Source organism: Sphaerochaeta sp. (assembly GCA_022482495.1).
GTDB lineage: Bacteria > Spirochaetota > Spirochaetia > Sphaerochaetales > Sphaerochaetaceae > RUG023.
Genome location: JAKVPA010000001.1, coordinates 229,919 through 287,589 on the forward strand (window position 1 = coordinate 229,919; position 57,671 = coordinate 287,589).

At 55.2% G+C, this 57,671-nt stretch carries 56 protein-coding genes, 6 tRNA genes and 2 pseudogenes (2 of these 64 running past the window's edge); 21 read left to right on the plus strand and 43 right to left on the minus strand.

The window, feature by feature from the left end:
• From LKE28_01140 to LKE28_01175, 8 genes and pseudogenes are all read right to left on the minus strand, one after another.
• Window positions 1-631: the 5' portion of an ABC transporter ATP-binding protein gene (locus LKE28_01140; GenBank protein ID MCH3906881.1), read on the minus strand. 65 nt of this gene lie to the left of the window's left edge; 631 of the gene's 696 nt are visible here — the first part of the coding sequence; it begins with the start codon at window positions 629-631; the stop codon falls past the left edge of the window.
• Window positions 632-643: 12 nt separating this feature from the next.
• Window positions 644-1,033, minus strand: coding sequence for a metal-dependent transcriptional regulator (locus tag LKE28_01145; GenBank protein MCH3906882.1), 390 nt, complete (start codon window positions 1,031-1,033; stop codon window positions 644-646).
• Window positions 1,026-1,181, minus strand: a complete 156-nt coding sequence (locus LKE28_01150) for a FeoB-associated Cys-rich membrane protein (GenBank protein ID MCH3906883.1) — start codon at window positions 1,179-1,181, stop codon at window positions 1,026-1,028. Before LKE28_01150 ends, LKE28_01145 begins: the two co-directional genes overlap by 8 nt.
• Window positions 1,181-3,340, minus strand: a pseudogene (gene feoB / locus LKE28_01155) (ferrous iron transport protein B). Before feoB ends, LKE28_01150 begins: the two are co-directional and overlap by 1 nt.
• A 14-nt stretch (window positions 3,341-3,354) precedes the next feature.
• A complete protein-coding gene (locus LKE28_01160) occupies window positions 3,355-3,576 on the minus strand; it encodes a ferrous iron transport protein A (GenBank protein MCH3906884.1) in 222 nt (73 codons plus the stop codon).
• Window positions 3,577-3,586: 10 nt separating this feature from the next.
• Entirely contained in the window at window positions 3,587-3,799 is a 213-nt protein-coding gene (locus LKE28_01165; GenBank protein ID MCH3906885.1) for a ferrous iron transport protein A, read from the minus strand.
• 70 nt (window positions 3,800-3,869) lie between these two features.
• The gene (locus LKE28_01170; protein MCH3906886.1) at window positions 3,870-4,097 is read right to left on the minus strand and encodes a heavy-metal-associated domain-containing protein; all 228 of its coding nucleotides are present in this window, start codon (window positions 4,095-4,097) and stop codon (window positions 3,870-3,872) included.
• Window positions 4,098-4,388: 291 nt separating this feature from the next.
• Window positions 4,389-4,964 carry a KOW motif-containing protein gene (locus LKE28_01175; protein MCH3906887.1) on the minus strand — a complete coding sequence of 192 codons (576 nt, stop codon included), beginning with the start codon at window positions 4,962-4,964 and terminating at the stop codon, window positions 4,389-4,391.
• A gap of 105 nt (window positions 4,965-5,069) precedes the next feature.
• Here LKE28_01175 and LKE28_01180 point away from each other — a divergent pair, with 105 nt between their 5' ends.
• From LKE28_01180 to LKE28_01190, 3 genes are read left to right on the plus strand one after another with little or no spacing between them, the layout of a single operon-like run.
• Window positions 5,070-5,342, plus strand: a complete 273-nt coding sequence (locus LKE28_01180; protein ID MCH3906888.1) for an ACT domain-containing protein — start codon at window positions 5,070-5,072, stop codon at window positions 5,340-5,342.
• Entirely contained in the window at window positions 5,339-6,703 is a 1,365-nt protein-coding gene (locus LKE28_01185) for a PFL family protein (GenBank protein MCH3906889.1), read from the plus strand. Before LKE28_01180 ends, LKE28_01185 begins: the two co-directional genes overlap by 4 nt.
• A gap of 3 nt (window positions 6,704-6,706) precedes the next feature.
• On the plus strand, window positions 6,707-6,892 hold the full coding sequence (locus LKE28_01190) for a hypothetical protein (GenBank protein MCH3906890.1): 186 nt from the start codon (window positions 6,707-6,709) through the stop codon (window positions 6,890-6,892).
• A 50-nt stretch (window positions 6,893-6,942) separates the two neighbouring features.
• On the opposite strand, the gene LKE28_01195 is transcribed toward LKE28_01190, so the two are convergent.
• From LKE28_01195 to LKE28_01215, 5 genes are all read right to left on the minus strand, one after another.
• Window positions 6,943-8,226 carry a dicarboxylate/amino acid:cation symporter gene (locus tag LKE28_01195; GenBank protein ID MCH3906891.1) on the minus strand — a complete coding sequence of 428 codons (1,284 nt, stop codon included), beginning with the start codon at window positions 8,224-8,226 and terminating at the stop codon, window positions 6,943-6,945.
• Window positions 8,227-8,334: 108 nt separating this feature from the next.
• The gene (locus LKE28_01200; GenBank protein ID MCH3906892.1) at window positions 8,335-9,180 is read right to left on the minus strand and encodes a carbohydrate ABC transporter permease; all 846 of its coding nucleotides are present in this window, start codon (window positions 9,178-9,180) and stop codon (window positions 8,335-8,337) included.
• Window positions 9,177-10,061, minus strand: a complete 885-nt coding sequence (locus tag LKE28_01205; GenBank protein MCH3906893.1) for a sugar ABC transporter permease — start codon at window positions 10,059-10,061, stop codon at window positions 9,177-9,179. The genes LKE28_01200 and LKE28_01205 overlap by 4 nt, the downstream gene beginning before the upstream one ends.
• A gap of 25 nt (window positions 10,062-10,086) precedes the next feature.
• Complete coding sequence (locus LKE28_01210) at window positions 10,087-11,361, minus strand: sugar ABC transporter substrate-binding protein (protein ID MCH3906894.1); 1,275 nt, start codon at window positions 11,359-11,361, stop codon at window positions 10,087-10,089.
• 35 nt (window positions 11,362-11,396) lie between these two features.
• Window positions 11,397-13,082, minus strand: coding sequence for an FAD-dependent oxidoreductase (locus LKE28_01215; GenBank protein ID MCH3906895.1), 1,686 nt, complete (start codon window positions 13,080-13,082; stop codon window positions 11,397-11,399).
• Between the two features lie 187 nt (window positions 13,083-13,269).
• Between LKE28_01215 and LKE28_01220 the strand changes: the two genes are divergently transcribed.
• Complete coding sequence (locus tag LKE28_01220) at window positions 13,270-14,085, plus strand: AraC family transcriptional regulator (protein MCH3906896.1); 816 nt, start codon at window positions 13,270-13,272, stop codon at window positions 14,083-14,085.
• On the opposite strand, the gene LKE28_01225 is transcribed toward LKE28_01220, so the two are convergent.
• The 6 genes from LKE28_01225 to LKE28_01250 form a co-directional block, all read right to left on the minus strand.
• Complete coding sequence (locus LKE28_01225; GenBank protein ID MCH3906897.1) at window positions 14,086-15,123, minus strand: lactonase family protein; 1,038 nt, start codon at window positions 15,121-15,123, stop codon at window positions 14,086-14,088.
• A 190-nt stretch (window positions 15,124-15,313) separates the two neighbouring features.
• Window positions 15,314-15,385 (minus strand) — tRNA-Gly (locus LKE28_01230).
• A 20-nt stretch (window positions 15,386-15,405) separates the two neighbouring features.
• Window positions 15,406-15,487 (minus strand) — tRNA-Leu (locus LKE28_01235).
• A gap of 29 nt (window positions 15,488-15,516) precedes the next feature.
• Window positions 15,517-15,589: transfer RNA gene (locus LKE28_01240), tRNA-Lys, on the minus strand.
• Window positions 15,590-15,629: 40 nt separating this feature from the next.
• Window positions 15,630-15,703, minus strand: a tRNA-Arg gene (locus LKE28_01245).
• 12 nt (window positions 15,704-15,715) lie between these two features.
• Window positions 15,716-15,787 (minus strand) — tRNA-His (locus LKE28_01250).
• 296 nt (window positions 15,788-16,083) lie between these two features.
• On the opposite strand from LKE28_01250, the gene LKE28_01255 reads away from it, so the two are divergent.
• Complete coding sequence (locus LKE28_01255; protein MCH3906898.1) at window positions 16,084-16,998, plus strand: cation diffusion facilitator family transporter; 915 nt, start codon at window positions 16,084-16,086, stop codon at window positions 16,996-16,998.
• Window position 16,999: 1 nt separating this feature from the next.
• Complete coding sequence (locus LKE28_01260; GenBank protein ID MCH3906899.1) at window positions 17,000-17,776, plus strand: SDR family NAD(P)-dependent oxidoreductase; 777 nt, start codon at window positions 17,000-17,002, stop codon at window positions 17,774-17,776.
• Here the strand turns inward: LKE28_01260 and LKE28_01265 are convergent, their stop codons facing one another.
• Window positions 17,777-18,661, minus strand: coding sequence for a dihydrodipicolinate synthase family protein (locus tag LKE28_01265; GenBank protein MCH3906900.1), 885 nt, complete (start codon window positions 18,659-18,661; stop codon window positions 17,777-17,779). It abuts the gene before it with no gap.
• 106 nt (window positions 18,662-18,767) lie between these two features.
• Here LKE28_01265 and LKE28_01270 point away from each other — a divergent pair, with 106 nt between their 5' ends.
• From LKE28_01270 to LKE28_01290, 5 genes are all read left to right on the plus strand, one after another.
• Window positions 18,768-19,037, plus strand: coding sequence for a hypothetical protein (locus LKE28_01270; GenBank protein ID MCH3906901.1), 270 nt, complete (start codon window positions 18,768-18,770; stop codon window positions 19,035-19,037).
• Window positions 18,997-19,602: a sugar phosphate isomerase/epimerase gene (locus tag LKE28_01275; GenBank protein ID MCH3906902.1), complete on the plus strand. Its 606-nt coding sequence runs from the start codon at window positions 18,997-18,999 to the stop codon at window positions 19,600-19,602. Before LKE28_01270 ends, LKE28_01275 begins: the two co-directional genes overlap by 41 nt.
• Entirely contained in the window at window positions 19,599-20,021 is a 423-nt protein-coding gene (locus LKE28_01280) for a GtrA family protein (GenBank protein MCH3906903.1), read from the plus strand. Before LKE28_01275 ends, LKE28_01280 begins: the two co-directional genes overlap by 4 nt.
• Window positions 20,022-20,088: 67 nt before the next feature.
• Window positions 20,089-20,766, plus strand: coding sequence for a response regulator transcription factor (locus tag LKE28_01285; GenBank protein MCH3906904.1), 678 nt, complete (start codon window positions 20,089-20,091; stop codon window positions 20,764-20,766).
• Window positions 20,763-22,541: an ATP-binding protein gene (locus LKE28_01290; protein MCH3906905.1), complete on the plus strand. Its 1,779-nt coding sequence runs from the start codon at window positions 20,763-20,765 to the stop codon at window positions 22,539-22,541. Before LKE28_01285 ends, LKE28_01290 begins: the two co-directional genes overlap by 4 nt.
• On the opposite strand, the gene phoU is transcribed toward LKE28_01290, so the two are convergent.
• The 8 genes from phoU to LKE28_01330 form a co-directional block, all read right to left on the minus strand.
• On the minus strand, window positions 22,522-23,181 hold the full coding sequence (gene phoU, locus LKE28_01295) for a phosphate signaling complex protein PhoU (protein MCH3906906.1): 660 nt from the start codon (window positions 23,179-23,181) through the stop codon (window positions 22,522-22,524). The two genes, LKE28_01290 and phoU, sit on opposite strands and share 20 nt — an antisense overlap.
• Before the next feature lie 15 nt (window positions 23,182-23,196).
• Window positions 23,197-23,961, minus strand: coding sequence for a phosphate ABC transporter ATP-binding protein PstB (pstB, locus tag LKE28_01300; protein MCH3906907.1), 765 nt, complete (start codon window positions 23,959-23,961; stop codon window positions 23,197-23,199).
• A gap of 2 nt (window positions 23,962-23,963) precedes the next feature.
• Window positions 23,964-25,403: a phosphate ABC transporter permease PstA gene (gene pstA, locus LKE28_01305; GenBank protein MCH3906908.1), complete on the minus strand. Its 1,440-nt coding sequence runs from the start codon at window positions 25,401-25,403 to the stop codon at window positions 23,964-23,966.
• Entirely contained in the window at window positions 25,400-26,269 is an 870-nt protein-coding gene (gene pstC / locus LKE28_01310; GenBank protein ID MCH3906909.1) for a phosphate ABC transporter permease subunit PstC, read from the minus strand. Before pstC ends, pstA begins: the two co-directional genes overlap by 4 nt.
• Window positions 26,270-26,273: 4 nt before the next feature.
• A complete protein-coding gene (locus LKE28_01315) occupies window positions 26,274-27,101 on the minus strand; it encodes a phosphate ABC transporter substrate-binding protein (protein MCH3906910.1) in 828 nt (275 codons plus the stop codon).
• 86 nt (window positions 27,102-27,187) lie between these two features.
• On the minus strand, window positions 27,188-28,519 hold the full coding sequence (locus LKE28_01320; protein MCH3906911.1) for an MATE family efflux transporter: 1,332 nt from the start codon (window positions 28,517-28,519) through the stop codon (window positions 27,188-27,190).
• Entirely contained in the window at window positions 28,516-29,898 is a 1,383-nt protein-coding gene (locus LKE28_01325) for an MATE family efflux transporter (protein MCH3906912.1), read from the minus strand. Before LKE28_01325 ends, LKE28_01320 begins: the two co-directional genes overlap by 4 nt.
• A gap of 31 nt (window positions 29,899-29,929) precedes the next feature.
• Complete coding sequence (locus LKE28_01330; protein ID MCH3906913.1) at window positions 29,930-31,294, minus strand: 8-oxoguanine deaminase; 1,365 nt, start codon at window positions 31,292-31,294, stop codon at window positions 29,930-29,932.
• 95 nt (window positions 31,295-31,389) lie between these two features.
• On the opposite strand from LKE28_01330, the gene LKE28_01335 reads away from it, so the two are divergent.
• The 8 genes and pseudogenes from LKE28_01335 to pepF all read left to right on the plus strand — a co-directional run bounded on the left by LKE28_01335 (window position 31,390) and on the right by pepF (window position 39,418).
• Window positions 31,390-31,713 carry a cupin domain-containing protein gene (locus LKE28_01335; protein ID MCH3906914.1) on the plus strand — a complete coding sequence of 108 codons (324 nt, stop codon included), beginning with the start codon at window positions 31,390-31,392 and terminating at the stop codon, window positions 31,711-31,713.
• A gap of 135 nt (window positions 31,714-31,848) precedes the next feature.
• Window positions 31,849-33,219 carry a trigger factor gene (gene tig, locus LKE28_01340; protein MCH3906915.1) on the plus strand — a complete coding sequence of 457 codons (1,371 nt, stop codon included), beginning with the start codon at window positions 31,849-31,851 and terminating at the stop codon, window positions 33,217-33,219.
• Window positions 33,219-33,818, plus strand: a complete 600-nt coding sequence (locus LKE28_01345) for an ATP-dependent Clp protease proteolytic subunit (protein ID MCH3906916.1) — start codon at window positions 33,219-33,221, stop codon at window positions 33,816-33,818. The genes tig and LKE28_01345 overlap by 1 nt, the downstream gene beginning before the upstream one ends.
• A gap of 2 nt (window positions 33,819-33,820) precedes the next feature.
• A pseudogene (gene clpX / locus LKE28_01350) lies at window positions 33,821-35,084 on the plus strand (ATP-dependent Clp protease ATP-binding subunit ClpX).
• Window positions 35,050-36,027 (plus strand): bifunctional oligoribonuclease/PAP phosphatase NrnA, encoded by a 978-nt coding sequence (locus tag LKE28_01355; protein ID MCH3906917.1) that lies wholly within the window; start codon window positions 35,050-35,052, stop codon window positions 36,025-36,027. Before clpX ends, LKE28_01355 begins: the two are co-directional and overlap by 35 nt.
• Before the next feature lie 55 nt (window positions 36,028-36,082).
• A complete protein-coding gene (locus LKE28_01360; GenBank protein MCH3906918.1) occupies window positions 36,083-37,036 on the plus strand; it encodes a hypothetical protein in 954 nt (317 codons plus the stop codon).
• A 4-nt stretch (window positions 37,037-37,040) separates the two neighbouring features.
• Window positions 37,041-37,634 (plus strand): RdgB/HAM1 family non-canonical purine NTP pyrophosphatase, encoded by a 594-nt coding sequence (gene rdgB, locus LKE28_01365; protein ID MCH3906919.1) that lies wholly within the window; start codon window positions 37,041-37,043, stop codon window positions 37,632-37,634.
• Window positions 37,634-39,418, plus strand: coding sequence for an oligoendopeptidase F (gene pepF, locus LKE28_01370; GenBank protein ID MCH3906920.1), 1,785 nt, complete (start codon window positions 37,634-37,636; stop codon window positions 39,416-39,418). Before rdgB ends, pepF begins: the two co-directional genes overlap by 1 nt.
• Before the next feature lie 83 nt (window positions 39,419-39,501).
• Here pepF and LKE28_01375 read toward each other — a convergent pair whose 3' ends face one another.
• Complete coding sequence (locus LKE28_01375) at window positions 39,502-40,635, minus strand: 1-acyl-sn-glycerol-3-phosphate acyltransferase (protein MCH3906921.1); 1,134 nt, start codon at window positions 40,633-40,635, stop codon at window positions 39,502-39,504.
• A 319-nt stretch (window positions 40,636-40,954) separates the two neighbouring features.
• On the opposite strand from LKE28_01375, the gene LKE28_01380 reads away from it, so the two are divergent.
• Both LKE28_01380 and LKE28_01385 read left to right on the plus strand, forming a co-directional pair.
• The gene (locus LKE28_01380; protein ID MCH3906922.1) at window positions 40,955-41,749 is read left to right on the plus strand and encodes an IclR family transcriptional regulator; all 795 of its coding nucleotides are present in this window, start codon (window positions 40,955-40,957) and stop codon (window positions 41,747-41,749) included.
• 13 nt (window positions 41,750-41,762) lie between these two features.
• Complete coding sequence (locus tag LKE28_01385) at window positions 41,763-42,899, plus strand: glycerate kinase (protein MCH3906923.1); 1,137 nt, start codon at window positions 41,763-41,765, stop codon at window positions 42,897-42,899.
• Window positions 42,900-42,991: 92 nt separating this feature from the next.
• On the opposite strand, the gene ltrA is transcribed toward LKE28_01385, so the two are convergent.
• The 14 genes from ltrA to LKE28_01455 all read right to left on the minus strand — a co-directional run.
• A complete protein-coding gene (ltrA, locus tag LKE28_01390) occupies window positions 42,992-44,353 on the minus strand; it encodes a group II intron reverse transcriptase/maturase (protein MCH3906924.1) in 1,362 nt (453 codons plus the stop codon).
• A gap of 544 nt (window positions 44,354-44,897) precedes the next feature.
• Window positions 44,898-45,797 carry a dihydrodipicolinate synthase family protein gene (locus LKE28_01395; GenBank protein MCH3906925.1) on the minus strand — a complete coding sequence of 300 codons (900 nt, stop codon included), beginning with the start codon at window positions 45,795-45,797 and terminating at the stop codon, window positions 44,898-44,900.
• A gap of 10 nt (window positions 45,798-45,807) precedes the next feature.
• Window positions 45,808-46,692: a 2-hydroxy-3-oxopropionate reductase gene (gene garR / locus LKE28_01400; GenBank protein ID MCH3906926.1), complete on the minus strand. Its 885-nt coding sequence runs from the start codon at window positions 46,690-46,692 to the stop codon at window positions 45,808-45,810.
• 79 nt (window positions 46,693-46,771) lie between these two features.
• On the minus strand, window positions 46,772-47,905 hold the full coding sequence (locus LKE28_01405; GenBank protein ID MCH3906927.1) for an IS110 family transposase: 1,134 nt from the start codon (window positions 47,903-47,905) through the stop codon (window positions 46,772-46,774).
• A 276-nt stretch (window positions 47,906-48,181) separates the two neighbouring features.
• Entirely contained in the window at window positions 48,182-49,516 is a 1,335-nt protein-coding gene (locus LKE28_01410) for a glucarate dehydratase (protein ID MCH3906928.1), read from the minus strand.
• Window positions 49,517-49,527: 11 nt separating this feature from the next.
• Window positions 49,528-50,499, minus strand: coding sequence for a hydroxyacid dehydrogenase (locus LKE28_01415; protein ID MCH3906929.1), 972 nt, complete (start codon window positions 50,497-50,499; stop codon window positions 49,528-49,530).
• An 18-nt stretch (window positions 50,500-50,517) separates the two neighbouring features.
• The gene (locus LKE28_01420; GenBank protein MCH3906930.1) at window positions 50,518-51,915 is read right to left on the minus strand and encodes a tripartite tricarboxylate transporter permease; all 1,398 of its coding nucleotides are present in this window, start codon (window positions 51,913-51,915) and stop codon (window positions 50,518-50,520) included.
• A 125-nt stretch (window positions 51,916-52,040) separates the two neighbouring features.
• Window positions 52,041-52,508 carry a tripartite tricarboxylate transporter TctB family protein gene (locus tag LKE28_01425; GenBank protein ID MCH3906931.1) on the minus strand — a complete coding sequence of 156 codons (468 nt, stop codon included), beginning with the start codon at window positions 52,506-52,508 and terminating at the stop codon, window positions 52,041-52,043.
• 24 nt (window positions 52,509-52,532) lie between these two features.
• A complete protein-coding gene (locus LKE28_01430; GenBank protein MCH3906932.1) occupies window positions 52,533-53,516 on the minus strand; it encodes a tripartite tricarboxylate transporter substrate binding protein in 984 nt (327 codons plus the stop codon).
• A gap of 279 nt (window positions 53,517-53,795) precedes the next feature.
• Window positions 53,796-54,695 (minus strand): DMT family transporter, encoded by a 900-nt coding sequence (locus LKE28_01435; GenBank protein MCH3906933.1) that lies wholly within the window; start codon window positions 54,693-54,695, stop codon window positions 53,796-53,798.
• A gap of 11 nt (window positions 54,696-54,706) precedes the next feature.
• Complete coding sequence (gene gudD, locus LKE28_01440) at window positions 54,707-55,969, minus strand: glucarate dehydratase (protein ID MCH3906934.1); 1,263 nt, start codon at window positions 55,967-55,969, stop codon at window positions 54,707-54,709.
• 182 nt (window positions 55,970-56,151) lie between these two features.
• Window positions 56,152-57,294, minus strand: a complete 1,143-nt coding sequence (locus LKE28_01445) for a GGDEF domain-containing protein (protein MCH3906935.1) — start codon at window positions 57,292-57,294, stop codon at window positions 56,152-56,154.
• Window positions 57,295-57,478: 184 nt separating this feature from the next.
• Window positions 57,479-57,562: transfer RNA gene (locus tag LKE28_01450), tRNA-Leu, on the minus strand.
• Window positions 57,563-57,616: 54 nt separating this feature from the next.
• On the minus strand, window positions 57,617-57,671 hold the end of the coding sequence (locus LKE28_01455; protein ID MCH3906936.1) for an esterase family protein. The gene runs 710 nt beyond the window's last position; the window shows 55 of its 765 coding nt (coding positions 711-765); its start codon lies off the right edge, out of view; it ends in the stop codon at window positions 57,617-57,619.

Sequence of the window (57,671 nt, forward strand, 5' to 3'; positions counted from 1 at the left end):
GCACCACGTCATCATGGGAAGAATACAACACCGTGACGGTGTCCCGTTGGTTCATCTGGGAGAGAATCTCCAGAATCGTCAAACTGTTCTTGCTGTCCAGATTGGCCGTCGGTTTATCGGCGAGGATCAACGATGGGCGTCGGACCAACGCACGGGCGATGGACACCCGTTGCTGCTGGCCACCGGAGAGCTCGCCCGGCCTGCGGTCGGCGTACGCGGCAAGCCCCACATCCCTCAGGGCCGCCATCCCCGCTTCCTTGATGTTGGTGATTCCCGTTTGGGCCAATTCCTTCTGGAAAAGCGGCTGGAAGGCCAACAGGACATTTTCCCATGCGGAGAGGACGGGGATCAGATTGTAGCTTTGGAACACAAAGCCAAGATGCAGTCTTCGGAACGACGTCTTTTCTTTTTCGCTCATCTGACGGAGGGAACGTCCGTTGATCTCGACATCCCCTCCGGTGAGGGAGTCCAACGTCCCGATCACATTGAGCAACGTGGTCTTCCCCGAACCGGAAGCGCCGGAGAGCGCCACCAATTCGCCATCGTTGATGGAAAGATTCACATCATCCAGGGCGACCACATCCTCCGACGAGGTATGATACACCTTCTTCACATGGATCGTCCTGATCATCCTCTCTCTCCTTTACCGGCCCAGATTCCCCGTTTCTCTCCCTATCTGGGTGCAGGGAATCATCTCCTTGTCGCCACCCAATCCGAGGATCAGGTAGGAGACTTCCTGGATGGATCGTTCATCCAAGGTGAGATGCTCGGAGAGTACCTGTGCGATCCGCTGTTGCTTGGATGCCAGCCTTTTCGCGATGGCAAGCCCGGATTCCGTCAGGAATACATCCCCGTAGGGTTCTTTGGTCACCAACCCGAATTCCATCAGATCCTTCAGCATGGTGGCGACACTCGCCTTGGTCACCCGGAGGGACGAGGCGATGTCAACCGACCGTACCGCCATGCCATCCCCTTCCAGGTAAATGGCGACCAGGTACCGCATCTGACTGGGGGTGAGCTGCCGTTCATTCATGGTGATGCTGGTGGCAGGAACCGGAGAGCGGGCAGCACCCGCAACCGGTTCCACATCCTTTGGACCGTTTCCGGTCCTTCAGGATCTTTCGGATCACCAGCGCCACCACCGCCGCAAGGGCGATGGTGATGATGATGGTGGCGGCCATTACGCTTTCACCTTTACCGTCGTGGTAAGCTTTTCGCTTTCCTTGTACGGCCTCAGCAGCAGGTACAGGATCAAGGCGACGTTCAGGAAAGCGACGATCGTGCCGATCCCAAAGTGGCCTTGTCCGAACAACAACCCAAACTGGTAGATGCACAGGCTGATGATGTAGGCGAACACACACTGGTAGCCGACGGCGAACCAGGTCCACTTGGCGCTGTTCATCTCACGCTTCATGGCGCCGATGGCGGCGAAGCATGGAGCACAGAGCAGGTTGAACACCAGGTAGGAATAGGCGGCAAGCGGCGTAAACGCGGCCTGAAGCTGACCCCAGATCTCTGCGCCGTTCTCTTCGACTTCACTGAAGCCGTACAGGATGCCGAACGTACCGACGACGTTCTCCTTGGCGATCAAACCGGTGATGGTAGCCACGGCAGCCTTCCAGTTTCCCCAGCCAAGCGGGCGGAACAGCCAGGCGATCGCATTGCCGATGTAAGCCAGAATGCTGTGGTCCATCTCCATCTGGTCAAGCATCCGCCACTGGCCATCGACCCCCCCGAAGTATGAGGTGAACCAGACGAGGATCGTGGCAAGGAGAATCACCGTTCCGGCTTTCTTGATGAAGCTGGAAGCACGTTCCCACGTGGAGCGGAGCACACCGCTGACCGTCGGCCAGTGGTAGGCGGGAAGCTCCATGACGAACGGGGCGGGATCGCCGCTGAACATCGCCGTCTCCTTCAGCATGATGCCGCTGATGATGATGGCCGCGATTCCAACGAAGTAAGCGCTCGGTGCGACCCAGCTGGCGCCGCCGAACATGGCGCCCGCGATCAAGGCGATGATGGGCAGTTTCGCGCCACAGGGGATGAACGTCGTGGTCATGATGGTCATTCTGCGGTCACGTTCGTTCTCAATGGTACGGGAAGCCATGATGCCCGGCACTCCACAACCGCTGCCGATCAACATCGGGATGAACGATTTGCCGGACAGTCCGAACTTGCGGAAGATACGGTCAAGGATGAACGCGATGCGCGCCATGTACCCGCACTGTTCCAGGAATGCCAGGAACAGGAACAGGACGATCATCTGCGGGACGAAGCCGAGGACGGCTCCAACACCGCTGACGATGCCGTCGACCAAAAGGCCCTGCAGCCACGCGGCCACGCCCGTGTTTTCCAGCAAGCCTGCCAAGCCAGGAATGATCCATTCACCAAACAACGTGTCATTGACTCAGTCGGTCAGCAGACTTCCCACCGTGGTGATGGAAACGTAGTACACCAGCCACATCACCGCGGCGAAGATCGGGATTGCCAGCCAGCGGTTGGTCACCACCCGGTCGATCTTGTCGCTTGTCGTCATGCTGGGCTGGTGCCGCTTGATGTAGCATCCCCCGATGATCTGCGCGACGACGGCGTACCGCTCGCTGGTGATGATGCTCTTGGCATCGTCATCCATCTCTTTCTCACAGGCGGCGATGTCTTTCTCAATATGGGCGATCAATTCCGGCTGGAGCTTCAGCGAATCCATCACCTTCTCATCGCGCTCGAACAGCTTGATGGCGAACCAGCGCTGCTGGTTCTCGGGAAGGGCGTGCACCGTCGCTTCCTCGATGTGGGCGATGGCATGTTCCACACTGCCGGAGAAGGTATGCCGGGGAACGGGAAGTTTGCCGGAGCGTGCCATTTCGATGGCTTTTTCCGTCGCTTCCTTCAACCCCGTCTCCTTCAATGCGGAAATGGCGACCACCGGGCAGCCAAGATCCTCTGAGAGATGGTGCAGATCCAGTTTGTCCCCCTGCTTTTCCACCAGGTCGGACATGTTGACGGCGCAGACCATCGGGATGCCGAGTTCCAGAAGCTGGGTGGTGAGGAACAGGTTCCGTTCCAGGTTGGTGCCATCAATGATGTTGATGATGGCGTTGGGCCGCTCTCCGATCAAATAGTTCCGCGCAACCACTTCCTCAAGGGTATACGGCGAGAGGGAATAAATGCCGGGAAGGTCCGTGATGATCACGTCCTTGTGCCCCTTCAGGCCACCTTCCTTCTTCTCCACCGTAACGCCGGGCCAGTTTCCCACGTACTGGTTGGAACCGGTCAGCGCGTTGAACAATGTCGTCTTACCGGAGTTCGGGTTTCCGGCAAGCGCAATCCGTATCTTATCCATCTCTATCTCCTTGCTCATTCAACTTCGATGTTCTGAGAGTCACCCTTACGCAGGGAAAGCTCATACCCACGCACCGTCAACTCAACCGGATCACCCAGCGGGGCGACTTTCCTGATGTACAGCTTCGCTCCCTTGATGATCCCCATGTCCATGATGCGCTGCTTCAGCGCACCTTCCCCGTGGATCTTCACCACGGTGACCGTTTCTCCTACCTTCACATCCTTCAGCGTTCTCATGATGCTCCCCTCATACCAATATTTTCGCAGCCAGCTCTTTGTCGATGGCCACCCGTGAGTCCTTCACCTTTACGATCAGATTCCCGGCGTTCTCCGAGATAACCGTAACGGAATTCCCCGGAACAAACCCAAGCTCTCCGAGAAACGCCCGCGTCTTCGCCTTTCCTCCGACGGTGAGAATGGATTGCTCCTTCCCGATCTCCGCCAAAACCAATGGCATCATACCACCTCCTCCGTGCGGTCAACGAACCGCAGGAATCCTTTGTATTCATTACAGTTAGAAAAACCTAACTTCATTCGCATGAGAGAACATCCTTTCCGGCATTCCGCACCAAGGCGGAAACCTGGTACCCCAGATTCTCCACCCCAAGACGCAACGTCATATCATCGATGAGCGCCTTCCCCAGGATTTCGGCGGAACCGTGTTTCAGATCCACACGAGCCCATACTCCGTCGATGCGATCAAGCGAACGCTCGATTTTCCGAGCGCAGTCGTTGCATTTCATTCCGGAAATCAACATGGTCCAACGATAGGGATAATGCGAGGGATTCTTGTCAGAAACGGATCCGTCTTCGCGCTCATGGCTGACGGAACCACAACACCCATATGCGGCGCGTTTAATGACACTGCATACCGCTACGCTGCAGATGACAAGCAGAACCGCGATCAGCACCGCACTCATCAAACCTTTGACCTCCCGGACTGGTGGAAAACACCTGGTGTTAGACAACCCTAACCACCCAAGAGGTTAGAACAACCTAACCAAGCATGTCAATAGGTAAGGTTTTGTTTTTTGTGGAAAGCAAGCGTTTCAGTAGGAAATCGGGGTATTGTCCGGTTCGTCCGGCTGGAGGAATTCGGCGCCGATGCTGACTTTGACCACCTGGTTCATCATCGTGATGTTGATCCACACCTTGCGGCCTTTCTTCTCCACCTTCTCGATGACGCCCTGCATGGCCTTCAATGGCCCGGAGATCACCTGGACATGACTGCCGGGGACCAGCCGCACCTTGCTCAACCCGATGGTTCCGCCATAGGAGAACACCCACTGGGCATAGGCAAGATCACGCCCATACAGCGCATAACCGCCATTTTCGCCATAGCGGAGGAGGCGTCCGGGGCAATGGCCGTCATAGAGCAGATTCTGGACAAACAAAGGCTCAGCCGTCGTCCTGACCATCAGATAGCCGGGAATCATCGGTTTCTTCACCTTCTCCCATTTTCCATGATGTTGCAGCAACACGTCTTTCTGCGGGCAGATCGAAAGGAAATCAATGTCTTCGAAATTGCCCATCGTAAACGCCCTGTTCAAGCGTTTGACGATTTTTATTTCGATGCCGGCTTTGGGCAACGCAATACAATAATAGAAGTCCGTCGCCTGTTCCATACACTAGCACTATGCCATAGGTCCACAATTCCAACAAGAGGTTTTCATACATAACACATGCTTTATCCCATTTCCTATCGTTCTTGGGCGTGCTATACTGCCGATATGCAGAAAGCGATACTCAGTGTGGTCGGCAAGGACCGCGTAGGCATTATTGCAGGAATTTGCACCACGTTGGCCAAAGACAACGTGAACATCCTGGAGATTTCCCAGACCATCATGGACGGATTCTTCACCATGATGCTGGTCTGTGACACGGACACCAGCACCAAGGAATTCCACGAACTCGCGGCAGAACTGGACGAGGTGGGTGAAAAGCTCGGCGTCGTCGTCAAGCTCCAGCGCGAAGAAATCTTTGAGAAGATGCAGCGCATATGATCGACCTCATGGAAGTCAGTGAAACCAACCACATGATCGAGAAGGAAATGCTCGACGTGCGGACCATTACGATGGGCATCAGTCTGCTTGACTGCGTGGACAGTGATCTGGAAGTGCTGAAGCGAAACATCTACGAGAAGATCACCACCACGGCGAAGGACTTGGTCGCCGTCGGGAAACAGATCGAGGATGAGTACGCCATTCCCATCGTCAACAAACGGATCTCCGTCACGCCCATTGGCCTGATCGGAGGCTCGGCTTGCAAAACGAGTGAGGATTACGCCCAGATCGCCCAAGTGCTGGACAAGGCTGCAGAAGAGGTCGGCGTCAACTTCATCGGAGGTTTCTCCGCCCTTCCCGCCAAGGGAATGACCAGGAGTGAGGAACTGTTGATCAATGCCATCCCCCAGGCGATGGCGCTTACGGAGCATCTGTGCGCGTCGGTGAACATCGGCTCAACCCGTACCGGCATCAACATGGACGCCGTCAAGCTGATGGGTGAAATCATCAAGGAAACCGCAGAAGCGACGAAAGATCATGACAGCATCGGCTGTTCAAAGCTGGTCGTGCTGTGCAACGCCCCGGATGACAACCCGTTCATGGCTGGGGCGTTCCACGGCGTGACGGAGAGCGACGCGGTGATCAACGTCGGAGTATCCGGACCGGGGGTGATCAAACAGGCGCTGCAGTGCGTCAAAGGAAAAGACTTCACCACCCTGTGCGAAACGGTCAAACGGACGGCGTTCAAAGTGACACGTCTAGGACAGTTGGTAGGACAGGAAGCCAGCAAACGGCTTGGCGTTCCGTTCGGCATTTTGGATTTGTCCCTTGCCCCTACTCCAGCGGTCGGCGATTCCATCGCCGAAATCCTGGAGTCGATGGGCTTGGAGGAAGTCGGGTGCCCCGGCACCACGGCGGCGCTGGCCCTTCTCAACGACCAGGTGAAGAAAGGCGGAATCATGGCTTCTTCGTCCGTCGGAGGACTGTCCGGCGCGTTCATTCCCGTCAGCGAGGACCATGGCATGATCGCCGCAGCCCAAAGCGGAGGCCTGAGGATCGAAAAACTTGAGGCGATGACCAGCGTCTGCTCGGTTGGCTTGGATATGATCGCCATACCGGGCGACACGCCGGCGTCGACGATCAGCGGCATCATTGCCGACGAGGCCGCCATCGGCATGGTCAACCAGAAGACCACCGCCGTCCGGGTCATTCCGGTAGTTGGCAAACACGTCGGGGATACCGCCCAGTTCGGCGGGCTTCTCGGCTATGCTCCCATCATGCCGGTCAATACCAAGTCGTGCAAGGAATTCATTGAGCGTGGCGGCCACATCCCCGCACCGATCCACAGTTTCAAGAACTGAGCCATGGTAAAGCGAGGTCACCAAGTCCGTATCGCAACCATCTCGGTGGCAGTAGCGTTCATCCTGTATCTGATCATCGGTCTGCTGGATGGTCCGACGGGACTCCTGCCCTTTCTTGTCTGTTACGCCGTCTGTTACCTCATCACCTCGGTGATCATCCGCAGAAACGACGATTCAGGAAATGATTAACACGATGGACGCCCAAAGGCGTCCATCATTCCTGCAAAGGGAATGTTCCCTTATTTCCAATAATCCATATCAATCATTCCCATTTGTTTGGCGACACAGGTCGTACATGTCAGATCTCCGGTGACATTCAGCGAGGTGCGGCCCATATCCAGGATGGCGTCAATGCCCAAAATCATCGCATAGGCTCCGGCAATGGCCGTGCCCGCCTCAACTTTCAACCCGATGGATTCCAGAACCATCAACAGCATGATGGCGCCGGCTCCCGGGACTCCCGCCGTACCGATGGACGCCAGCGTGGCCGTCAGGATGACCGTTCCCATTTGGGAGCCGGTCAGCATGTGCCCGGTGGCGGACAGGCTGATGAAGATGGCGCACACCCCTTCATAGATCGCCGTTCCATCCATGTTGATCGTCGCCCCCAGCGGAAGGGAGAAACTGTACACTTCTTTGGGAACCCCCAGATTCTTCGCAGCTTCCATGGAAACGGGAAGCGTTCCATAGGAGGAGCGGGTCACAAGGCCCGTGATGAACGGGTTCTTCGCTTGTCGCCAGAACTTCAACGGATTCAGGCCGAACAGGGCGACCATGCCCATGTAGATCACAATGATGTGCATCACGTCTCCGACGAGCGCCGTCAGGGTGACCATGCCAAGTGCGCTGAACGCCTTTGCTCCTTGTTTGGCGAAGACAGAAGCGATCAGGGCGAGCACGCCGATCGGCGCATACTGCATGATGCCGTTGACCATCTTCGTCATGACGGACGAAACCCCGTCAAAGAAGTTGAGCAACGTCACGCCGGTTTTGCGGACATGCTCGTCCTCGCTGATCTGCAGATAGGAGACACCGATGCCAAACAGGATGGCGAAAAAGATCACCGGAAGCACATCACCCTTCACCATGGAGTCGAACGGATTGGTCGGCACGATATTCAACAGTGTCTGGCTGACCGATACTTTGGTGGCGCTTTTCGCTGCGGCATCCGCGATGTTGGTCGCGGCGAGTTTGGCCGATGGACGGAAGATGGATCCCGCAAGAAGGCCGATGCAGACGGCAAAGGCGCTGGTGACCAGATACAATCCCACGACCCTCAGCCCGATTTTTCCCAGTTTCGCCGGGCTGATCGACGCCGCACCGGTGATCAGGGTGGCGACAATGATGGGCATGACGATCATTTTCAACAAGCGGACGAACAAATCACCAAACGGGGCGATCCACAAAATCTTCTCTTTGAAGATGATGCCAAGCAACGCTCCGCCCACAAGCCCGATCAGAATCCGGTACAAGAGGTTGAACTCAAAGTACCAGCCGAGAAACCGTTTTTTCTTCGTTTCCATGCAATCCCTCCCTCAAACAAAACACCAAACCATTGTAGGAGGGGCTATGGTCAAACGCAACCAAAAAAGAAAAGTTTCTTGCTTTCTTCTCAAATTTTCTGATGAATCTCAGCCTTTCACCGCTCCGTTGGTCAAACCGGCAATGAAGAAGCGTTGCAGGAAAATGAACACGATCATCACCGGCAACGTCGCGATGATGCTTGCGCTCATCATGGCGTTCCAGTTGGTGCTGGCTTCGCCCAGGAACGTCATCACCAGGCCCGGAGCGAGGGTGCGTTTTGCAGTGTCCGTGACCAACGTCATGGAGAACAGGAGATCGTTCCAGCTCCAGACGAATCCGTAGATGGCGATGGATGTCATGCCGGTGATGGCAAGCGGAAAGATGATCCGCGTCATGATGGTGAGGTTGCCTGCTCCATCCAGCTTGGCGCTTTCGATCAAGGAATCGGGAAGCGCGTCGAAATATCCTTTCAGCGTCCACGTCCCAACTGGCAAGGTGAACACGACGTAGGAGAACAACAAGGACCAATAACTCCCCAATAATCCGAGACGTTGCATCATCAGATAAATGGCAAGCAGAAGAATCGCCTGGGGAAACGCCTGGCTCATCATGAACATTCCCATAATGAACTTCCTTCCGGTATACCGAAACTTGGAAAAACTGTAGGCGGAGATGGCGCTGACCACTGTTGCGGCGAAACTGCTGGCGAAAGAGACCAGAAGGCTGTTGCGCAGATACCGCATGATCGTCTGGTTCTTCAGGATGCCGATCAGGTTATCCAACGTCAACGGACCGGTGAAGAAAGAGAGGGTGAATGTCTTGTCCATCGGTTTCAACGCCGTGTTGACCATCCACAGAAGCGGAAGGAACACGAATGCTCCGATAAGAATGGCGAAGCACCAGAAAAAGATGCGGAACCCTGCGCTTCGCTGGAACATACCGGCTGGTTTCATTTCGATTCCTCCACCTGTTTCAGGTACACAATATTGAAGACAAGGAGCAGAATCGCCCAGATGGTGCCGATGGTCGCCGCCGTCCCGATCTTCCAGTTCTTGAACGCCGTCGTATATACCTCCAGGGAGAAGGTCATCGTCGCCCGCGCCGGACCACCTTGGGTCATCGTCCAAGGGATATCGAAGTGTTGCAGGTTTCCGATCGCCCCCAGAACCAGCACGATGTTGACGATCTGCCGCATCCCGGGAAGGACGACATGGCGGAACACCTGGATATTGTTTGCGCCATCAATCCTCGCCGCTTCCACCTGCTCATGGGAAACTCCCTGAAGCCCTCCGAGAAGGAATGCCATGTACCAGGGAAGCATCTGCCAGGCACGGGAGATGATGACGCACAGGAGGGCCGTTGTTGTCTGGCCCAGCCAGGGGACTCCCTTCTGAATGAGGCCTGTCTTGAGCAACAAGCCATTCAGAATGCCATACTCCCCATTGAAAATCCAACTCCACAAAAACCCGATGGCGGTTCCCGGGATGATCCAGTCAACCAGCGTGATGCCACGCAGCGCCTGGGAAGCAAAAAACTGCTCATGCAGGACGATCGCCCAGATGAACCCCAACACGAACGGAAGCAAGGTGGCCCCCGCGACAAACCACAGGGTCGTCAGCATCGTCTTGAAGAAATAGACATTGAGGAACAGTTTCCGGTAATTCTCCAAACCGACCCAATTGCTTCCGGGAAACAGCAACGACCGGTCGGTGAACGAAAGCAATACCGCCGAGATGAATGGATAGAGGATGATGGCGCAAAACACCGCCAAACCCGGGATGACCAACAGGAACCCCACCTGGCCATCTGACAATCTTCCGTGATTCCGCGCCATATCCCCTCTCCTCCTCAGATTCCCGTCACAGGCTTTGCAGCCGAGATGTCATGTCCGCAACCGCCTGCTGGGCCGTTTTCTTGCCCAACAAGGCAAACTGCAACTCTTCCGTCACGACCGCTTTGATCTCGCTGGCGTTTGCCATGCGCGCCGTCTCTTCCAGACGGGCCGTCTCCGTTGACTGCATGAAACCTTTCAGATAGGCATCGTCCTTGACCACCTGCAGGTTCGCAGCGCTCTTGGTGACCGGAGGCATGCCGTTCTTCTCGAAATACTCCAGCGCCATATCATCTGAGACCAAACTCTTTGCGAAATCCGCCGCCTGCGTCTTGTAGGCTGAATTTTTGAAGATCACCAGCATATGCCCCCACATGGTCGATTGCGGCTTGTCACCGGCATGCATCACCGGCCGGCTCATGGCGGAGCAAACGTTCACCACATCTTCCGGTTTCACGCCGTTTTTCACCGCCTGGCCTTTCGCCACCACGGCATCATCATAGAAGGCCATCTTGCCTTGGGCGAACAACTGGCGGGCATCGCCTCTTCCGATATCCATCCGGATATATCCTTTCTGCAGGAGATTCTGATACCACTTCACGCACTCCACGGCTTTGGGACCGAGGGCAACCTTTCCGCTTGCATCGAACAGACTGGAACCGAAGGTCCAGAGCCACGGCATGAAGTCTCCGGCAGCGGTGGAGTCTTTCGTGGAAAGCCCATACGGAACGATACCTTCGCCAAGAGCCTGCACATCGGCCAGGCACTGTTCAAACTCAGCAATTGTGGTGGGGACCTTGTCCCATCCCGCTTTTTTGAGGATCGCAGGGTTGTACACCATGGTGATGGAAGCCATCGACCACGGAAGGCCGAGTTGCTTGCCATCAATATTACCTACCGACAGCGCCGATTCAGGGAACGTATCCTTCAGATAGGAAGCGCCCATCACCTCGTTCAGATCGGCTAGCGCGCCGGTCTGGGCAATGGTGTTGAAGATACCGATATCCGCCTGCGCGATGTCCAGTTGTTCGCCACCCTGCAATCTGATCAACAGCTGCTGGGCGGTGTTTGCCCATGTCCAACCAACCCAGGTGACCGTATTGCCGCTGGAAGCCTCATACTGGCTCCGCATCTTCTGGAAGATATCTTTCGTCGCTTCCTCTTCCCCTGACCACCCGGCCCAGACGAGATTCACCGGCCCGTTTTGGGTCTGTTCGTTCACAGACTTTTCATTGGCACCGGCAGCAAACAGCATACTCGTGACGAGCAATCCCAGCATCACCCATAGCAACCTTTTTTTCATAGCAACCTCCTTCGATTGTCCGATCCAGCGCACCATCAATCAATGGTATCGCCGACTTTCTCCACTTCTTTTTTCGGAATACTTGCCAACTTTTGCAGGAAAACATCCCGATGAGACTCGAAAATATCACGGGGAAGACACCTATACCTATGGCACATCGCCGCGGCGTATCCCACCACCTCCCCCATCATGCCACCAGTTCGCATGATCCGTGCCGTTCCAGAAGCGTCATGGCTGGTGCTGATGTTCCTGCCAGCCATAAACATGTTGCGGATATTGCGCGAGTACAAGCACCGATACGGCAGGAAGAACGGCTTCTGAAATGATTCACGGCAATCCATCGTCAGGAACGCATCCCCTTCGTGGAAGGCGGCATAGAAACGTTTGTCCGGATAATGGACGTCAAAATCCCATGTCGCCGGCACACAACCATCAGAATAGGGTTTCTTGAAATCGGCCTTGGTCAGCACCACGTCCCCGAGCAACCTCCGGGACTCCCTCTTTCCCGCCACCGCGGCGCAAAAAGTCAGTTCATACCCTTCATAATCGTGATCAACGTTGCGCAGCACATCCCAGGCCCCGTACATCGCCCGGAAATTCATGTCGCGTGCCCGTTCCGCATAGAGGAAGGGATCATTCTCCATACCGCTTTCCCAGAACCAGCATCCCAACGATTTTTCCCGGGAATTGCCATAAATGTCATGAACGTTTCCACGGCCAGGGAACGCAACCTGGGAGAGATCCACAGCCCACGGACATCGGGGGAACGCCACGTTTCGTCCGGTATGCTCGATATGCCAGAGGTTGCTCACCCCCATATGCCCATTGGTGGTGGTCTCATAATCCGCATGGGCCAGGAATCCAAGATTTCCATCTCCCGTCGCGTCAGCGTACAGCGGCGCGGACAGGCGGAACAGATGGTCATGGACATAATCCCAAACGAGGACCGACGTTATGCACTCATCCGAGGTATCCGTCCCGATCACACAGCACCCGAGAAAACAGTCCAATCCTTTTTGAGCCTGGAGGATTCCCATTTTTCGGTCATCCTCATACAACTGTGCTTTGTTTTCCGCCCCATAGTGCCCGATCCTGTGCTGTTCGAATTCCCCGACGATATTGCCGATTCCAGGATACGGTGCATAGTTGGTGCCACCTCCCAGCCAGACACGGATCTCACTGCTGTTGTTTCCACCCACCAGCCGGCGATCCTGCACCAATGCGGTAGAAAGACCTTCCCGTGCCGCGGTAACCGCAGTGCACATCCCGGCGATGCCGCCCCCGGCAACCAGGAAATCAAATCTCCCTTCCTGTTCAGGTTCCCGGTTGTTCGTAGCCTCTTGATACCACGCGAACAAGGAGGCCCTGTCTTGCGGCAGGATCGTCCCATCCATCTGCGTCAGCACCAGATAGGCGCATCGTCCTTCAAACCCTGTGAGGTCATGCAAGAGGATATCAACAGGCCCTTGAGATAACGAAACCGTCCCTCCATCTTCCCAGCCCCATTGCGTCGTCGTTTTTCCCAACGTCAGGCTTACCTGTCCGCCCAAGCGTACGTTGAAACAACCAGGCGCCATATCAGGATGCCAAGGAGCGACCCAGTTGTAGGTATAGGCGTAGAGGTGATAGATCCCGCCTTCCGTGATGGTGATTGTCTTTTTTGCATCCGGGACGGGAACACCAAGCCCATGAGCCAGCAAATACGGGAATCCGAGTTCCAAGATGAACTCGCTATCAACAAACCATCCACCAGCGTCATCAAATGAGGCAGTTGGTATGAATAAGGTTTTTTCTGGAAGAATTGAACGTTTCAACATGTGCATCTTGGTTTCATCGTACCTCACTCTGGGAGAAAGAAAATGTTTCTTTTTTCAAAGAAGATGTTAGAATTGAGACAAGGAGAGAAGGATGGATTATCGTTGGTTTGACCAGTACGAAGGTATGTTTGCCTCGATGAATGGCGGGGAAGTGTTCTGCGGCATCAGCAGCAACACGGAATACATCCATCGCACCACCAGCATGAAGGAAGGAATGCTGCTTACCTGGGTGATCACCGGATCGGGAGAGCTCAAGACGCCGGAGAAGGATTATGCCATCACCGATGAAAATATGATCTTCCGAAACAACCGCATTGATTACCAACTGACGTTGTATCCCGGGGTACACCAGCGCCGATGCTTTCTCCGGCTTCCCGATGCATTCTTCTCTCTGTTGATCACCAGCACACCGTCCGTTCTGAATGTTCCTCCCGTCTTTCCGGTGAAACCGATGGATGAACAGCGGTTTGCCGACTTCATGGAAGTGATGCGCAAGATCCGCATGGCTTCTGACAAGGATCTTTTGGATATGCTCCCCTTCTTCTCCCACTACATCACCCAATGTGTGGCCCCTTGCCTGAATGAGAACGGACGGACCGCCGCCATGGAACACGCCAGACAACGCCTGGAAACGGATTTTCAGTCAAGCATCCCGGAAATCGCCGCGACATTTGGGCTTGGATACCATCTGTTCCGGAAGGAATTCAAACAAACCTACACCATCTCTCCGTTGGCGTATCGGATCAAAGCAAAGACGGAACAAGCCAAACAGTTCCTTTCCATGGGGTATCCCTGCGATGTCATCGCGGAAAAACTGGGATATCCGGACATGTACACGTTCTCCCACCAATTCAAGACGGTGGCGGGCATTTCACCAAAGAACTACCAGAAAAAGCATATTTTCTAATCAATCGTGACGAAACGGTCCGATGAACGCCACTCCTGGCAACGGAAGGCGGTCCGTTTCGACAAGCTCGTTTCCTGGTTCAATACGGAAGGAAACCAACGAGCCATCCCCCATGTTCGCCACGAGGAGGTACTGTCCGGAAGAGCTGATGCAGAAATTCCGGGGACCAGATCCTCCGGATGACTGCCGGGAAACCAAACGAGGCTTTGAGGGATCCTCCAAGGAGAACGTCGAGATGGTGTCTTCCCCTCGGGTGGTTGTCCAAAGCCATTTGCCGTCCGAGGAAAGATGGATGTCAGCGGCCGTGCTTCCTTCCCGTTTCTCGGCAAGAGGACTGAGACCGCGCAACGTCATTTCCTCCGTCAATTCATCAAACGAATAGGTCATCAGATGGCACCCTACCTCACCCACCACGTAGAGGAACGTGTTGTCCGGATGGAACGCCATGTGGCGGGGGCCTTCCCCGGCGGGAACAGGAATCTTTCCCGTAGCGACCAACGCGTCATCCGTATCCCGGCAATAACGGAACAGGACGTCACAACCGAGATCTGCGGCGAACAACGTCCTGCCTGTCCGGTCGAACATGCTGCTGTGGGTGTGTGGTCCTGCCTGGCGGGCGATGACCGGTCCATGTCCTTTATGTCGAAATGTCAGGGAAACACCAAGGGGAATCCCTTTCGCGTCCAGGGAACATACGGAAAGAATGCCGGAACCATAACTGGACAAGGCAAGCGCCCTGCCATCGGGGAAGACGGATACGTGGCAGACCGCTGTTCCGGGAACCGGGGTCCCACCCAGAAAGGTCAGCGTGCCGTTCGGTTGGATCAGATAGCCGTCCACCCGGCTGTCCCGTTCCTTGTCCGTCTCGTTCACGGCATACAACCGGTTTCCATGGAATGCGAGGAATGATGGATTGACGGAATGATCGAGGCTCCAGATTTTCCGCATCCTCCCGGTCGTTTCATCCAACTCAATGGTATGGATCATCCCATGCCTGGTTTCCTTCGTCCCATAACAGCCCGCAAACAAGATATCCATGTGTAGCCTCTTTCCGGTCATCCTAGCATAAGATGCCAATGAAGGGACAGAGAGGATTTGAAGCTAAGAAAGAAAGAAACGAATCATACACTTGAAACGCTCAGTCTTGTGAGATGACAAACTGTTATTCCAATCAATAAATAAAAAAAGAGCAACGAACCTTCCTTTTCAGGACGTCGTTGCTCGGAAGAGCGGGAGACGGGGATCGAACCCGCGACAACCACCTTGGCAAGGTGGAGCTCTACCACTGAGCCACTCCCGCAGATCTTTTTTCCGCTTCTTTGCGAGAGGCGGGACTTGAACCCGCAAACCTTGCGGTACCAGATCCTAAGTCTGGCGTGTATGCCAATTTCACCACTCTCGCGATGCATTGGCGCACTACCCAAAAAAGTATGAGCCGCAAAGGGATCGAACCTTTGACCCGCAGATTAAGAGTCTGCTGCTCTACCAGCTGAGCTAGCGGCCCAAGACATAACCTTTCAAAAACCCAAAACCAAAAGGCTCTCTGCGCCCGGAAGGATTCGAACCTTTGACACTCGGATTCGAAGTCCGATGCTCTATCCAACTGAGCTACGAGCGCTCGTCTCCACAGGGTGGAAGAAGGGGCTCGAACCCTCAACAGCCAGATCCACAATCTGGTGCTCTACCATTGAACTACTTCCACCATACAGTTGAAGCACCAGGGTGACACCCTATCGCGAATCAACGTGTAGCACTATAGCGGAATTATCAAATACTTGTCAACTACTCTGAAAGGAAGTTTCCAAAGAGAAAAACCACCTATTTTTTGCCATTCCGTTGACATCTTTTCACAGGAAGGGAAGATTATTGACTTGTCTTGGATTTGTCAGTATGTTTGCTCTGATCTTGAGCAGGCGATGGAGCGATCCATGGGGCTGGGTTCGTAAGGACAACAGGGAGATTCTCTGTGGGACGGTTTACGTTTCCAGGAGGAAATCTATGGCACAAAACACCCATCAGATCGCCGTACGGGTATCCAACGTCGGCATCTTCACCAATATCGGTCTTTCCCTTTTCAAATTCATTGCAGGCTTTGCCGGACACAGTTCGGCAATGATCAGCGACGCAATACACAGCGCCTCGGATGTGTTCGCTTCCTGCATCGCTCTGGTGGGCGTCAGCATGGGAGAGAAGAACAGTGACAAGGAACATCCCTATGGGCATGAGAAACTGGAGTGTGTGGCGGGAATCCTGCTTTCCGGTACGCTCTTTGCCACCGGCATCGGTGTCGGCTATGCCGGCATCCGCACGGTGGTGCGGGGAACCTGGGACCAGTTGCCCATACCCGGCGTTCTCCCGTTGATCGCCGCGGTCGTTTCCATCGGCACCAAGGAATGGATGTTCTGGTATACCCGCAGCGGCGCCAAGCGCATCAACTCCCCTGCCCTGATGGCCAGCGCGTGGCACCATCGCAGTGACGCGCTCTCCTCCATCGGTTCCCTGGCGGGAGTCGTCGGAGCCCGGCTTGGATACCCGGTGGCCGACCCGATCGCCAGCCTGGTGATCTGCGGTTTCATCATCAAGGTATCGGTGGATATCTTCCGAGACGCGGTAAGCAAACTGGACGACCATTCAATGGATCCCCAAAGTCTTGGGGAAGTCAAACATCTGATCGAACAGCAGAAAGGCGTCGTCCATCTGGACAACCTGAAGACACGACTTGCCGGTAACAAGGCGTACGTCGACGTGGAGATCGCCGTCAACCCCACCCTGACGGTCATTGAAGGGCATAACATCGCCGAGAACGTCCATCATGCCATCGAGAACGCGTTCCCCCAGGTCAAGCACTGCATGGTGCACGTCAATCCCGCACTGTATGAGTTGAACGTACAGGAAAGCAAAGAATCGTGCTAGAATGGAAACCATGATCGCCATCGTCACCGGAGCTTCCAGCGGACTGGGGAAAGCGTACGTCCGGAACATCGCAGCCAAGGAAAAAGGGATCCAGGAGATATGGATCATCGCCCGTCGCGCAGAACGGCTTGAGGAACTCAAGGCGGAGGTTCCCATCTGTCGGGTGATGCCGCTTGATGTGACCAGCCAGGAGGATCTCTCCCGACTGGAAACCACGCTGCAGACAGAGAAGCCCAGGGTGCATCTGTTGATCAACGCGGCGGGCATGGGAAAGCTGGGAGACTGGAATGTGATCAGTCGGGCGGACACCGACCGGATGATCGACCTGGACTGCCGCGCCGCGGTTGACGTCACCTTGATCGTCCTCCCGTTCATGCAGAAGGGAGACCGCATCATGGAGATCTGCTCCACCACGGCGTTCCAGCCGTTCCAGCACCTGAACGTCTATGCCGCCAGCAAGGCGTTCCTGTACCGGTACAGCCGGGCGTTACGGGTTGAGTTGTTTCCCAAAGGGATTTCGGTCTGTGCCGTCTGCCCGTACTGGATACGGGACACGGAGTTCATCAAGGTGGCGGAGAAGGCGGGAGGGAAACGGGTCATTCACCATTACGTCGGCGCAAGCAGTGTGAAATCGGTGGCAAACTGGTCCTACTGGGACGCCAAGCACGGCTTCGCCGTCTCCACCCCGGGACCAATCTGCTTCGCCCACCGTTTCTTCGCCAAGTTCATTCCCAGCGAGTTGATGATGGGCGTCTGGGCGTTGTTCCGCCGACTGTAGTCACTTTACCAGATTTCCGGCAAACACCTTGTCCAGGTACGCTTCCTGCTCCTTGGTGGGATTGGAGAACGGAGCGCGGGCCAACCCCACGTCATTGCCTTGGGCACGGAGCACATACTTCACCGCGGGGATCAACCCGACCTTGCAGAGAGCCTGCATGATGTTGTTGGCCTGGTGCTGGAGCGTCCGAGCTTCTTCCATCTTGCCCGCTTCGAACGCGTGGTAGATCTTCTCATAGTGGGGAAGCATGCAGTTGAACGTGCTGCCGATCGAGCCGGTGCATCCGTACGCCATCGTGGCGATCATCGTCTCATCAAACCCGTTGAACAGTTTCAGCTTCGGGTTGAGCTCCATGAACCGCTCCAGCTGGTAGACCACCTCATTGGTGTGCTTCACTCCTTCGATGGCCTCGCTTTGGAACAAGGCGCGGTAATCGGGGTTCTCAAGGTCAAACTCCCGTTTGGTATTGCCGGGAAAGTTATAGACGATCACCGGGAGTCCGACCTGGTTTGCAATATCATAATAATAGGAACAGACTTCCTTGGGGCTGAAGCCATAGTACAACGGAGGCGTGGCGGCAATGTGCTCGTAGCCCATTGCCTTGGCTTCCCTTCCGTACTGCACCGCCTCCTTGGTGGAAAGAGAACCAATATGGGCGATCAGCTCGGTGCGTCCTTTGAACGCGATGGCCGTCTCAAACGCCTGGAGCCGTTCCTTGTGGGACAGGAGGAAGCACTCGGCGCTGGACCCTCCCAGGAAAAAGCCGCTCGCCCCTTCCTGCAGGTTCCGTTCCATCAGCGCGGTGAGCGCCTTTGGACTGAACTGATCATCAGAGGTGAACGGCGTCACCGACGCAACGTAAATCCCCAGTCGTTTCGCATTCATCATTGTTTCTCCATCCCTTGTTGCCCATCGTAGCCCTCCCATCGGCAGGCTGTCAATGAAGGTTTACGCTCTTGCCCAAACCAGCTTGTTGCCCTACCATGCAGGCATGCGTATCGCAACCAGCACCAATCTGGTCAGTTTTCGTCCGGATGGCTCCAAAACGGAGATGCACCATCTGCTTCCCTTGTACAAGCAGGGTGGCTTTTCCGTCTTGGATCTGAACTTTTGTGAGATGATGAACCCTTCCTCCATCTGGCGTACCGATCGGTACATGGAGCGGGTCGAACGCATCCAGTCATCAAAGGACTCGTTGTCCTTGACGTTCAACCAGAGCCATGCGCCGTATGCCCGGGACCGCTTCTCCCTTCTCCGTTGAGGATGGGAAGTCGGAAGACGCGTTGATCCATCGTGCCATCCATGTCAGCTCTCTCCTTGGCGTCGATGTGGTGGTGATCCACCCCGCACCGGCGGATGAAAACCGCCTTTCACAAAACGTCGCCTACCTCTCGCCGTTTGTTGAACAGGCAGAGAAAGAAGGAATGCATATCGCTTTGGAGAATCTGGATGGCCAGAGGGAGATCCAAAGCTCTGGGGAACTCTGCGCGTTGGTGGATCTCTTTTCCTCGTCAACGGTCGGTGTCTGCCTGGATTTCGGGCACGCCCACATGCATGGGCTGGATCTTCCCAAAGAGATCCGTACCTATGGGAAACGGCTGATCGCCACCCATGTGGCGGACAACCACGGAACTGCGGATGAACATCTTCTGCCGTTCTACGGCACGATCGATTGGAAGGCTTGCATGAAGGCGCTCCGGGAATGCGGATACCGGGGAGACCTGACCTACGAATGCATGAAGCAGAACCAGTACCTCCCCGAGGCGCTCAAGCCGATGGCCATCCGCCAAGCGAAGGAAATCGGGGATTTCCTCCTCAGCCTATGAACAAAGAATTCCTAAGAACCATCAAGTACACCCTCGTCGCCGCATCGGCAGGGCTGATCCAGGCCGTCACCGACACGATCTGTTTCCAACTGTTGGGAATGAGCGCATGGAGCAGCTACCTGATCGCCCTGATCCTCTCCGTCATCTGGAACTTCGCCATCAACCGGGCGTACACGTTCCGCTCCAACGCCAACGTATTGGCCTCGCTGGCATTGGTCGCGTTGTACTACGCCGTCTTCACCCCGTTGTCCACCTGGTGGACAAAATTGTTCGTCGACCAGTGGGGCTGGAACAACTATCTGGTGCTGGCCGCCACCATGCTGGTCAATTTCGTCACCGAATTCTGCTGGCAACGGCTGGTTATCTACCGGGGCAAGGTGGACACCAAAGCGGGTGACGAATCTATGAAAAAAGTATGAAACAGCCAGTCAACTCTTGTGTCATGGAGCTTTTTCCAGTAGCGTGAACATGGATATGGCGCACCTTTTGGTTGTAGAAGATGATGATGATATCGCTACGCTTCTCGCCTATCAGCTGGAGAAGCTCGGGTTCACTGTAAGCCGCGCCCGTGACGGGCAGGAAGCGGTGGACAATCTTTCCTCCGGATCGTTCGATCTGGTGCTGCTGGACATCATGCTCCCCAAACTGGACGGACTGGAAGTGCTGAAGACGATGCGTTACCGACTTGGCCTGACCACTCCGGTGATCGTCGAGAGCGCCAAGGGCGAGGAGGCGGACATCGTCACCGCCCTGGAAATCGGCGCGGATGACTATGTCACCAAACCGTTCAGCATCAACGTGCTGATGGCCAAGATCAAATCGTTGCTCCGGCGTACCAAGGAACACACCTCGGAAGCAACCCCAGAGACGGTGACCACCCAGCACTTGCTTTTGGACAGCAGAAGCCACACCTGCACCGTCGATGGCGAACTCGTTCCGTTGACGGCGACGGAGTTCTCAATCCTTTGGACCTTGGCCTCAGACAGCGGACGGGTGTTTACACGCACCCAGTTGATCTCCGCCACCAAAGGGGACGACTACCCGGTGACGGAACGCTCCATTGACGTGCAAATCGCCACCATCCGGCATAAGATCAAGAAAGCAGGTCCGTTTCTCAAGACCGTCTGGGGAGTCGGTTACAAGTATCTGGAGGAGCAGTCATGAAACTGCGGGGCCAGCAAGCCATCATCGTCGCATCGCTCCTGCTCCTTGCCGGCCTTCTCGCATTCATTACGGCGGACCAATCATTCCGCTATGTCACCGACCGTCTCAGTGAGGAAAACCTTCACCGCCACAGCGCATACCTGAAAGAAAGCATCGAAGCTTCCAACGCCTGGGATCCCGCGGAACTGAATCGCTATGCGTCATCCCACCAGGTACGCCTTACCGTAATCGATCCCGACGGAACCGTACAGTACGACAGTCAGGAAAATCCTCAGGCGATGGACAATCACGCCTACCGCACCGAGGTCAAGGCAGCATTGGAGACAGGAAGCGGGGAAGACCGAAGAACCTCCGCCACCAGCGGGAAATCCACCCTGTACCAGGCACAGCTCCTGGCCCTCTCCCCTCCGGTCATCCTCCGGGTCGGTCTGGAACAACAGAGCGTTTCCGTCTGGAGGCGGGTGTTCGTATCGCGGTTCACCCCGATTCTGCTCGCCGCCCTGATCTTCTCCCTGGCCGTCTCGTTGATTCTGATGGACGGCATCAGCAAGCCGCTGACCCATATCGCCGAGGTGGCAAAAGCGTACGGAAACGGACAACTGGACCGACGCATTTGGATCGACGGACCGGATGAGGTGAAGATGGTGGGGTCCACCCTGCAGTCCATGGCGGAACAGCTCTCAACCCAGATGAACCGTCTGGAGACGGACCGCAGCCGCTTTTCCACCATTCTGGAGACGATGACCGAAGCGGTGATTCTGGTCGATCCGAAGAAACAGGTCATCCTGTCCAACGGAGAGGCGAAACGACGGTTCGGGACGGGAAAGACGTTGATGGAGATGATTCCTGACTCCGACCTGCTCTCCCTCTGCGGCGACACGCTGGAATCCAACCGGACGGGCAGCTGTACGGTGAAGAACGAGAAGGCGATCTTCCAGGCGAGCATCGCCCCGATCCACATGGAGGGGCTGGTCACCGGAGCGGTCATCACGCTGTCGGACATCACCAACCTGAAGCACCTGGAACAGGTACGAAAAGATTTTGTCGCAAACGTCTCCCACGAGCTGAAAAGTCCGCTTACTTCCATCCTGGGATTCTCCGACATCCTTACCTCAAAGGATCTCAGCGAGGAGGAGCGCATCAAGTTCGCCAGCATCGTCAAGGCGAACAGCGAGCGGATGATGGGCATCATCCAGGATCTGCTCACCCTGGCGTCGCTGGAACGGGACGAAACGACTATTCCGATGCAACCCTCCCCGCTTGGGGTGATCATCGAAGAGACGCTGACCGGCGCCACGTACAAGGCGGACCGAAAGTCTATCACGTTGAAAGTGGACAACCCGCTTCCCGCCGATACCCAGGTGTACGGCTCCCAATCGCTGTTGGTCCAGGCGCTCCTCAATCTGGTGATCAACGCCATCTTGTACTCTCCGGAACACACCACCGTCACGCTACAGGTCAGAAAAGAGGGACGAATGATCTCCTTTGCCATCATCGATCATGGAGTCGGCATCGCAAAAGAAGACCAGGAACGGATTTTCGAACGGTTCTACCGGGTGGACAAAGCAAGGTCCCGTTCCGTCGGAGGAACGGGACTGGGATTGTCCATCGTGCGCCACGTGGCGATGATCCACAAAGGAACGGTGACGGTCCAGAGCAAGCTCGGTGAGGGCTCCACCTTCACGTTCACCATCCCGTTGGAAGGGAAGATCGGGGAACTGCAGGAGAAAAGCGACCGGATGCTGGAGCCCCGCTTCAGTTCAGGTCGGGCTTGACGCCCTCGGCCATATAGACGATCCAGGCACAGATATTGGTGACGTGGTCCCCAAAGCGTTCCAGTTCTTTGGACACGTAGTGGTAATCGAACAGGTTTTCCCGCTCCGCCACATCCGCGGCGTCCACGGCGATGATCATCTTCCCCGCCTTGGCGTTCAGCCGGTCCACCTCATCGTCCATCTTGGCGATCTCCCTGGCTTTCTGGGAATCCATTCTTACCAACGCGTCGATCACCTCGGCGGCCATGTGATGGTCCGCCTCAGCCATCTCGGCGATCACCGCGGCGATATCCTGGTGTTTCCTCGGCGTCATCGGCATGACGGCCAGTGCGGCCAGATGGCAGGCATGGTCACCCATCCGTTCCAGGCTGGTGACGATCTTCATGCCGGCGATCACCTGGCGCATGTACTGGCCGTACGGCGCTTCGCTGATCAGAATCCGCACGCCGTCGCTTTCGATCAAATCGCGCATCTGGTCGATGAAGTAATCATCTCCCTTGACCTTTTCGGACAGTTTGACGTCTTCCTTTTCGAACGCTTCCCGGGCAAGCGCGATGGATTCCTCCACCCTGCTTGCCATCTGTACCAGCAGTTCATGGTAGAACTGCAGTTTGTCATCCAATTGATATTTCTTTTCCATTCCGTCCCCCTTTCATCAACCGAATTTTCCGCTGATGTAATCTTCGGTGCGTTTGTCCTTCGGCTTGAAGAAGATCTGGCTGGTGTCTCCGCTCTCCACCAGATATCCGCACCGGTCTGAGTCAATCAAGAAGAAGCAGGTCTTGTCGGAGACACGGCTGGCCTGCTGCATGTTGTGGGTCACCACCACGATGGTGTACCGTTCCTTCAGCTGGGTCATCAGTTCCTCGATGTGCCCGGTGGCGATGGGATCCAACGCCGAGGTGGGCTCATCCATCAGGATCACACGAGGCTGGATTGCCAGCGTCCGTGCGATGCATAGTCGCTGCTGCTGGCCTCCGGAGAGGGAAAGTGCGCTTTTCTGAAGGCGGTCCTTCACCTCATCCCACAGCGCCGCCTGGCGCAGGGAGCGCTCAACGATCTCCATCAGCTGGTCTTTGGAAAGCCTTCCGTACAGACGGGGCCCGTAAGCCACATTGTCCAAAATGCTCATGGGGAACGGATTGGGCCGTTGAAACACCATGCCCACTTCCTTGCGAAGCGCCATGGCGTCATATTCGGTGAAGATGTCCTTCCCTTCGAATTTCACTTCTCCGGTGATCTTCACGCCGTCGATCAGATCGTTCATTCTGTCCAGCGTCCTGAGGAACGTCGACTTGCCGCATCCGGACGGTCCGATGCAGGCAGTGATGGCGTGTTCCGGGATGTCCAACGAGACATCCTTCAGGGCGTGTACCGCACCGTACCAAAGGTGCAGGTTCCGTATGGTGAACGCAGGCATGCTTACCGCCTCCTTGTATGAATCAATCGGTTGGCCACCGTGTTGATGACCAGCACCAGGACGATCAGCACCAGAGCGGAGGCGAACGCCTTGTCCGTCGACTGCCCTTCGGTGATCGTCAGGAAGATGTGCATCGCCAACACACGGCTGGACGATGTCAGGCTGTGGGCGATATCCGTCCCACTGCCGATGGTATAGATCAATGCGGCCGTCTCACCGATGGCCCGGCCGATGGCCAGAATCATGCCGGTGATGATGCCACGTTTGGAACTGGGCAGCACCACACGGAGGATCGTCTCGATCTTGGTGGCTCCCAGGGCCAGGCTCGCCTCGCTCAGGCTGCGGTCCACACTGGCGATCGCCTCCTGGCTGGTGCGGATGATGGTGGGGAGCACCATCAGGCTGACGGTCAGCGTGCCGCTGATCAGCGAGAAACCCCAGTGGAACAGCTGGACGAACACCAACAGCCCGAACAGGCCGAAGATGATGGAGGGAAGCGCGGAGAGAATATCGATGCCACTCTGGATCATCGATTTCATCTTCCCTTCCTTGGCGTACTCGCACAGCCACAGGGCCGCGGCGACACCGATGGGAAGGGAGAACAAAATGGTCAGCATTACCATGAAGAACGTGTTGACGATGATCGTCCCGATGCCGCCGTACTTGCCGGACTCCACCGTTTTTTCCGTCATGTAATCCCAGGTGAGGTTCACCCCGGATTCAATGCCCACCACCTGCAGGCTGGTGATGGCATGCCCTGCATCTTTTGCGTCCTGCCACTGGGCGGCGTCAACGACCAGGTAGGAACCCTCGGTGGATTCCACTTCATCCAGCGTGGAGACGTTCCTGACCGGCATGTCCGGTCCTCCCAGTTCTTTCCAGGAACGCACCGACCCTTCCTGCAGGTGCACCCATTGGATCGGCTCCACCATGGCGATGCGGTTGTTGCCGTACAGCGCCGCCACGGTGGGGTTGACGGCAAGCACCTCATCATACAATGGGATTTTCTTCAGATTCTTGCCTTTCTTCGAGGAGATGACGATCCCTCCCCGCTCCACGTGATCGGGAATGCGATTCTGGTACACCACCTTGTCTTTGGAAAGATCCATGTGGGAGAGAAAGGCGGGAAGCACATCATCGGTGATGTACAGCGTCACCGGCGAATCGACGCCGCTGAGGTTGCGAAGGCTGTAGATCTTTCCTTGGGCGATATTCCTGAGCGTGAACCAGGAAAGGTCAGACAACTGGTTGGATGCCGGCGCCGAAATGACGAAACCTTTTTCTTCCTGGGAAAGGGGAACCACATCCCGGATCACCCGGGTCTGTTTCCAGATTCCACGGAATGCGATATATCCGATGATCGCCACCAGCAAGATGATCGTCGTGACGGAGAGGATCCGCACCACGGCAAGCGCGATGGCATTGGTGGTCTTCCGGTTCATTTCTCCCTCCTATGGGTGGCGTGGATGACAAACAGGTTCAGCGCCAGAATAAAGAAGAACAACAGCATCGCCGTGGCGAACAGCGCCGACATATGGACGCCCTCGGCGTAGCTCATGTCGGTGACGATGTTCATCGTCAGCGTGCGTCCCATGGAGACCGGGCTCTTGGGGAAAAGCGGCGCATTGCCTCCAACGAGGAGCACGGCGGTCGTCTCACCTACGGCACGCCCCAACGCCATCACCAGGGAAGCGACGATCCCGCTTCGCGCGCTGGGAAGGATCACCCTGCTGATCGTCTGCCAGGTCGTCGCGCCCAAGGCGACGGAGGCTTCCTTCAGACTCGGTGATACGGCAGAGATGGATACTTCACTGATGTTGATGATCGTCGGCAGAATCATGATGGCGAGGATCAACGCCGCGGAGAGCAGGCTGTATCCGTTGCCCCCGAACACATTGCGGACGAACGGCACCACCACGGCGATGCCGAACAGGCCATAGATGATGGACGGAATGCCGGACAGAAGCTCGATGCTCTCCCTGAGGATCGCCGCCTTCCGTCCTTTGGCGAACAACGCCAGGTAGACGGCGGTCGCCAGGGAGATCGGCGTGGCGAAGAGCAAGGAAAGTCCGGTGACGATGAAACTCGCCACGATAAAGGAAAGCACCCCGTAATGGGGGTCGGCTGCCGACGGGCTCCAGTTTGTGGAGAACAGGAATTCCGTAAGGGGGACGTCACGGAACGTCGGTATTCCCTGGGCGAAGATGAAGATGGTGATCAACGCCACGGTGGCCACACAAACCAAAGCGGAGGCGAGCAGGATCACCCTGCCGCCCCGCTCAATCCGTTTTCTCGAACGAATGTCCATCGCGTTAGTTCAACGGGATGAATCCGGAGTCAAGAACGATCGCCTGACCCTTGGTCCCCAAGAGGAAGTCGACGAACTGCTTTCCGACACCTTCGAGCTGTCCCTTGCTCACCATGTACAGGCTGCGGGAGATCGGATACTTTCCATCCTTGACGTTCTCGGCGTTCGGCTCGACACCTTCGATGGTCAGCACTCTGCCGCCCGCTTCGGTGACGATCTTTCCGAAGGCCATTCCGATGTACCCGATGGCACCCGGCGTGGAAGCGATCTTCGTGGCGACCTCACCGTTTTCCTTGGCGACGATGGCGTTCTTGGAGAGCTCTTTCTTCGCTTTGTCCAGAACGATTTCCTTGAAGGAACCGTAGGTGCCGCTGGTCTCGTCCCTGACGACCAGCTGGATCGTCTCATTGGCTCCACCGACTTCCTTCCAGTTGGTCACATCCCCGGCGAAGATCGAGGCGAGCTGCGCCATGGTCAGGTTGCTGATGCCCACATCCTTGTTGACCGCCACGGAAAGTCCGTCCAGAGCGATGGTCGTCGGGATCAAGCCGGCGTCCAGCTCGGACTGCTTCAGCTCTCTGCTGGAACCAGCCAGGGAAAGCGTTCCTTCCTGCAGCTGCTTGATGCCTACGGAAGAACCGAGTGTCTCATAGGTGATGGCCACCGATGGATTTTCCGCTTCGAATGCCGGAATCGCCGTATTGGCGATCGGCGCCACGGTGGAAGACCCACCGAACGTATAACTTGTCTTTGTTGTTTCTTTGGACCCCTGGGCGAACAGACCACCTGCGATCAGCGCCACGATAAGGAGTGCTACGAATTGCTTTTTCATTTCTTTTCCTCCAACGTTTGACCCAACCTTACTGAAGGGGTATGGGGAAACTGCGAGGAAAGTATGAAAAAACCATGAAAAACAGCTCAGGAATGTCTTCGACCTGCAAAAAACCTTCCCATACAGAGAAGAATCTGCACAAAAGACGAGGATGGAGTTGCCAGGCCGACGGTGAACAGCGAAGCTCCGGCAAGCCCGCTGAAGACAAACGACAGGGGAATCCGCACACCGAAGGAGCCGACGATCCCCTGGACCATGACGAACTTCGTCCATCCCCTTCCATTGAAGTATCCCAGGAAGCAGAACAGGAACGACGTGAAGATGCAGTCAATGCCGTACGCTTTCAGGTAGTCCCCCGAGGCGGCGGCAACCGCCGTATCGGTGGTGAACAGCAGAGAGAGCCGAACGCCATGGAAGAAGGCAAGGACGAACATGCATACGCCGACGGCCAAGCTGGTCAGCATGCCGTACCAAAGCGCCTTGTCCGCCCGTTCCGTCCGTCCCGAGCCGACATTCTGGGCTACGAACGCGCTCATCGCCTGCATGAAGCTGGAAGGCACCAGCATCAAAAAGCCACACACCTTCTCCGCGATCCCCACCCCTGCGGAAGCCGTAAGCCCCATCCGGTTGATGATCGCCGCGATGACCAGAAAGGACAGGGAGACAAGCAGGTCCTGGAAGGAAAGCGGCAGCCCGATACGAAAGATGGCGCCGCACAACGACCGGTTCCACCGGATATGTTTCCGCGAGAACGGGAACGGGAACCGTTTTCCTCTGCAGAACGCCAGGGAAACGGCGACGCTGACACCTTGGGAAAGGACCGTGGCGATGGCCGCTCCCGCCACGCCCATCCCCAACACTCCGACAAGAAGAAGATCGCCGGCGATGTTGCACGCCGTGGCCAACGCGACGGAAAACAAGGGGAGCCGGGAGTTTCCCATGCCACGGAACACGGCGCCCAGCACGTTGTATGCGACGATGAGCAGCATGCCCGCCGAACATATCCTGACATACGCCGTCGCCTTGGCCTGGGCGGGGACCGGCGTGCGAAGAATCCGGATGACCACCCCGGAGAAGGGTTCCATCACCGCCATGGCCAGCATGCCAAGCACGACGAACAACGTGATCGTCGCGCCGATCACCCGCCCCACCTCCGTATCCTTCCCTTCCCCGATGTTCCGGGCGATCAAAACGGTCGAGCCCATGGCGATGTCCGACAGGACGAAGGTGACCGTCTGCATCACCATCGCCCCCAGGGAAACAGCGCTGACGTCCGACGCGTCACCGAACCGGCCGATGACCAGCATGTCCACCGCGCCATAGGCCGCCTGGAGGAACAAGGCAAGAAACACCGGGAAGGAGAAACGGATCAAAGGTCGGTAGATGGGGCCTTCGGTAAAACGCATGCTTCCCGTCATTGCGTCTCCTTCGGTCCATGGGGAGCCGGTTGATCCTCACGGGGAAGCCGGGAAAAGAACTGGAGAACGAACGGTATGGTCAGGATGAACGTGGCGACATCGGCAAGCGGCTGGGCAAGCTGGATGCCCCGAAGCCCCATTGTCCGCGTCAGCACCAGCAGCAACGGAATGAAGCACAAGCCGCTGCGCATCAGCGCGAGGATCGTCGCCACCAGACTCTTTCCGATGGACTGGAACAGCATGTTGCTCGCCACGGTGAAGCCCAGGCATACCATTGTGGCGCACTGGGCCCGCAGGGCGAACGCGCCGATGGCGACCACCTGGGGATCATCACGGAGCAGACGCACCAACGACGGGGCGAAGATGAATCCCAGCACGGCAAAGTCGGAGAGCAGGACGGTGCCGAACAGCACGGTGAACCGGTAGGCGTCCCGCACCCTGCGATAGGCGCGCGCCCCGTAGTTGAACGCGCTGACCGGCTGGAACCCCTGGCCGATGCCTAGTCCTACGCACCACAGGAAGTTGATGATCCGGGCGCAGATCGACATGGCGGCGACAGCGGCGTCTCCGTACGGGCCGCAGCTGATGTTCAGCACCATGGTGGAAAGCGCCGTCAAACCTTGGCGGATCATCGAGGGGAACCCTACGGTGATGATGTTCTTCAGCATCAACGGCTTGGTACTGATGTACTTCGGATGGAACGAGCTCTGCGTCCGTCCGGTGTGGAACATGAAAAACAGCACGATTGCGCTGAGGTACTGGCTGATCGTCGTGGAAAGCCCTGCGCCCAGAATCCCCAGATGGAACGCTCCAAACATCAACAGCCAGTCGCCAAAGATGTTCACCACCCCGCCGAGGGTCAGCCCGATCATGGCAAGCGTCGCCATCCCCTCATAGCGGAGAATGTTGTTCATCACGCAACTGGTCGTCATGGCGGGTCCCGCAATGAGGATGCAGGCGGCGTAGATCCGGGCATAGGGAAGAATCGTTTCGGTGGAGCCCAACAGGCGGCACAATCCATCCAGATTGCACAACCCGATGACCATGATCACCACACCGGCTGCGAGCGCCAGATAGAAACTGGTCGACGCGTACCGTTTGGCGTCCTCCACCTCCTGGGCTCCCAGATGGCGGGCGATGTTGCTTCCCGCGCCGTGGCCCAGCATGAAGCCGAATGCCTGAAGGATGGCCATCAGGCCGAAGACCACGCCGACAGCACCGCTGGCGCTGGTGCCGAGTTGCCCGACGAACGAAGTGTCCGCCACGTTGTAGATGTTGGTGACCAGCATGCTCACCGTGGTAGGCAGACCCAACCGGATGACCAGGACACGGACCGGCGTCTTGGTCATCGTGTCATATTGGCTGAGAGGAGAACGCATGGGGGGAGTATACCCCTTTCGCCAACATTAATCAGTACGTTTTACACAACAATTGTTCCGCCACTTCATTGGCATGCCGTGCCAGTTCCTCTTCATCCACGCCAAGCACCTTTCCTTTGCGTACCACAATCTTGCCGTTGATGATCGTCATGTCGGCGATATGGCTGTCCCCGCAGAACACCAAGCTGGCAACCGGGTCGGCTTGAGCGCCGGCATAGGCGATGTCATCCACGTTGAACAAGGCGATGTCGGCGGCCCATCCCGGGTACAGGCGCCCTACCTTTGTGTAGCCCAGCATGGCCGCGCCGTTTTCCGTCCCCATGCGCATCACCTCCCCCACGGTAAGCGCCGAGGCGCCGTAGCGGACCCGTTGCAGCAACATGGCCATCCGAAGCTCCCCCAGCATGTCGCTGCTGTCGTTGGACGCCGATCCATCCACACCGATGCCGACGTTGATGCCCAGATCCAGCATCTCCCGCACCCGGCAGATGCCCGAGCCCAGCCGCATGTTGCTGGAAGGACAGTGGGCGATGGAACACCCCGCTTTTGCCAGAGCCCGGAGCTCTTCGTCATTGAAATGGATGCCATGGGCGTAAAACACATCCGGCCCGAACAGACCGCACTCCTCCATCAACGCCAGGGGGCGGACGCCGTACATCCGCATGCAGGTCTCCTCCTCGTCCTTCGTCTCGCACAGGTGGGTGTGGAGCCGCACGCCGTAGGAACGGGCAAGACGCGCGCTCTCCTCCATGCACTCCTTGGTGACGGAGAACGGGGAACAGGGAGCCAGGACGATCCGGTGCATGGAGAGGGGGGATGGATCATGGAACGAACGGATGCACCGCTCGCTGTCGGAAAGAATCTCCTCTTCCGTCTGGACCACCGAGTCCGGGGGAAGCCCCCCGTCTTTTTTTGACAGGCTCATCGACCCCCGGGTCGGGGAGAACCGCATGCCGATCTGGTCGGCCGCCTGGAACTGCAGCGCCATGATGTCCCCGTCGAACCCTTTGGGGTACAGGTAGTGATGATCCGTCGTCGTGGTACATCCGGTGCGGACCAGCTCGCTCATCGCAAGCAGGCTGCTGGTCGTCACCGCATCGGTGTCGATGCCCTTCCACACCTCGTACAGGCTGGTCAGCCAGTCGAACAGTTTGGCGTTCTGCACGGAAGGAAGCGCACGGGTCAGTGTCTGGTAGAAATGGTGGTGGGTGTTGACCAGCCCGGGGATGGCCACATCGTGGCGGCAATCGATCACCTGGGTGTCCGAGGGTACGGGAAGGTCCTTCCCTACCTGTTTGATCCGGTTCCCTTCGATCACAAGATCTGCGTCACGGAGGCTTTCCTTCCCTCCTTCCTGCAACAACGCTTTGATCCCTTTCAGCATGATGGTTTTCATCTGTGGCAATCTCCCGCAACGCATTGTAGCACGGTTTTCCCTTTTCTCCTTCCCCATTTTTGACTATACTCCTCACAAGAGGGAAAGAAAAACCGATGTTGACGTTCAATACGGATTGTAAAGCGAAGGATCTTGGCGGAGGGGTCACCCGGAAGGTGCTCTCCTATGATGAGACGATGATGGTCTGCGAGTTGACGTTCAAGAAAGGCTCGGTGGGCAGCCTGCATCATCATCCGCATCACCAGATCGGATATGTGATCAGCGGCTCGTTCGAAGTGACCTGCGAAGGAGAGAAGAAAATCCTCAAGGCGGGGGACAGCTATCTGATCAAACCAGACCAGATCCACGGGGTGGTGGCGTTGGAGGATTCCAAACTGCTTGACGTATTCACCCCAATGCGGGAAGATTTCATCCGCTGAGCAAAAATCGGTCTTGCCGCACCACATGGGGAGTGGCCGTTCGCGCCTGTTTTGTATTATAGTAAACAGGTTGAGGCTTTATGCCCCTGCCGTTATGATATCGAAGTCTCCCACGGGAGGCGAAAGGAAATTGAGATGAGTGAAGAGAAGAACATCAAGGAGTTGGAGAACTCCAGCGTCGCGTTGACGCTTACCGTGCCGTCCGACAGGATTGAGGCGGACTACAAGAAGACCTTGGACAAATATGTGAAGAACATCCAGATCAAAGGGTTCCGCAAGGGCCACGTCCCCGTATCCGTACTGGAGGCCAAGTATGGTGAGTCTCTCCGCGCCGAGAGCACGTTCGACACAATGGAAGCGTTCCTGAAGGAAAACATTGACAAACTCGATCCGAAGGACAAGCCGCTTCCCTACAGCACACCGGAGCTCCAGGACGAAGAGAAGCTGTTGCCGTTCAAACCGAATACCGACGTCACCTTCACGGTGAAATACGATGTCATGCCGGTCTTCGAGCTTCCCCCGTACAAAGGACTCACCTTCACCCTGCCCAAGGTAGTGGTCAGTGACGACGACGTGAACAAGGAAATCGACCACCTGCGCGAGCAGAACGCCATGGTCGTTGACAAGAAAGGTGTCGCCGAGGATGGGGACATCGTCAACATCGACTATGTCGAGCTGGATGACAAGGGTCAGGAAGTCGCCTCCACCGCACGGAAGGATTTCACCTTCACCGTGGGCAGTGGATACAACTACTACGAGATCGACAAGGACGTCCTGGGAATGAAGGCCGGGGACGAGAAGACGTTCCAGAAGAGCTATCCCGCGGAATTCAAGACCTCCGATCTGGCTGGCAAGACCATCACGCTGAAAGTGGCGATGAAGAGCGTCAAGCACAAGGATATCCCGGCACTGGATGATGATTTCGCCCAGGATGTCAAGGAAGAGTACAAGACCGTCGCCGATCTGGTCAAAGCCACCCGTGAGAAGCTGGAAGGCCAGGTGAAGCAGAAGCGGGATGACGAGAAGTTCAACAAGCTGGCCGACCAGCTTGCCCAGAACGTCAAGGTCGCGCTTCCCACGAGCATGGTGGACTTCGAGCTTGATCGTGACTGGAAGAACTACATCCGCCAGAGCGGCCTGAGCGAAGAGCAGATCACAAAGTTCCTGGACTACCAGAAGAAGAGCAAGGAAGACCTGCTGAATGAATGGAGACCGGAAGCGGAGAAAGCGCTGAAGGTCCAGCTTGTCATGGACAAGATCAAGGACACGGAGAAGTTCGAAGTGTCCAAGGAAGAATTGGACAAGGCGTGCGATGAGCAGCTGAAGGACGTCACCGACGAAAGCCAGAAGGCGTACTACCGCACGATGATCGAAGACGATCTGAGATTCCGGAAAGTCAGCGAATTCCTGGAGAAGAACAATACGTTCGCCGACGGGCCGGAAAAGAGCTTCGAAGCCTACATGAACGATGAGGAAGAAGCGAAGACCGAACAAGCAGGAGCGTAATGATGGAACGGATGCAATCGTTCATTCCGATGGTGGTCGAACAGAACGGGGTCAGGGAGCGGTCGTATGACATTTTCTCCCGCCTGCTCAAGGACCGTATCGTATTTCTGGACGGCGAGATCAACGACGGCACGGCGGACCTGGTGGTGGCCCAGATGCTGTTCCTCGAGTCGGAAGACCCGAAGAAGGACATCAGCCTGTACATCAACAGCCCCGGTGGAAGCGTCACGGCGGGACTGGCCGTCTACGACACGATGCAGTACCTCGCCTCTCCCGTGCAGACCATCTGCATGGGTCAGGCGGCAAGCATGGCGGCGGTGCTGCTGTGCGGTGGCTCCAAAGGAAAACGGTTCATCCTTCCGTCGGCACGGGTGATGATCCACCAGCCGTGGGGAAATGTCGAAGGTCAGGAGACGGACATCCGCATCCAGGCCAAAGAGCTGGAGCGGATCAAGCAATTGACCATCGACATTCTGGTACGGCATACCGGACGGAGCCGGGATGAGATCATCGCCGACACGGAACGTGATTTCTTCCTCACCGCTCCGGACGCAGTGAACTATGGGATTGTTGACTCCGTGATGCAAAGGAGAGGATAGGAATGGCACGAATCGCACAAACCTGCTCGTTCTGCGGAAAAAGCGCGAACGAGGTGAAACGCCTGATCAACGGACCAGGCGTGGCCATCTGCGACGAATGCGTCAAGGTCTGCGAGGAGATGCTGAAGGATGACCCTGCCATGCAGGAGGATACGACGGACATGCTGCCCGACGTCATCCCCACCCCGCAGGAGATCAAGGAGTTCATGGACCAGTACGTCATCGGTCAGGATGACGCCAAGCGGATCCTCGCCGTCGCAGTATACAACCATTACAAGCGGGTGAAGTTCGGCAAGAAGATGAACACCGAGATGGAGAAATCCAACATCCTGATGATCGGACCGACCGGAACAGGAAAGACACTTCTCGCACGGACGCTTGCCCGCAAGCTGAAGGTTCCGTTCGCCATCGCCGATGCCACGACGCTCACCGAGGCGGGATACGTGGGCGAGGATGTGGAGAACATATTGCTGAAGCTGATCCAGAACGCCGATGACAACGTCAGCGCGGCGGAACACGGCATCATCTTCATCGATGAGATCGACAAGATCGCCAAGAAGGAAGGGGAAAACCCGTCCATCACCCGTGATGTGTCCGGAGAAGGCGTCCAGCAGGGACTGCTCAAGATCATTGAGGGAACGGTTGCCTCCGTCCCGCCCCAAGGCGGCAGGAAGCACCCCAACCAGGAGATGATCCGCATCAACACCAAGGACATCCTGTTCATCTGCGGCGGCGCGTTCGTCGGGCTGGACAAGGTGATCGAGAAACGGGTCTCCAGCCATTCGATGGGATTCGGCGCCAATGTGGAGGAGCCGGGAGCCAGGGATCTGAAATCGCTGTATTCCCAGCTGATGCCGGATGATCTGATCAAATTCGGCCTGATCCCTGAGTTCATCGGACGTCTCCCCATTCATGTAACGCTGGGGAACCTCAGCAAGGATGAGCTGAAACGGATCATCACCGAACCGAAGAACTCCGTGCTGAAGCAGTACCAGGAGAGTTTCGCGCTGGACAACATCAAGCTGACCTTCACCGACGATGCCATTGACGCAATCGCCCAGAAGGCCATCGAGCAGAACACCGGAGCCCGTGGCATCCGCTCCATCGTCGAATCGATGATGATGAACATCATGTACACCATCCCGTCGATGTCCCGGTGTGAAGGAAGTGATCGTGGACAAGAAGGCGGTCCAGGAAAACAAGGATCCCCAGATCCTCTTTGGAGATGAGCATGGAACTCCCAACGTACCCAGCGACCATTCTTGAGCTGATCACCCAACGCAAAAGCGTGATCATCGTCGGTCACGTCAACCCGGACGGGGATTGTCTGTCCAGCGAGATTTCGCTGGGCAAACTGCTCTCCGGCATGGGCAAGAAGGTGGTTCTAGCCAACGCCGGCCCGTTCGAGCGGACGGAGATCGCCAAATGGAAGAAATACTTCGTCCAGGAGGTCACCGCAGAGATGCACGCCGATGATCCTCTGTTGATCGTCACCGACTGCTCCACCTCCGACCGGATCGGTACGCTGTACCAGCAGACCAAGGGGCTGAAGACGGTGGTCATCGACCATCACGCCTCAGGCGACCCGTTCGGCGACGAACGATACATCGTCCCCTCCTCCCCTTCCACCACCCTGTTGATCCAGCATCTGTACCATGCGCTGCAACAGCCGATCAGCAAGGACGCCGCGTCGTTCATCTTTTTCGGATTCGCCACGGATACCGGCTATTTCCGGTTCATCAACGCAGGCCAGGGTTTCGCGCTGGACTACGTCTCCGAACTGGTCGATCTTGGGGTCTCACCCAACGCCGTCTACATGACGATGACCGGAGGCAAATCGCTTCCGTACATCCACTACCTTGGAGCTTTGATCCAACGCAGCGAACCGTTTCTGGATGGCAAGGTGATGTGTTCCTTCTGCTACCAGAAAGACAAGGAAATGTACGGGGAGGATCGTCCCAGTGACCTGTTCTACTCCCAGATGCTTTCCGTGGAAGGCGTCCAGGTGGTGATGCTGTTCAAGGAATTACCGGAGGGGAATACGGAAGTCGGATTCCGTTCCAGTCATGACAGCGCCGTGGATGTCGGCATTCTTGCCGCGACCTATGGTGGCGGTGGACACAAGCATGCAAGCGGAGTAACGGTGGCGCGTCCCATCGAGGAAATCCGCGGCATGCTTCTGAAGGACCTGACCCGCCAGCTTTCCTGACCATTTTATCTGGCACACAACTTGCATTCCATAGAGGTCTGAAAAGGAGACCTTTATGGAAGAAGTTACTGCGTCCACCCAAATCATTCTGGCGTGGAAACACGATCCTGATGCATCCCAACGGCATGATGCGGCCCGCAAGGAGGCGATGCGCCTTCTGTATCTGACACCCAAAAAGCTGCACCTGCTCCCCGAAGAGGCATGTTCCGACTTTCTGCTGTACTGCATGCCGTCCATCGACCGTTACCTGGAGATATACGATCCATCCCGGCTTCCCTTCGAGCAGTTCATCGAAGGGATCGTCCGCCGAAGAGCGCCGGCACTTGAGATGCGCCGGCGGCGTCAGGAACAATGGAGGGATGCCGTCACCCAGTTTCCGCTTTTGGTGCTCCCCGAAACGGTTGAGGAGACGCAACCGGAGTATCATCCCCGCAGCCGGGTCCTGCCGTTGTCGGCAATGCCACGTCAGTTCCAGGCGTTATGCCAGATCCGGCAAAGCCGCATTCCTTCCCCCACCCCGCCCATTGCCCGACTCGCGGAAAAACTTGCCATCCCATGGATACGCAAAGGTTTTATGTTGCTTTTGACCACCGCTCCAGGGTACTGCCTCGCCACGTTTCCCCAAAGCATGGCGTTGCTGCTTGGTGTCCCTGAGGCATCGCTCCAATCCTACCTGCTCACCGCCGAGAGCGTGCTCGCACCGCTTCGGGAAAAACGTACACGCCTGTTGGAATCGGTCAACTTCCACTACCGCAGGATGATCCAGTGCCAATGGGAAAGCCAGTACGCCATGGCGCGGGAACTGCATCTCTTGCGTATGGCCGAGCATAACCGGAAGTTGCTGCACCGCAGAGTCGAGGAGCTGCAGCATCAGTCGTTCTGTCTATCCCATACCGAGGTCAGCAGACTGGTAGGCATCGCCCGGGGGACGGTCAATTCCGGAACCTACTGCGCCAGAGCGGTCATTCGGGAATGTCTGGACGATGAAGCGGCAAAGAAGTATGGTTGAAGGTATGAAAATCCTTTTGGCAAGTTCCAATACCCATAAAAAAACGGAGATCGCGCGGATGCTCAAGCAGCACGAGGTGTTGCTGCCCTCCGACCTTGGCATCACCTTCTCGTGCGATGAGACGGGGAAGACGTTCATCGAGAATGCCATGCTGAAAGCCAACGCCTTGCATGCGGCCGCGCCGAAGGGTGTGGTGATCATGGCCGACGACAGCGGGCTGTGTGTCGACGCGTTGGGCGGCAGGCCCGGCATCTATTCGGCGCGCTATGGCATGAAGGGCGGGATCGAGCTTTCCGCGGCAGAGAAGAACGCGCTGCTCCTTTCCGAACTGAGCGCCTTCCCCCAGTGGAAGGACCGGACGGCCCATTTCGTCTGCGCCCTGGTGGTGCGTCTGGACGACCACCGGATCTTCGTCTTCCAGGAAGCGGTGGATGGACACATCATGGACAAGCCATCCGGCACGGCGGGATTCGGCTATGACCCTGTCTTCTTCATCGACCAGGCCGGATGTGGGATGGCGGAGCTTCCCGAAGGGGAAAAAGACAATTTCAGCCACCGGGGACGGGCCATCCGTGATTTTCTCAAGGAGATGCAATAATGGAAACCAAGAAACGTGCTGACGTGGATATCCACGACCAATGGGATCTTTCCAGCCTGTTCGCCTCGGAAGCGGATTGGGAGCAGGGAGTGCTTCGGCTGAAGGAATACACCAAGGAAGCGCCCACATGGAAAGCGAAGATGAGGGAAGGCAAACAAGGGCTTTTGGATACGCTTGCCTGGTATGGAGAGCTTTCCATTCTTTCCGAACGGGTCGGATGCTACGCCATGCTGCGCTACAGCGCCGACGCCTCCGATCCCAAGGACGTCCGGATGTACGGATTGGCAAGCCAGACGCTTTCCGAACTGGGCTCGGCCCTCTCCTGGTTCGAGCCACAGTTGCTTGCGCTGGACGACCAGACGCTTCGGGGGTATCTGGATGACACATCCTTTGCCCCATACCGGATCTGGCTCTCCAAGGAACTCAGGGCAAAACAGCACGTCCTTTCCGAACCGGAGGAACGGCTCCTCGCCATGCAGTCGGAGTGCGCCCAGACGCCGCATCTTGCCTTCTCCGACCTCACCAATGTGGATCTTGATTTCGGCTCCATCGACGGCAAACCGCTGACGCAGAGCACCTACGCCACGTTCATGACCAATCCCGACCGGATGATCCGCAAAATGGCGTACGACCAGCTCTACCATGCGTTCGAGGTACACCAGCACACCATCGCCCGTCTGTACGAGGGATCGGTGAATGAGGATATCTTCCACGCGCGGGCACGCTCGTTCGATTCCTCGCGTCAACGGGCCTTGTTCCCTGACGCCATCAGCGACCAGGTGTACGAATCACTGGTGGATACCGTCCACCAGGCGTTCGGCTCACTGCACCGCTACTATGAGCTGAAGCGGAAAGTACTGGGGCTTGACCGTCTCGGCCACTGGGATGTGTACGTCCCGTTGGTCAAAGGCGTCTCGTTCAAGAGCACCTACGATGATGCGGTACAGACGGTGTGCAAAGCGCTCAAGCCACTGGGCGAATCCTATGTGAGGACGATCCACGCAGGCCTCACCACCGAAGGATGGGTGGACCGGTATGAGAACAAAGGGAAGCGCAGCGGCGCGTTCTCCAGCGGGTGCTACACCAGCAAGCCGTACATTCTTCTGAACTTCACCGGAGAAGAGATCAACGACCTGTTCACCATGATCCACGAAGGCGGGCATTCCATGCACAGCTACTACAGCAAACGGAACAACCCGTTCTTCTGCTACGACTACACGATCTTCGAGGCGGAAGTCGCTTCCACGTTCAACGAACAGCTGTTGTTCCACTACCTGTACGATCACGCGGAATCCAAGGAACAGAAAGCGTTCCTGCTGGGCAAACAGCTGGATGACATTGTCGCCACGCTGTTCCGGCAGGTGATGTTCGCTGAGTTCGAGGATGGCGTGCATCGCCAGGTGGAAGGGGGAGAACCTCTCACCGTGGAAAGCCTCAGGGAACGGTACCGCAACCTGCTGGAAGCGTACTTCGGAGACCAGGTGGAATTCACCCCCCAGAGTGATCTGGAAGGACTTCGCATCCCCCACTTCTACACGGCCTACTACGTGTACAAGTACGCCACCGGCATCAGCGCGGCCATCGCGTTGTCCCAGCGGGTTCTGGGCGGCGGGGAAGCGGAACGGGACGATTATCTGTCCTTCCTGAAGAGCGGAGGCTCTCGTTTCCCGATGGATTCCCTGCGCCTTGCCGGCGTGGACATGGCCGATGGTTCGGCGGTGAGGGCTGCGACGAAACGATTCTCTGAGCTCCTGGACGCGTTCGAGTCCCAGATGCTCAGCTGAAATCCCTCTCCCGGTAACGGGGGAGCGGGATCCCCTTCAACCAGGCGCTGGCGACGTACCACTGGGAACACATGCGTTTTTCGTCAGGGCGGAAGATGAAACATTCCGCCTTGTCGTTGTATGACACCCAGTTCTTTCCCGCCCCGAACGGCAGGACGTACATCCCGTCCAACGGAAAGGAGAGATGGACGTCCGTTCCATCCTGGGTGCCTTGGTAGGAAAGGCCGTTCTTGTCCAGCACGCATACCCCTCGTCCCGCGACTCGTTGCCCTTGCTTGTTCTTGTGGGTCAGGAGTGCCGAGGGTAACCGGTGAGGTCAGCTGATACCCCTCCCCTTCCTTGTCCGCCTCGGCGTACAGACGGTCCACCGCATTGTCGTACCAGCCTTGAGCGGTGGCAGGGCCATCGGAAAGGCCATAGCGGTCATCCATCGTCGCGGAGAGTCCGCATGCGGTACAGTGGATGTGATTTCCATCGCTTTCCAACGTATACTTCGCACCACACTTCGGACAGGACCAGACGGCATATTCCAGATGCTCAGCCGGCTTCTCAACCCGATAATGGATCTCGGGATGATCGGCAAGGAACTGAAAGTCATCAAACCACAGGTCTTGGTACAGCGCGTCCCGCACCGCATCCAACGAAGTTCCCTTGATCTCTTCTGCAGTAAACAGTTGTCGGGCGGACACTTCGACCAAGGCACCGTCACGGCGAGCGCCCCATTTGGGATTCATCAAAGACGCGCCGTCGATGTGGACGCTGTAGACGGGCAGCCCCAAGCGTTTGATCATCACGATGTTCTCTTGGGGGATTGACTCCAGCCGCCCGCTCACCCCAAGCCTGGCTTCGGGAAATACGGCGAGCACCCCACCCCGACGGAGGGCGCGCATCGACGCGATGGCCGAGGCGTTGTCATGGGCGAAGACCGCCTTGGGGATCACGCCGCCATGACGAAGCAGCGTATCAAACCATTTCACTCCCAGGAAATACCTGCCCATCACCATGTGGAGCGCTGTATGGGGAAGCGCACGGGTGATGAAATACCAATCGAACATCGAGACATGGTTGCTTACCACAATGGCCGGTCCTTTGATGGCATGGGAGAACGGGCGCGCATGGATCGTGTCGCCCTTGAGCATCACGCCACCACCCAACCGCGCCAGAGCCCACAAGAAGCCCATCGACCGGTATGGCAGACCATAATTCCGCGTTTTCATAGCACCCAGTATACACCAAAAAAGTCCTGTTCGTTGGCGTTTCCTCTGTTCTTGTATGGGGAAAAAAGAAATATCTGATTCTGTTGATATTGATCCTTGATTCTCTTTATTTTTCAAATTCAAATCTGTTAATTTCAAATTCTTCACATTTAGCTTCTACAAACAATCCTATATTGTTTATTATTTTAGACAGATTCCATGAATATATCAAAATGCATCGGCGATTGGCCCATTCTTATTTGTGAAAACATTTGTTTTCGGAGAAAAAGTATAACCATCTTTGAGTTTTATGATATACTCTTCCTAGAAGGAATGTTGCATGAATAAAGAAACGTCTTCCGATCGTTACAACATCAAAGGTGCAGAACGTTGTTTCCAGATCCTCGATCTGGCTATCAAACTCGACCGTTCCATTTCGATCGCCGATGTGATGCAGACCTTTGGCGTGAACACCAACATGGCGTTTCGCCTGTTGTCCACGGTCGTCTCCAGCGGATACATGGAGAAGAACGAACAGACGGGCCAGTATTCCATCTCCCTGAAAAGCCTGCAACTGTCAAAGAACGCATTATTGTCCCTGGAAATCCGAAGATTGACCATGCCGTACCTTGAATTGGTCTGGACGCAATACAAAAAAGCGAACCTGAACCTTGCCGTCATGTATGACAAAGACATTGTCGTCGTTGATCGAATCGACAGTCTCACCCTACCCCGTACCTATTTCACCCCTGGAAAGACGCTCCCATTCCATGCATCCGGTTTGGGGAAAATACTGGTAAGTGAGATTCCTGATGACCAGCTGGAACAGTTGATCACGGCAAAGGGATTGAAGAGTTATACGGAAAACACCATTACGACCACTGAGGCGCTTCATGCCGAACTTGCAAAAGTCCGGAAAGAGCAGGTTGCACGGGATCGTCAGGAATTCGTGGTTGACGACAACTGCAATGCCGTACCCATCAGGGACAAGACAGGAAAAATCGTCGCCGCCATCAGTCTCTCAGCATTACAGAGCAACATGAGTGTTGAAGAGGTGGAATCAACCATCCCCATGCTGCAGGAGACTTCCAAGAAGATCAGCTACATGCTTGGATATAATGGAGCGCTTGCGTAACAAAGGAGTTCACATGCATCATTTCGTTTTGATTCCCGATAAATTCAAAGGGACCATGAGTTCGTCTGAAATCTGCACGATCATGAAACGTTCGATCCTTCGTTTCTATCCGGACGCGGACGTCAAAAGCATCCCCGTGGCCGATGGCGGCGAAGGAAGCGTGGAAGCATTCCTCCAGGCCGTAGGCGGAGAGCGGATCACCGTCCCTGGAGTCAAGGGACCGTATGGCAAACCGATGGAAGGCTTTTATGGCATTCTCCCCGACGGGACCGCCGTCTTGGAGATGGCAGCCACAGCCGGGTTCGCCTTGGTGGGGGATGACAAGCATCCTGACCACACCACCACCTATGGCGTCGGACAACTCATGCTGGATGCTGCGAAACGAGGCTGCAGAAAGATGATCATTGGTCTGGGAGGGTCCTCCACCAATGACGCGGGATGCGGGTGCGCCGCAGCTTGTGGCGTGACGTTCCGTGATGCCGAGGGCAATCCGTTTGTCCCGGTTGGTGGTTCGTTGGACAGAGTCCATTCCATTGACCTTTCCACGATGAATCCTGTGATGCATGGGGTCCAAATCGTCGCCATGTGTGACATTGATAATCCGTTCTATGGTCTAAATGGAGCAGCGTACATCTTCGCGCCCCAGAAAGGAGCTGACCCGTTGCTTGTCAAAGTGCTCGATCAGAATCTGATGTCACTCGCTTCCGTAATCAAAAAAGAACGGGATATCGATATCCAATCCGTTCCGGGAAGCGGTGCCGCTGGTGGAATGGGTGGCGGCATGAAGGCGTTCTTTGGCGCTACGCTTCAGATGGGCATTGAGACGATTCTGGATGCGGTACATTTCGACCAGTTGATGGAACACTCCGACATGGTGTTCACCGGGGAAGGAAAAATCGACGGCCAGTCGCTCCGCGGAAAAGTGGTCATTGGCGTCGCACGCGCAGCAAAACGCCACAACGTCCCGGTGATCGCGATCGTCGGGGATATCGCCGATGACGTGGAAGGCGCATATGAGGAAGGAGTAACAGGTATCTTCTCAATCAACCGATTAGCTATTCCGTATTCGGAATCTAAACTTCGTGCAAAAGGTGATCTCGAAAAAACAATGGATAATTTACTGCATTGTTTGACTGTTCTGCAGAAATAAATGGGAAATGGCAGAGCAGGAAATCGAGTAGGAGGGAGCCGCCAGGCTCCTTCCTCTCACACCACCGGACGTGCCGTTCGGCATACGGCGGTTCAAACGAATAGACTGTGATACCTTAATTCCAGCATCACCCGGTCTTTCATCATGCGTTGGGCATGAATCTTGGCATAATGGGCTACGGCATCCACCAACCCGAATCTTTCTTCGAGAATCTTGTTTGTGAGGGCCCTGTTCATGGGCCCGCCGGACATGCTCCAGTATGAGTTGCTCGCAAAATTGCATTTGCCGAAGACCCATTCCGGCACCCCCAGTTGCCTTAGCTTGTGGCAACGGTTCCGGCCGTTCTTCCACTGCTTGTAGAGAACCTGCCTCACCCGTCTCCTGACCCACGGCATCAGTTCCTCGTTCAGGTACGACTTCATGTTCCCCCTTGCAAAGTAGGATATCCACCCCCTGAGAGTCGCGTTCAGTTCCCTTATGACAGTCTCTATCCTGACGCCACGGCTTCGTGCCGTTATCTCACGGATTCTGTCCTCCAGTTTCCTCACTTTCTTCTCTGTGGGCTTGAGCTTGCCGAGCGTCTCCTTTTCCCCGTTGGTGATGAATTCGAACCCGAGGAACTTCGACCCTACGGTCTTCCTCGCCTCTGTCTTCTCCATGTTCACCTTCAGCTTGAGCTTGCGCCCAAGATAGGAAATCACCCTGTCCCTCACCCTGTAGGATGCCATCATCGACTTCACGAAGATGTTGCAGTCATCCGCATACCTGACGAATTTGAGCCCCCTGCGTTCAAGCTCCTTGTCGTATGGGGTCAGATAAATGTTGCTCAGCATCGGGCTCAGGGGGCCGCCTTGTGGCGTGCCTTGTGCCGTGGCCATCATGCATCCGTTCGTCAGAACCCCGCTTTCAAGAAACGAGAATATGAGTCTCCTGATGTCCTTGTCCGGCATGTACTTGTCGACCAGTCCCATGAGGATGTCATGGTCCACCGTGTCGAAGAACTTCGACAGGTCTAGGTCTACCACATGCTTGTATCCCTCGGACATGTAGGTCTGTGCCAATCTCACCGCATCCTCCGCACTCCTGTCCGGGCGGAACCCGAAACTGTAGTCGGAGAACGTCGGCTCGAACACCGGCGTCAGCACCTGCACAATGGCCTGCTGGATTACCCTGTCCACTACGGTGGGCACTCCCAGAAGACGCACCCCGCCGTTGTCCTTGGGTATCTCCACCCTTCGGACAGGCATCGGCCTGTACGTCCTTGCAAGAATTCTTGACCGGATATCACCGAAATGCCTCGCGAAGTGCTCGTCCAGCATGGCCACGTCCATGCCGTCGACTCCGCACGCACCCTTGTTCGCCTTCACTTTCTTGATGGCGCTGGTGATGTTCCCGACCGAGACCAGCTCCCTGCACAGCCCAGTGTTCGGCACTGTCCTGTCTTCCCCTCTCATGAGGTACCTCCTTTCCGCATCGCGTTCGCGTTAAGGCTCTCGCCTTTTCCACGCTGGCGGATTGGCCTTCTCTTCTTCGAAGGCATTCATTCGTTCAGCCCTTCGCAGAGTCCCTCTCTGCTACTATGGCTTCTGCTGACTCCTCCCCATTCGTTGTTACTGCACCGTCATACGGCGATATTGCAGCCTAAGGCGCTGGAGAGGCCTCGCACGGTAATCCACTATTCTTTCCTCGTTTACCTGTCTGATTTACAACCAAAGGCTCGATACCTTTCGGAGCTTGACTGTTCTTTGCCAGCTTGTCCCCTTTGGGTGCCTTGTATCAGCCACTCGGGCATCTCTGTCCGGGTTACCTGTTCGTCAGGCCACGATTTCGCTATTGCTTCTTTCGCCTCATGCCTCACGACATGGAGCTTGCAAGTCGCTATCGGGTTCGTCGGTATCTACGCCCCTTAGGACTTTCACCTTAGAATAATGTCATGCGTGTCACACAAAGAAACACCGCACCAAAGAAGGTGCGGTGTTCTTGTAACGGAAACCGGTGTTATTTCAGATAACACGCAGAAAGTAGCTGGGCTTTCAACCCTTCCATCTGCCGTTCATTGGACGGCAACGTCGGAAGAATCGGATCGCCCACCGGGATGGAAAGCAGATTGGCATAGTCCTTCGTGGCGACAGGAAACGTTGATTTGTCCATCTGCAGGCGTATCGGATTGAGCTTGTATTGTGCTTCCAGCGCACCTTTCAGATCTCCTTCAACATACCGGTCATAAATGGAGCACACCAACGCGGGTACAAAATTTGCCGTGGAACAGACGGCTCCGCAGCATCCTACGGCAAGACCGGCATACACCAGCGTATCCTTGCCGCACAGTACCTTGAAGCCTACATCCTGGTTCCTGCGGATGAACTCCTCCGTCTGGGTGAGATCCCCGGAGCTGTCCTTCATGCCGACAATGTTCGGCACCTCATGGGATAGCACGGAGACCAGATCCTGACTCATTCCATATCCCGTTCGGCCCGGGTTGTTGTACAACAACACCGGAAGTTCAGGGACACTCTGGGCGATCGTCGCGAAGTGACGCTTCAGCTCTTCCTCATTGGGTTTGATGAACATCGGTTGCAGGATGGAGATCCCCTGGACTCCCCGTTTCTGGGCCATCCGGGCGATGCGTACACAGGTTGACGTACGAATGGCGCCGATGCCCATGAACACAGGAATCCTCCCACCAACCTGGTCGAGGACGATGGACAGAACCTGTTCCATCTCATCCTCCCCAAGCATATAGAACTCGCCGTTCGAACCACAGACGAGAACGCCCGAAATTCCTCCATCGATCATGAAATCTACTTGTCGGCGGAGATTCTTCTCGTCAATCTTCTCGTCCTTGGTCACCGGCGTTACGATAGGTGGTACGATCCCCTTGATGAAATCGGTGTTCATGTCGCTCTTCTCACTTTCCGATCTTCGTTCCCGAGACTTTGGCGTAATACTTCGCCAGAGCGCTGTGGTCGTCCGAACCGCATCCGTCGGCGTGCAGCGTCTCAAACATCTCCTGGACTTCCGCAGTCAAGGGAAGCGGAGATCCCACCTCGTGTCCGGTGGACAAGGCGTTGTTCAGGTCCTTGATGTGCAGGTCGATGCGGAATCCCGGCTTGAAGTCGGAAGCCATCATCATCGGTACCTTGGCGTTCATCACCGTGCTGCCGGCCAGCCCGCCTTTGATCGCCTGGAACACCAGGTCGGGATCCAGCCCCGCCTTCTTCACCATGGTGAACGCCTCGGCGCAGGCCGCGATGTTCACCGCCACGATGATCTGGTTGGCAAGCTTCGTCGTGTTTCCCGCTCCGATCGAACCGCAATACACCGCGGTCGCGCCCATCTGCAGCAGGAGCGGCTTGTACTCATCATACAGCGCCTTCTCGCCGCCCACCATGATGGCCAGCGTCCCATCTACCGCTTTTGGCTCGCCACCGGAAACCGGGGCGTCCAGCATCTTCACGCCCTTCTGGGCGCAAGCCGCACACACCTTCTGGCTGGCCGCAGGCGCGATGGAACTCATGTCGATCAATACAGAACCGGATTTGGCGTGCTCCAGAAGACCATCCTTGCCCAACACCACCGCCTCGACCTGCGGAGAATTGGGAAGCATCGTGATGATCACCGGGCATTTCTCCACGATGTCAGCGTTGCTGGCACCTTCCTTCGCCCCATCCTTGGTCACCGCTTCGATGTTTTCCCTTCTCAGGTCATACACCCACACTTCGTTGCCGTGTTTCAGCAAATTGCGGACCATGGGCTTCCCCATGACTCCAAGACCGATAAACGCAATCTTCATGTTGCTCCTCCTATAAAAAGTCAACAGTAAAGTTAGGAAACTGCTAACCTTTGTTTGTTTTACTATAGGAGCTGTCAAGTCAAGCCCCTATGACCTCCTCGACGGTGAACAGACACTTGTCCCTCACCATCAAGGCTGGATTGAACGGTTCCCTGTTGTGGAGCATGGCAAAGATGATTCTCGCCAATTTCCTGGTCGTTGCAATGATTGACTTGCCGGAACCCTTGCCCGTCTTCATTGCCCGGTAATCGGTCATCAGCCTCCATTCACCGGTTATCTTGGAGAGCCGTATCATGCCCATTGTGGCCTGCACGAGTGCTGTTCTCAGCTCCTGCGGGCCGTGCTTGGTTATCCTGCCCATGTGCACCGTCTCGTTGGAGTTGTGCACCGAGGGCACGATGCCCACGTACGAGGCGAACCGCTTGAAATCCCCGCAGAACCTCTTGTCCAGGTCCTTGGTGTAGGCGGCGATTGCGCTGGCCGTCAGGAACCCGACACCCGGGATGGTCATCAGCAGCTGCACATCCTCGTCGTCCCTGGTCATCTCCCGAAGGCGCTTCTCCAGGACCTTGATTTGCTCCTGCACACCTTCTATAATGCCAAGTATCACCTCGAGTGATGCGGCGGCCTCTGTAAAACCTTGATCCGCGAGATCTTTAACCAGGGCCTGCCGCTTTTTATTGCTCTGCAGCTGGGCTGCCTTGGTCGTGATCCCGTAGCCGAGCAGCATCCCGTGGATCTGGTTCTTCATCTTCACCGTGCTGCTCACCAAAAGGCTCCTGCACTTGATCATCCTCCTGAGCTCCTCGCTGCTCTGGTCCGCCAGGTGGCTTTCCGGCAGCATGTCCTTGCCCAGGTAGTAGGCCAGCGTTGCAGCATCCCCTCTGTCGTTCTTCTTGGTGCTCTGGCTGATCACCTTGAACTTGTTGGTGTTCACCACAACCACGGAGAACCCCTCGCCTTCCATCCGGTTCTTGAAGTACCGTGCATTGCCGGTGGTCTCCACCGCCATGGCGACCGAGCATCCCCGCTCGTCCTCCCACTCATGCATCCTCTGCACAAATGCCTGGTAGCCCTCCGTCGTGGTCCGGTACATCCCTTCCTGCAACAGCTCCCCGTCCTCTCCCATCACACAGATGGTGAGCTGGCTCTTGTGCAGGTCGACCCCTACGCTCAACTGTTCAATCTTCTCTTCTCGCTGCTTGTTGCCCATCTCAAGGCCTCCTTGTGCTTTGGTCGGCAAGACAGCTTCCGTTCGGTGATTCCGTCCAATCTCCTATCCGGCCTATCCGCCATCGCTGACGGTGACCATTGAATGATTCGGTACAAACTCTTCATTCTCCTAATCGGCCTCTTACGACCATCAAACATGTCGAACTTGCACCTACTCTGTCTTCCAACCTTGTATCTATAATGATACACCCTTCAGACAGAGCCTCAGTAACCACCTACTGACTTTTTATCATTCCTCCTAACCAAATAGGTTTCATTAACGAACCATGCAGGGCTTTTTCGAGTCGAACTTCCAACCCGGAATCAAGAACTGCATGTACTTCGCGTCATTCCGGTCTCCGCTGCCCAGTTTCCGGTACAGCTCATTGGCCTTCATGACCGCGTCCATATCAAGCTCCAAACCAAAGCCTGGGGCATCCGATACAGGAATCTTTCCATCCTTGATCTGGTACGGATTCTTCGTCAGATACTGTCCGTCCTGCCAGATCCAATGGGTATCAAGCGCCGTGATGTTCCCCGGAGCGGCTGCCGCGCACTGAGCGAAAATCGCCAAGGAAATGTCAAAGTGGTTGTTGGAATGGGATCCCCAGGTAAGATTCCAATCATTCAGCACCTGACCGATACGCACCGACCCCGCCATTCCCCAGAAGTGAGGATCAGCCAGGACGATATCCACCGATTTTTCCACCACCGCGTGACGGAACTGACGCCAATCCGTAGCGATCATATTGGTCGCTGTCGGGATGCCTGTCGCTTCCTTGAACTCCGCCATCGTCTCTCTGCCGCTATATCCCGCTTCCGTGCCGCAGGGATCTTCCGCGTAGGTCAACGCGCTCCCCTTGCATAACCGTATCGCGTCGGAAAGACTCCAGGAACCGTTGGGATCGATGTTGATCCGTGCGTCCGGGAAGTTCTTTGCAAGCAACGCGATGGTCTCCATTTCCGTCTCACCATCAAGGACACCACCTTTCAGTTTGAAATCCTTGAAGCCATAGTGCGCTTTCAACGCCTTAGCCTGTCGAAGGATAGCCTGGGGGTCCATCGCCGGTTTACGCCGGATGGCAAACCACGGATTTTCATCACTAGTATCATCCCGATAGGGCAGGCCATACGGGCGATAATCGGCCTCATAAAACAGATATCCGAGGATCACGACATCTTCACGCTGTCTTCCTTCTCCCAGCAATTCACATACCGGCACACCGAGAAACTGACCCATAAGGTCAAGCATTGCAGCCTCGATGGCCGTCTCGGCATGCACCACATCCTTCAGCTTGGAAAGGTCCAGATTCTGCAACCCATCACTTCCCTTCGCCTTGGCATTATGCATATCCTTCAGTTTCCCGATGACATTCCGATATGCTCCGATCGGTTGCCCCACCACCAATGGGATGGCATCCTCAAGCGATTTGAGGATCGCTTCACCACCATGCACCTCCCCCACGCCGGTATGGCCGGAGGAATCTTTTAAAACAACGATGTTTCGCGTGAACAATGGTGCGTGAGCGCCACTGAGGGACAGCAACATGCTGTCATATCCCGCCACCGGGATGGCCTGCATTTCCGTAATAACGGGCGTCTGATACCCCATATTCCTCCCCCTTACGTTTCCGAACCCATCCGGGGATGCGCTGGATGGTTGACTGCGAAACGTGGCTTCTTCTGCGCCAACATCACATCCTTGACACAAGCGCCCATGTCTTCACTGCATCGATGGAACGACTCAGCGGTGGCAGATGCGTTATGTGGCGTCATCACGACATTGTCCAATCCATACAGTTCATTGGTAAGCGGAAGCGGCTCGGAAGAAAAACAATCCAGACCAGCCCCATACAACTTTCCGCTTTTCAGGGCTGCGATCAGATCATCCTCCACTACTTCTTTTCCTCGGGCTGCATTGATGAAAATCGAACCATCCTTCATTGCATCAAAGAATGCCTTTCCCACCGAGCCTTGCGTCTGTGGCGTAAGCGGAAGATGCAACGACACCACATCCGCTCTGCCAAGCAATTCGTCCCGATTATCCACCCAGGTCACATACTCGGGAATTTGGCAGGCGCACAGGTACGGGTCATACGCCAAAATCCGCATATCAAGACCAAAATGGCATTTCTTCGCCACCATTTGCCCGATCCGGCCAAAACCAATCACTCCGAGCACTTTATCCTGCAGTTCCATACCCAAAAGCGAACGAATGCCAAAGTTTCCATTTCGCATTTCTTTGTCACACAATCGCATGTGTCGGGCTGTGGCCAGCATCAGCAACATGACGCTTTCCGCGACCGCATTGGTCAATGCAGAGGGAGTGTTGGTTACCCAAATCCCTAGGTCATCCGCAGCCTGAAGGTCAATTTTTTCAAATCCAACGCCATACCGAGCAATGATTTTCAACTGTTTTGCTTGTTCCAACACCCTGCGAGAATATATTTCCGTACGTGCCAGAACCACATCACAATCACGAATTGCTTCGATCAACGAATTCTCATCCGTTTTGCATCGTACAATCTCCGCTCCGTTATCAATCAAGGACTGCACTCCATCCAGAATAACATCTTGGGGAACCAGTATTTTCATTCGTTTTCTCCTTCTCACTCAGCACTGCTTCTCTTTCTTGTTGAATTTCGTAAGAAACAGAACAAAAAAGACCGTCAGCAAAAGAAACGCAAGACTATCCGGTTCCAGGAAAATGGCAAGGTTATTCTTGGAAATGGAGAGGCTCCTGCGGAAATACCCTTCAAACATCGGGCCAAGCAATGCGCCAAGGATCAACGTCACGGCTGGATATTTTTCCTTGCGCATGAAATAGACGATGATGCCAATCACCACCGCAACCACGATCTGAAAAATTGAACTGGTGGCGGCATACGCGCCAATAATGGCGATCAACGCGATTGAAGAATACAACACGATTCGGTTGATCCGAACGATCTTGATGTAATACGGGCCAAACAGCATCAAGGAAACAGGAATCAAGACACACGCCGCAATGAGCAATGCCGCATACATCGGGGTGACCAAGTGCATTTGCCGGGTCAAGATATCCGGACCGGGGACAATTCCATAGACCATCAACACCCCGAGCACCACAGCAGTGACACCATCACCGGGAATGCCAAACGCAAGCATGGGGACCATTGCGCCTCCACACACTGCGTTGTTTGAGGATTCAGACGCTGCGATTCCTTCCAATGCACCGCTCCCGAATCGTTCCGGATGTTTCGAAGAACGTTGCGCTTCGGCATACGAGACAAACGAGGCCAATGATCCGCCAGCTCCAGGAAGGACACCAATAAAGAACCCGATCAATGAGCTTTTTATATAGGTTACTATCCCGATTTCCTTCAGGTCGGACCATCGAGGCAAGAAATCCTTCCTGTTGATCTTCATGTCTTTTACAGAATCACTGACCTTCTGGTATTCCCGATTCAACATTTCGCTTTGCGTAAGCACCTCGCTGATGGCAAACGAACCGATAACCACCGGGATGAATTCAATGCCTTCCATTAATACGACGGATCCAAACGTAAATCGCGCAGTAGGACTGAGCACCCCCATGCCGATCGTAGAGGAAACCATTCCGATGATGGTCATCACCAATGCTTTCTTCCAACCCTTCCCCTGCATGGCGCAGATGACAATGAACGCAAAGAGAACCAATGACGCTTTCCCTGGGGTTTTCACCAGCAATGCGGCTTTTACGGCGATCGGAGAAATTAAGATCAACAATAACACCCCGATCGTCCCACCAATCGCGGAAGCAAAGGATGCATGGCCAATTGCCATGGCACCTTTCCCTTGTCGCATCAACTGGTAGCCTTCCAACCCCGTCATACAGCTGGATGGAGCACCTGGAATATTAATCGTAATCGCTGTAATGCTGCCACCATACATCCCCGCCATATAAATGCCCATACACATACACAATGCAGTATTCATCTGCATGCTGTAGGTCATTGGCAGCAATAAAACGATGGCAAGCGTCGCCGTCAATCCAGGAATGATGGCGAAAATCAGTCCAATGAAGAACCCAAGGACCAACGCCAAAAAATTCTGCAACTGAAACAACACGGCGAATCCAGAGAATATTTGACCAAACGTGGACATTGCAGCCCTCCTTAAAAGTGAACGCCGAACACGATGGCGTACAGGACGTAGACGATTGCCGTGATGATTGCTGACAGCAAAAGCTTCTTTCCTACATGACAAATGGAATCATCAAAGAAAATCATGAAGATTGACGTGAAAATGAAGGAAGCGGGAATAATGCCAACCCAATAATACAAAAGGATAAAAAGAAACAGATCGGCGATCAGAATAGCTTGCTTTGCGGAAAACCGCCCACCTTTCTTCTCTTCAGGACCATGTTTACCTTCTTCCGTCCGCTTCAATTCATCCCGCATGATGCTTGCACAGAGCAGGATTCCCCCGGTCGAGATGATGACAGGAATAAAATTCTCATTGGTCAATCCACTGTCCAGCAGAAGCGGCCCCATGGAAAGGGCCACCCCAAGGTAGCCCAACAAGAACACCATACAACACAAGGGGATCAAGACCGACCGCTTGGTGAAATCATGCATGCGCATACAGCTTTCCTTCTTTTTCAACGATTACAGTTTCAGAGACCCGTTCGCCACTGCAGCATCCAACAATTTGAACGCATTTCCTTGCACTTCCTTGACATACTGCTTGGTTTCATCAGCACCCTTCCAAACAGGAGACACGCCAATGGAAACAATCCAATCCTGAAATTCCTTGGAACTCTGAGCTTCCTTGTAAAGGCTTTCCAAGGTACTTACCACCTCAGGAGGAGTTCCGGCAGGAGCGCACATGATGATGAATGAGGCACACTGGAGTTCAGGATATCCCAGAGATGCACTTGTGGGCACATCAGGATATGCTTTGTTCTGCGTTTTGGAAAATTCTACCAGTCCTCTTACCTGACCGGAAGCAATGACGGAAGCCAAATCCCCAAGACTGGTGATGATGGCATCAACCTCACCGTTCAGCAACGCTTCACGTTGTGTGGAAGAACCAATGTACTGCACTTCATTGAAATCAACGCCAAAGACCGATTCCATCTGCGAAATCAACAGCGAAGTCCGTGAACCCGCATTGGCACCACCGATGCGAATCTTCCCTGGATTGGCCTTTGCGGCATCAATCACTTGAGCGAACGTTTTGAAGGGAGAATCCGCTCTCACCATCAAGGCATCCGATTCTTGGGTGACCATACAGAACATGTTGAGCTTGTCAAGGTCATATTGAGGGATCAACTTGAAATATACGGATCCCACAACACTTCCGTACGTCATCGCACCGATGCGATATCCATCCGGTTTTGCTGTCATTACCTGATAGGGGCCATTGGCCTCCGTTGCACCATTATTGGTTACGTACAAGGTGACACCTTTGTGATTCTTCTCAATAATGGAAATCAATTTGCGGTTGATCGTATCCGTACCACCACCAGCCTCAGCAGGAACAATCACTTCGACGTCTCGTGTGGGATACGTTTTCTCACTTCCTCCTTGGGCAAACAACGTCGAAACCATAAGCATCGACACGAGGCACAACCAAAAAAACTTTTTCATAACTCCTCTCCTTCTCGTTACGTTTTATATGCGTATACCACTATCGTATCCTTAATCTGTAATTTGTCAATTTATATTTGATTTTTTATAATAATATTTTATTTTCTATAAATATCATATAATTTTAACTTATTCTGTTTGATTTTACTTAATGATGGTAAAATGAAAGAAGAGTTGTTTTGATGTGATACGGTAAATTCAAATAAACCCATTTTCACATTATGGTATTCATTCACCGTGTATGTTGTATAAAAAGATTTTTATTATTCTGTTTGGAGTTTATTGTACCTGCGTTGGTTGTTGAGAACGATTCATCGTAAACATCACGACCCCAACACCGATGATTATCACGTATCCAATCAAAGAAAGCACATCAGGTACCTGGCCGAACACAAGAACCCCCAAAATGGCAGAAAACAACACTTGGCTGTAATCATACACTCCGATTTCCCGTGCCGGCGCATAGCGGTAGGCTGCGGTGACACAGAACTGACCCATGCAGCCAAAGGCTCCTGCCATCATCAGACAAAACCATTCCCTACCATGCATCGGATAATAGGAGAACAGAAGGAACGGCAATGTCACCAATGTGGTGAACAGCGAGAAAAACCAGATGATCACATTCCCGTCTGTCCCTTCTTTGCCAAGGCTTCGGACCACGGTATATGCCGCACCCGCTCCCATCCCCCCAATGAACCCCACGATTCCCGGCACCAACAGCATATTGGAAAAGGATGGTTTGACGACCAACAAACTCCCCAGAAAAGCGGTCACCAGACAGATAATCTGGGATCCCCGTACCTTTTCCTTAAGAAACAGCGCGGAGAACACCACAGTAAAGAACGGTGCCATTTTGTTGAGCATTGAGGCATCACTGAGAAGCAGATGGTCAACGGCAAAGAAATTGCCGATCATCCCAACGGTGCCGCAGGATGCGCGCAACAGGAGTTTCCCCCAGTGCTGGCGTACCTGGAGCCCCACATACCGTGGACCTTTCCCCTTCACCAACAACAGAACGGTGGTGAACACCAAGGCTACGATGTTCCGGAAAAACAATTTCTGTAGGAACGGGACCGGTCCGGCAAGGCGAACGAACAGGTTCAGCAGGCCAAACCCCAGACTGGTCAACAAGATCAGGATCGTACCCTTGCGCAGATTGTATGTTTCCGTTCCCATCATCACCCCATCACTCAGCGTACCATTGAGGGCCGTTTCGGGTCAAACTTCCAACCGGGGATCAAGAATTGCATCGCCAGAGCATCATTCCGTGCTCCCAGACAATGCTCCGTGTACAGCCGATTGGCCTCTTTGATACGATCCATATCCGGTTCGATTCCCAATCCAGGTTTGTCAGGCAATTCAATATACCCATCCCTGACCTGCATCGGTTCTTTGGTCAACCGTTCCATCCCTTCCTGCCAGATCCAGTGGGTATCCAACGCGGTGGGATTGCCGGGAGCGGCAGCCCCTACCTGCGCCATGATGGCAAGCGAAATGTCAAAATGGTTGTTGGAATGGGACCCCCACGTCAAACCGAACTCATCACACAGCTGAGCCACTCGGACCGAACCTTCCATCGTCCAGAAGTGGGGATCCGCCAATGGGATATCCACTGACTGCAACTCCAAGGAATGGCAGAGTTGCCGCCAATCCGTAGCGATCATGTTGGTCGCTGTGGGAAGCCCCACCCTGCGCCGGAATTCACTCATGATCTCACGACCGGAATATCCATTTTCCGCGCCACAGGGATCTTCACAATAGGTGAGAATCCCTTTCATCGGGGAACAAAGCCGGACCGCTTCTTGCAATGACCAGCATCCGTTGGGATCCAGCGTGATGCGCGCGTCAGGAAACGCCTCCTTCAGCGCACGGATACACTGCATTTCTTCATCTCCAGGGAGTACACCGCCTTTCAACTTGAAATCATGAAATCCATAGACTGCTCTGCTGGCTTTGGCAAGCCGGACGATGGCATCCGGGGTCATCGCCTTCTCATGACGAATCCGATACCATTCCACCGGGCTGTCCGCTTCCGTCGCATATGGCAAATCCGTTTTGGTCCTGTCCTGTACGAAAAACAGATATCCGAGGATTTTCACACGGTCCCGTTGTTTTCCTTCCCCAAGCAGGGAAGCGACAGGCAATCCAAGATATTTTCCCAACAAATCAAGCAACGGGGCTTCCAAAGCGGTAAGAACATGCACACCAGTACGAAGATCGAACGTTTGCTGCCCCCGCTGGTCAGTTTCAGAATCCAAAGAGCATTTCACATGGCGAAGGGTATCCTTGTACGCTCCGATCTCCGTTCCGATGACCATTTGCTTGCGATTTTCAAGCGCTTGGGTGATCTTCCCCCCTCCCGGTACTTCCCCGACCCCTACGGTGCCCGTTTCATCCGTCAGGATCACTACATTCCGCGTGAAAAAAGGCCCATGGGCTCCACTGAGATTCATCAACATCGAATCATGTCCCGCTACAGGATAGACCTGCATATCCACAATTTTTGGTGTTTTTGACATAACAAACCTCTCTTTCCAATTATATTTGAAGAGTGTAGGTCTGCTTATAAGTAAAGTCAATTTATATTTGATATTTTAATTATTTCTTGCAGTATTTACAAAACAATGATGCGCAATTACGCCAAATGCATAGGTCTTGAGATATCTTCACGCACCATCATCCGCTCCTGCTTGTTCTGGTACAACCGGCCATCCACCATCTTCTGGAACGCTTCGGCGCTCATGGCGGAATCCGGATCATACACGCCTACCCCGATGCTGAACGTGAGGGCGTATTCCAGCCCGCTTTCCGCGTTGAAATCAGCGACGGTCACGTCAAGCAGCAACAATTTCCCATCCAGTTCAGCCGATGTCATGGATGGCAGGAACACACAGAACTCATCTCCGCCATAGCGGGCGATCAGGGCATTCTTGGGAAAGCACCGAAGCAGGATGCGCATGGTATCCTGGAGTGCCGCGTCCCCGGCGGCATGTCCATAGGTGTCGTTGATTCGTTTGAAATGGTCCAGGTCGATCATGATCTCCGCGAACCGTTTCCGTTCCCTGACCAGTTCCTGCAACGTGAAGTCCAGTTTTCTGCGGTTGAACGCTCCGGTAAGGTAGTCGATGTTGACGTCCCGATCCTGCAGAAACACATAGATGACAACAAGAGACATGGTGGTTCCGGCGTATTCCAGCGCGAATCCGTAGATCAGCGCCTGGAGAATTCCACAGAGCAGCGGGACCAGGGAAAACACCACCAGTGTCGGGATGTATCTGCCGCTGATCTTCCCCCTCTGGGTGAGAACGTATACTTCGGAATAAACCATCGTGGTGATGAAGAGGATAGCCCGAAGGCCAAAACCGGGACCGCGATGGTACCGCCCCTGGGTGTCAAACCAATAGTACCATCCCGTCACTTGGGACAGGAGCAAAATGAGGAAGTTCAGGAGGACGAACAGCAGAACGGGAAACATCCAACGCTTCTTCTGCGCTTCGCTGATCTCAATCCAATTGCCCAGGTACCGCATCCACAAAAAGACGATCAACGGATCAAACCCATAGGTAAGGAAATTCCCCACTTCCGCAAAGAGAATCGGATACCCCGGCGTCGAACCAAGCCGGGCGAAAGAATCAGCGACGGTAAGAGCCATCAGCAAGACGGCCATGGCGGTAAAGGAACGGCGGCGATTGGAGAGGGGTTCGTGATACCGGTGGTTGAGCAGCAGAAGGACCACCAGTGAGACGAACGAGTACCCATTCAATGCCAACCACCCCATCAAAGCTCCTTGTATGTTTCCTGCAATTTTCCATCTATGAGTCGCAATCGTCAACGGTTTTTGACGACGAATATTCCATCCGTACGGACAACTTCTGTCATATTCGGCCCAATGTACACTCCCAAGGAAACCGAAAAAAAGCGATCGGATGCATTCCGACCGCCTCTTACGTCAATTTTTTGAATGCGGCAGAAAGGACTTGAACCTTCACGAAGTTTCCCCCACAAGCACCTCAAGCTTGCACGTCTACCAATTCCGCCACTGCCGCAACACTGGTACGGAAAGACAGTACACCAACTCTCGCGTCCACGTCAAGTATGAATTACATCCACTGGATGGCAGGCAGAATCAACCGTTCCCAGTAGTCCCAGGTATGC

Coding starts and splice junctions, on each gene's coding strand:
- LKE28_01145 (MCH3906882.1), bottom strand. CDS start 1,033: ATGAATGAACGGCAGCTCACCCCCAGTCAGATGCGGTACCTGGTCGCC.
- LKE28_01150 (MCH3906883.1), bottom strand. CDS start 1,181: ATGGCCGCCACCATCATCATCACCATCGCCCTTGCGGCGGTGGTGGCG.
- LKE28_01160 (MCH3906884.1), bottom strand. CDS start 3,576: ATGAGAACGCTGAAGGATGTGAAGGTAGGAGAAACGGTCACCGTGGTG.
- LKE28_01165 (MCH3906885.1), bottom strand. CDS start 3,799: ATGATGCCATTGGTTTTGGCGGAGATCGGGAAGGAGCAATCCATTCTC.
- LKE28_01170 (MCH3906886.1), bottom strand. CDS start 4,097: ATGTTGATTTCCGGAATGAAATGCAACGACTGCGCTCGGAAAATCGAG.
- LKE28_01175 (MCH3906887.1), bottom strand. CDS start 4,964: ATGGAACAGGCGACGGACTTCTATTATTGTATTGCGTTGCCCAAAGCC.
- LKE28_01180 (MCH3906888.1), top strand. CDS start 5,070: ATGCAGAAAGCGATACTCAGTGTGGTCGGCAAGGACCGCGTAGGCATT.
- LKE28_01185 (MCH3906889.1), top strand. CDS start 5,339: ATGATCGACCTCATGGAAGTCAGTGAAACCAACCACATGATCGAGAAG.
- LKE28_01190 (MCH3906890.1), top strand. CDS start 6,707: ATGGTAAAGCGAGGTCACCAAGTCCGTATCGCAACCATCTCGGTGGCA.
- LKE28_01195 (MCH3906891.1), bottom strand. CDS start 8,226: ATGGAAACGAAGAAAAAACGGTTTCTCGGCTGGTACTTTGAGTTCAAC.
- LKE28_01200 (MCH3906892.1), bottom strand. CDS start 9,180: ATGAAACCAGCCGGTATGTTCCAGCGAAGCGCAGGGTTCCGCATCTTT.
- LKE28_01205 (MCH3906893.1), bottom strand. CDS start 10,061: ATGGCGCGGAATCACGGAAGATTGTCAGATGGCCAGGTGGGGTTCCTG.
- LKE28_01210 (MCH3906894.1), bottom strand. CDS start 11,361: ATGAAAAAAAGGTTGCTATGGGTGATGCTGGGATTGCTCGTCACGAGT.
- LKE28_01220 (MCH3906896.1), top strand. CDS start 13,270: ATGGATTATCGTTGGTTTGACCAGTACGAAGGTATGTTTGCCTCGATG.
- LKE28_01225 (MCH3906897.1), bottom strand. CDS start 15,123: ATGGATATCTTGTTTGCGGGCTGTTATGGGACGAAGGAAACCAGGCAT.
- LKE28_01255 (MCH3906898.1), top strand. CDS start 16,084: ATGGCACAAAACACCCATCAGATCGCCGTACGGGTATCCAACGTCGGC.
- LKE28_01260 (MCH3906899.1), top strand. CDS start 17,000: ATGGAAACCATGATCGCCATCGTCACCGGAGCTTCCAGCGGACTGGGG.
- LKE28_01265 (MCH3906900.1), bottom strand. CDS start 18,661: ATGAATGCGAAACGACTGGGGATTTACGTTGCGTCGGTGACGCCGTTC.
- LKE28_01270 (MCH3906901.1), top strand. CDS start 18,768: ATGCGTATCGCAACCAGCACCAATCTGGTCAGTTTTCGTCCGGATGGC.
- LKE28_01275 (MCH3906902.1), top strand. CDS start 18,997: ATGCGCCGTATGCCCGGGACCGCTTCTCCCTTCTCCGTTGAGGATGGG.
- LKE28_01280 (MCH3906903.1), top strand. CDS start 19,599: ATGAACAAAGAATTCCTAAGAACCATCAAGTACACCCTCGTCGCCGCA.
- LKE28_01290 (MCH3906905.1), top strand. CDS start 20,763: ATGAAACTGCGGGGCCAGCAAGCCATCATCGTCGCATCGCTCCTGCTC.
- phoU (MCH3906906.1), bottom strand. CDS start 23,181: ATGGAAAAGAAATATCAATTGGATGACAAACTGCAGTTCTACCATGAA.
- pstB (MCH3906907.1), bottom strand. CDS start 23,961: ATGCCTGCGTTCACCATACGGAACCTGCACCTTTGGTACGGTGCGGTA.
- pstA (MCH3906908.1), bottom strand. CDS start 25,403: ATGAACCGGAAGACCACCAATGCCATCGCGCTTGCCGTGGTGCGGATC.
- pstC (MCH3906909.1), bottom strand. CDS start 26,269: ATGGACATTCGTTCGAGAAAACGGATTGAGCGGGGCGGCAGGGTGATC.
- LKE28_01315 (MCH3906910.1), bottom strand. CDS start 27,101: ATGAAAAAGCAATTCGTAGCACTCCTTATCGTGGCGCTGATCGCAGGT.
- LKE28_01320 (MCH3906911.1), bottom strand. CDS start 28,519: ATGACGGGAAGCATGCGTTTTACCGAAGGCCCCATCTACCGACCTTTG.
- LKE28_01325 (MCH3906912.1), bottom strand. CDS start 29,898: ATGCGTTCTCCTCTCAGCCAATATGACACGATGACCAAGACGCCGGTC.
- LKE28_01330 (MCH3906913.1), bottom strand. CDS start 31,294: ATGAAAACCATCATGCTGAAAGGGATCAAAGCGTTGTTGCAGGAAGGA.
- LKE28_01335 (MCH3906914.1), top strand. CDS start 31,390: ATGTTGACGTTCAATACGGATTGTAAAGCGAAGGATCTTGGCGGAGGG.
- tig (MCH3906915.1), top strand. CDS start 31,849: ATGAGTGAAGAGAAGAACATCAAGGAGTTGGAGAACTCCAGCGTCGCG.
- LKE28_01345 (MCH3906916.1), top strand. CDS start 33,219: ATGATGGAACGGATGCAATCGTTCATTCCGATGGTGGTCGAACAGAAC.
- LKE28_01355 (MCH3906917.1), top strand. CDS start 35,050: ATGGAACTCCCAACGTACCCAGCGACCATTCTTGAGCTGATCACCCAA.
- LKE28_01360 (MCH3906918.1), top strand. CDS start 36,083: ATGGAAGAAGTTACTGCGTCCACCCAAATCATTCTGGCGTGGAAACAC.
- rdgB (MCH3906919.1), top strand. CDS start 37,041: ATGAAAATCCTTTTGGCAAGTTCCAATACCCATAAAAAAACGGAGATC.
- pepF (MCH3906920.1), top strand. CDS start 37,634: ATGGAAACCAAGAAACGTGCTGACGTGGATATCCACGACCAATGGGAT.
- LKE28_01375 (MCH3906921.1), bottom strand. CDS start 40,635: ATGAAAACGCGGAATTATGGTCTGCCATACCGGTCGATGGGCTTCTTG.
- LKE28_01380 (MCH3906922.1), top strand. CDS start 40,955: ATGAATAAAGAAACGTCTTCCGATCGTTACAACATCAAAGGTGCAGAA.
- LKE28_01385 (MCH3906923.1), top strand. CDS start 41,763: ATGCATCATTTCGTTTTGATTCCCGATAAATTCAAAGGGACCATGAGT.
- ltrA (MCH3906924.1), bottom strand. CDS start 44,353: ATGAGAGGGGAAGACAGGACAGTGCCGAACACTGGGCTGTGCAGGGAG.
- LKE28_01395 (MCH3906925.1), bottom strand. CDS start 45,797: ATGAACACCGATTTCATCAAGGGGATCGTACCACCTATCGTAACGCCG.
- garR (MCH3906926.1), bottom strand. CDS start 46,692: ATGAAGATTGCGTTTATCGGTCTTGGAGTCATGGGGAAGCCCATGGTC.
- LKE28_01405 (MCH3906927.1), bottom strand. CDS start 47,905: ATGGGCAACAAGCAGCGAGAAGAGAAGATTGAACAGTTGAGCGTAGGG.
- LKE28_01410 (MCH3906928.1), bottom strand. CDS start 49,516: ATGGGGTATCAGACGCCCGTTATTACGGAAATGCAGGCCATCCCGGTG.
- LKE28_01415 (MCH3906929.1), bottom strand. CDS start 50,499: ATGAAAATACTGGTTCCCCAAGATGTTATTCTGGATGGAGTGCAGTCC.
- LKE28_01425 (MCH3906931.1), bottom strand. CDS start 52,508: ATGCGCATGCATGATTTCACCAAGCGGTCGGTCTTGATCCCCTTGTGT.
- LKE28_01430 (MCH3906932.1), bottom strand. CDS start 53,516: ATGAAAAAGTTTTTTTGGTTGTGCCTCGTGTCGATGCTTATGGTTTCG.
- LKE28_01435 (MCH3906933.1), bottom strand. CDS start 54,695: ATGATGGGAACGGAAACATACAATCTGCGCAAGGGTACGATCCTGATC.
- gudD (MCH3906934.1), bottom strand. CDS start 55,969: ATGAATCTCAGTGGAGCCCATGGGCCTTTTTTCACGCGGAATGTAGTG.
- LKE28_01445 (MCH3906935.1), bottom strand. CDS start 57,294: ATGGGGTGGTTGGCATTGAATGGGTACTCGTTCGTCTCACTGGTGGTC.